Origin of the sequence: Gluconobacter sp. DsW_058, from assembly GCF_002153615.1 — a bacterium.
GTDB lineage: Bacteria > Pseudomonadota > Alphaproteobacteria > Acetobacterales > Acetobacteraceae > Gluconobacter > Gluconobacter cerinus.
Genome location: NZ_JOPH01000035.1, coordinates 1 through 57,081, shown reverse-complemented (window position 1 = coordinate 57,081; position 57,081 = coordinate 1). Strand labels below are relative to the sequence as shown.

Below are 57,081 nucleotides of genomic sequence, written 5' to 3'. Positions count from 1 at the left end.
TCTGCAAAATATGGACTTCAGAGCCAGAAAGATTCATCATCAACCCAACCCATCAAACCACGGGACTAAACAGCTAGGGTGTTTTCAGAAATCGGACACGAGTGAGAAATAAGTGCCTCGTCGTTGTCCGTATTGCGCCTGATAAATGCCGACGCCGCTACCGTCTCGAAGTTGGTAGCGTTTGTCGAACAGATTTACGATGTCAGCGCGAACTTTCAGATCGTGCCCCAGCGGGACGCGGGTAAAGGTGTACTGGTATCCGACGTTAAAAATGTCGTACTGGGGCTGTTTATCAAGATTGGCAAAGCCACTCCGCAGGCCGTATCCATACAGGAAATCTATATAAGCCAGGTGATGCTTGCTGGAATAGGATGCGCCAGCGCTGGCCGTATACTGTCCCTGATGGTCTAACTGGATGGCATGTGCGCGAATGTAGCTCAATTCTTCCGGATCGAACTGATACTCGGCGGAATTGATTTCTCGAGCTGCCGTTTTCACAAACGAGAAATTGCCAAACAGAGACCAGGGCCCGCGCCTCCAGGAGCTTCCAAACTCGGCACCATAGACGTGACCTCGGCGATAGCTGAATGGCGCGAGGATGACCGCACGACCAAACTGTCCAAGATCCGTAAGGTTGTGTGCCCACTTGCTGTAGGCGTCGATTGTAATCTGTAATTCGGGGGTAATATGCTGGAGAATGCCAGCGTCCACGTAGTTGGAGGTTTCAACTTTCGTGGGCGTATCTGTCAAATTGGCTGCGGCATTTGTGGTCCCTGCAAAACGCGCCAGTGTTGAAGGATAAACGTACTGTGGAGAAGGCGGTGCGAAGAACCTGGAGTAGCCGATGTGCAAGGTCGTGCTTCGGAACGGCTTCCACACCAGGTTGGCGCGCGGGCTGAGTTGTCCTTCGTCTCCAAAAGACGATGCAAACCGATCGTAGCGAATACCATAATTGAAAGTGAGCTTGCGGGTGATGCGATATTCATCCTGAAGGTAAGCCCCCGCTTCAACGGACCAGTTGCCCGTATTGTCTATTAGCCGAAGAGGGGTAGACGAAGTTTGTTTGTCATCGTCACCTACTGGGAATGCGAGAGAGTCGGTATCAAGGCGCTCGGAGGTATATTGACCAAGTAGACCAGCCCGAAGGGTATGGTGTGGAGCGATATCATAAGACAAATCGAATTGTGCGCCGCCAGTTGTAAAGTCATTGACCTCGTGTTCAGCCACACCCTGAAAAATAAGGTCCCGAGCCGGGTCTGGCGTATAATCGATGCGCCCGTAACGAAAATACGGTGAGAATTGAAGGTTCAGTTTGTCAGCGCTGTGCTGGTATGAAACGACGGCGTAATAGTTTTGCTCTGTCTGGCTGTCATCCAGAAAGCGTGATTGTACAGAGGGGTGTGACCAGTCTGTTCCAGAAAGTTGATAAACCGGTTGCAGGCCTGTCGTGTTGGGAAGTTCAAAATCTGCGTAAGATGCACTTGTCAGGAGGGAGATACGGTCGGTGTCGTTCAGCTTCCATGAAAAATAACCAAACGCCTTTTCCTGCTGGGTTGTGTCATGCGTTGCGCGGAAGGACGCGGTCGGGTTCTCGATACCAATATTATTTCGGTTCATGGACAGCGTCGTAAAATATTCAAAGCGCCCTTTTGAACCGCCCAATTGTAAGGACGGTGCAAAAGTGTTGTAGCTGCCGCCATAGAGTGAAAGCTGGTTATTTTTCAGGGTGGATCCGCTTTTTGTATGCACGTCCACAATGCCGGCCGTACGGAACCCGAATTGAGCGGGGAGGGTTCCCGTCAGAAGGTCAACCGATTGGATAATGCGTGTATCCAGTTCCTGACCAAAACCATTCAAGCCCTCCGGAAGTAGGACACCGTTGACCCGGTAAGTCAGGCCGCCATGTTCGCCTCGGACATGCACTTCTCCGTAGCTGTCCTGCACGACGCCAGGCATTCTGAGCATAATCTGGCTGAAAGAAGCATTCTGCCCCTGAGGCGTAGCCTGGATCTGTCGTTGATCAATGCCGTAGGAGACTGCGCCCAGGCCAGGGAAGATACGTCCGCGCGCCTGATCGAGGTGCCCCATGACAGTTACGTGCTCAGCGGGTTTGTCTTTGGATTGAATAGCTCTCTTTTCAGATTTTTTGGAAATCTTCTTTTGGGGCTCGCCGGATGGCGCATTATCGGCAGCAAATACATCAGTTGCCAGTAGCCCTGTAAGGAGCGTGGTTCCTGCAATTGCTATCCGAAAGGGGACAGTTGAAACTCTTGAATTTGCGGTGTGCTGTTTAATATAGCATTTGCTATATCTAAAGGCGAATTTTGAGCGCAAAAATGCTGTTGCCATAGTTGGTTCTCAATTTTTCTGGGGTGTCGTTCAGCCGACCAGAGTGTCGTACAGAAGTTTAAAGTTCAGGATGAGAATAAGACCCGCGACGATCCATGACAGTGCGGTCATGAAGCGGTTGATTGTGAATTCGCCCATCTTGCGACGGTCAGACACAAACATCACAAGGGGAATGACTGCGAAAGGAAGCTGAAGGGACAGGATGACCTGACTGGCCATCAGCAGAGCGCCTACGCCATGGCTTCCGTAGAGCACAGTTACCACCGCGACGGGAATGATCGCCAGGCCGCGGGTCAGCAGTCGTCTTGCCCAATGCGGGATATGGAGGCGCAGGAAGCCTTCCATAATGATCTGGCCGGCCAGTGTTCCGGTGACGGTTGAGTTTGTGCCCGCAGCCAGCAGTGCCAGGGCGAAAAGCGTAGAGGCTATTCCGAGCCCAAGAATGGGGGAGAGAAGATGATAGGCATCTTCGATCTCGGCCACATTCTGGTGGCCTGTCTCATGAAAAGCTGCGGCTGCCACAATGAGGATCGCCGCGTTGATGAATAGCGCGAGCATGAGGGCAATTGTGCTGTCCCATGTTGCCCACCGAATGGCATCACGACGTCCAACGGGCGTTCGCTCATAGGCCCGCGTCTGTACAATAGACGAATGCAGATACAGGTTATGCGGCATGACCGTGGCACCGATAATGCCAATCGCAATGTAGAGCATTCCTGGCGTGGTCACGATTTCCGGCGTCGGAATAAGGCCCTTCAGGATTGCTGCAACGGGTGGTGTGGCCGCAACGAGCTGTACCCCAAAGCAAAGCGCAATGATTGAGAGAAGGCCGATGACAAAAGCTTCCAGATACCGGAAGCCGCGGCCCATCAGCAGAAGAACTATGAAGGCGTCCAGAATGGAGAGGAGCGCGCCACCCAAAAGAGGGAGGCCGAAGAGCAGTTGCAATGCAACGGCCGTTCCAATCACTTCAGCCAGATCGCAGGCGATAATCGCTAACTCGCATGCCAGCCAAAGCACTACGTTCAGCGCAGGCGGAAAATGGTCACGGCAGGCTTGCGCCAGATCCCGACCGGTGGCGATGCCAAGGCGTGCAGAGAGAGCTTGGAGAAGGATCGCCATCAGGTTGGAAAGCATGATGACGCAGAGCAGCGTGTAGCCGTACTGAGCGCCTCCTTGCAGATCCGTCGCCCAGTTTCCTGGGTCCATATATCCAACTGAGACCATGTATCCGGGCCCAACGAACGCGAGGAATCGCTTCAGCCACGTTGTTGACCCTTCAGGAACCCGAACGCTTGAAAACACCTCAGGCAGGCTTGGTCGTTCCGCATCGTCATGACGCGAAAAGCGCCAGGCTTTGCTGGGGGCGGACTTCTGGGTGGGGGCATCGGAGCGTTGGTCGGACATCAGAATGTCATTCAAGCTTGGAACCGTAAAATATGCAATATGCTATATTCATAAACATTGTCTTATTTTTCTTCTGAAGAAGATCGCTCTGAGGCCTCTGGAATTAACAGGAAGAATGTTTTATTCGGTCTGGAATAATTGATTAAGCGGTTTTCTTGAGAATGGAACAGAAGAAGAAAAAGCAGAAATCCCTGGTGGACATGCAACTCCACTCAGAAGGGTTCAGGGCCAATCGAGCTGCCAGGCAGAAGGTGCTGGTAGAAGATTACGTCGAGCTGATTTCTGATCTTCTGGCTGAGGGGCAGGAGGCGCGCCAAGTCGATATTGCCGGTCGTCTTGGTGTGTCTCAGCCAACGGTGGCTAAGATGCTGGCTCGCCTGTCAACGGAAGGGCTGGTGACACAAAAGCCGTATCGGGGCGTTTTCCTGACGGATGCTGGTCAGCAGATGGCGCATAAGGCCCGTCATCGGCACGGAATTGTGGAGGCGTTTCTGTTGGCGTTGGGAATTAGTGAGGAAAATGCCCGGATCGATGCCGAAGGCATTGAACATTACGTTGGCCCGGAAACTCTCGCCGCTTTCGAAACTGCGCTTAAAAAGGGGCTAGCGCAGTTTTCGTCGACAAATACTGTCGATGCAAAGTTACGCTGAGGCCGACATTACGTGAGATGGCATTTTCCTTTGAAGCGACAAATGGAGCAAACCACAGTCGCAGAGGGATCATCGTTAAACAGACATCCTTTGGACCGTTCCATGGCATAGCCTTTGGGAGGGGGATTATTCTGGAAAGTGTCCACGATCTTACTCATCCAGAGCTTTAGTCTCTCAGGGACGTGGTCATGGTTATCAAGCCACCATTCGACATCGCTTTCAGGGCGATCAATCTGGATGGCCAGATCTGCAGGTGTCCATCTCGTGACACTCAGGAAATCGTTTAACGTAATGCCGCACATTTCAGCATCTCCTGTGTCTCAAAGAAGCTCTCACGCCGTGATACGCGAAGCCTGCTTTTTTCGTCAATATATCGTTAATCTCGTTTTTTCTGAATGTGTTATTTTTTGAAACATTGCGCTAGAAATGGTTCTGATTGGCGGTAAAGCGCCATTCCATCCCAGATACCCATGGGTGGTAAGCTGTGTTGAGGGTTTCTGTCAGATCGTGCCTGCATCCAAGGTGCATGACCGTCAGGTGCAGTGGAAACTTTATATTTCTGGCTTGAGTTTATGTTCGCGGATTTGTGAAGATTAAGTCGGCGCCAGAGAACTTCCATTTTCTGAATGGAGGTAGAGGCGATGCAATACTCACTCCGATTCTCGTTGATTTCTGAGCATATGCGGTGCTCAACCGGGACGACACTGTCACAAGCCGTCAGGGGTGCCGGTGTGGGCGATAGCGTCAGGGTGCAGTGTCTTACTTCGAAGACTAGCGGACCGCTAATGGGCCTGAGGCAACGCGGGAAGAGCATAATGCACTGCCGTCGTTTTAGTATCTAACTGCGCTACGGCATCTTTGCCGGAATTTTGTCTGCGCAGCTGCGTTGCTATTCTGGGCTGTGTACTGTCGCCGTTATATTCCTAGCCACATGTTTCGACGTGAATTCCGTCCTGAATAAGTGCTTTGCGAATAGTGGGCTTCAATTGTGAGTCTGTCAGAACAACGTCGAAATCGCTGAGTGAGGCGAGGCGGTGCAGGCCGCCTTTTCTAAATTTTGTGCTGTCGACCAATAGTACGGTCTGATCGGCAATTTGCATGAGTGCCTGTTTGACTTTCACAACGTCCTGATCGTTCTGAAACGCTGTTTCGTTGTGAATGATCGACGTGGAAAGAAACATCGTATTGGCGCGCAGCGACTTTGCAGCCTGCTCACAGACCAAACCAAAAAAGGCATTCCGAGGCTGGTTATAGTCGCCCCCCAGGCAAATCAGTTTCAGGTTGGGATAGGGAGCAAGCGCCTGAATGACGCCTACGGCATTCGTAATGATGGTCAGCGGGGCAAGAGCCGGAAGGAGCGGCAGCATCGCTGCGACCGTTGTAGAGTCGTCCAGAACAAGAATTTGCTCCGGTGTAATCATCGAAATGGCCCGTTGAATAATTGATTCCTTCAGGTCAGGCGCGCGTGATTTTCTGAAATTGACTGTTTTTTGAGTGACGACACGATTCTTGAGAACAATGCTGCCGTGCAGTTTGTCGATCAGGCCCTGCGCTGCCAGTGCGTGAGCATCACGGTGAATTGTCATCCTGCTGACGTCAAAACGCTCAGACAGATTCTCAATTGTGGCACTTCCTGTTTCCAGAAGGACGTCGAGGATCTGTTGCTGACGGGCACTGTTATCCCGGCGTTTGCTGAGAAGGACGGCGGGAGAGGTAGCTGGAACGCCCGAACCATCAGTCATCTGTCAAAAAGATCCTTGTCACCGGGTAAGGCCAATTATGGCATCGCGACATCTACATACCAGCACTGACCAAATTTGTAATGTTCTGATCGGCTCTGTGGTGTGCTTTTCACGGGATTAATCACACAAAGATTTTTGGCGCGACGAAAGTGATATTTATCACATTGACGAAGGCATAATAACACTTATATCACCAAATAATAACATTTATGGTGTTATCAGTTGGGCGATTTGCTAAAGCTGATGGCGAGAATGTCCGGAGGGCGAAATGCGCCAGGATTTCACGATCGGGATCGATTGCGGTTCTACTACGACGAAGGCTGTCATCTTCTCGAAGACAGGTGGAATTGTAGGGACTGGCCGTCGTCGTGTTCCCCAGCATACGAATGAACCCCGCCACGTTGAGCGTGATATGCACGAAGCTTGGCAGGCTGTTGTAGAGGCAGTCCGGGAAGCTTTGGACGTTTCTGGACTGAGTGGTGAGGATATTGCTGGCGTTGGGGTCACTGCGCACGGTGATGGGCTTTTCGTTCTTGATCGCTCAAGTCAACCGTTAGGCCGTGGGATTATGTCGCTCGACAGTCGGGCCACAGAAATTCATGATGAATGGAAACGGGAAGGGCGGCTGGAAAAGATCGTCCCTTTCGCGGGGCAGCGTCCATATCCTTACTCCGCCACAACCCTGTTGGCATGGATGAAGCGCCATCAACCTGATCGTTATCAGGCCATTGGTACCGTCTTTTTTGCCAAAGACTGGATCCGGCTTTGTCTGACCGGGGAAATTGCGACAGATCTGACAGAGGCCAGCACATCTTTCACAGATCTCTACACGCAGGACTACAGCGACAGCATCCTTGAGGTGTTGGATCTGCGCGAAATCCGCGGTGCGCTTCCTAAAATGCTACTGTCCTGTGACCAGGGTGGAACGATCACGGCAGAAGCTGCTCGTGCGACCGGCCTACGGGAAGGAACGCCCGTTGCTGTCGGGTTGCATGATGTAACAGCCGCGGCTGTGGGATCAGGCTACACGCGACCAGGTGATCTTTCGATCACGGCGGGCACTTTTTCTATCAATGAAATTTTCCGCAGTCGGCCTGTCATAGGTGATGGCTGGTCCTGCCGCGCAGGCTATCGTCGCGGGTTGTGGAACTGCATGGCTATTTCGCCCGCGTCGTCCAGCAATCTGGAATGGCTCGCGCGCATGCTGCTTCCAGAGGAAAAAGAGGCAGCTCAAGTTCTCACAAAGGAAGTTGAGGCAAAGCTTGGGCGTTCTCGCGGCGAGCGACCGATACCGCTGTATCATCCGTTTCTTTTTGGCTCGCCTTACGAAGCGCCAGCAAGTGCCTCTCTTTTCGGGGTGCAGTCCTGGCATGATCGAGCGGATCTGTTTCAGGCGATGATTGAGGGAACAATCTTCAACCATCGCGAGCATGTTGAGACCCTGCGTCAAACAGGGGATGTGCATCGCCTCGGTGTCTCGGGCGGCGGTAGCAGTCAGGCATCTATTGCGCAGATGTTTGCGGATATTCTCAACATGCCAGTCGAAATTTCCAGCGTTCGGGAGGCTGGAGCCCTAGGCGCGGCTCTGACGGCAAGTGTTGCTGTTGGGCTTTATGGAGATCTTGAGGAAGCTGTGGCTGCTCAGGAAATTCCTATGAATGTCTATCAGCCGGACCCCGCACGCGCACGGATCTATGAGGGCATTTATCGCCGATACGTCGCACTGACGCTGGCGATGAAACCTTTTTGGTCCGGTTTGTATGAGGCCGGTAGCGAAGTCAGTGGCGCTCCGGAAACTCCGGTGGGGCCCGTCATGAATTATGCGCTCTCAGCCGAAATCGCGAAGGAAATGCATTCGTGAAGACACTTTCAGCCGTGCCGGATAATGCCGAATTTGATGTCGTTATTATCGGGGCTGGCATTAATGGCGCGGGCCTGTTTCGTGAGCTTGCCCTTCAGGGCGTGAAGACGCTTATTCTGGATCGAAGCGACATTTGTACAGGGGCATCCTGCGCACCCTCCCGCTTGATTCATGGTGGTATCAAGTATCTGGAAACGGGCGAGTTCAAGCTTGTGGCACAATCGACGTTGGAGCGAAATCTGCTCCTGCGGAATGCCCCGCATTTCGTTCGGCCATTGCCGACTGTTCTGCCGATCCGCACATGGCTTGGAGGGATCGTCACATCATTTCGTCGCTTCCTGAACCTCGGCGGCAAAATGACGGATCGTGGCGCGCTGGTTCTGGAAGTCGGGCTTCAGATTTACGATTTCCTTGGGCGCCGCGCTCGCGTCATGCCACGACATTCCCTTTCCCTCAGCCAGAAAACGCGCCGTGAATGGCCTCATATGGCGAAGGATGTTGTGGCAACAGCACAGTATTACGATGCTGCGATCACGCAGCCTGAACGCCTCGGATATGAATGCGTGCAGGATGCACTGGAAACGGCTCCGAACTGTGAGGCAGTAACCTATGTTGTCCCAGAGACTTTCCAAAGCGGACAACTCGTCCTGCGAGACGTGCTCACCGATGAAGTAAAAACGGTAAAGGCGCGTGTTCTGGTTAATGCGGGCGGCGCGTGGATTGATCAGATCAATACGATCCTGGGTAACCCGACAAAATATATTGGCGGGACAAAAGGGTCTCATCTGCTGTTGAAGCATGATGACCTGCTCCGGGAACTGAAGGGCCGGATGGTCTATTTCGGGACGCCGGATGGACGGATCTGTCTTGCATATCCGTTTTTTGGTCATGTCCTGGTTGGCTCTACCGATATCCGGATCGACGATCCGGACAAGGCTGTCTGTACGGACGAGGAGCAGGATTACATGCTGCGGATGCTGGCTGATCTGTTCCCCGGTTTCCATATCGGAAGCGAGCAGGTCACCTACCGTTATAGCGGCGTTCGTCCGCTACCAGCCACCAATGCTGCCGATCCTTCTGCGATCAGTCGTGATCACATCGTTCATGAAGACAGGCTGGGTGCAACGCCTGTTCTGTCTCTCGTGGGTGGAAAATGGACGACTTTCCGTGGGTTGGGCGAAGAAGTCGCGGATCGTGTACTGGCGCTGCTGGGGCACCCACGAAGCACATCAACGCAGGAGTTGGCCATCGGCGGCGGTCGTGGCTTCCCGGATGCAGATCAGCACACAGCCTATCTGGACAGGTTTGCGAGTTCTTTTGGGCTGCCGCGCCCGCGTGCGTCCGTGCTGCTGGATCGGTACGGAACGCTGGCCAGAAAGATCGCGGGATTTTGTCAGGAGGCGGCAGATGCTCCTCTTCGGACGCTCCCCTCCTACACACGTCGTGAACTGATGTTCATTGCTGAAAATGAGCTGGTTCGCCGTCTGTCGGACGTTCTTTACCGTCGTACGACCATTGCACTCAGTGGCGCCATGACGCCGGCAGTCGTGCTGGAAGTTGCAAATATCATTGGAGGAACGCTGGGCTGGGATGAGCGGGAAGCCGCACGTCAGGCTCAGGACGCCTGGAGGGAAGGGCAGCAGCGCCACAACCTTCAGGGTGAGTTCCCTCTATCGGCTGAAACCCCGGAAATTCTGAAAGCTTGAGCCATGAACCGTTACGAAGAAAAAATTGCACGGATGCGCGCTGGCAAAGACACGCGCTATGATTTCATCCTTGCGGACGCCAAGGACTCAGATATGGCAGCCGGGATCAGTGCGATGGGTAATCGCCGCAATCCTCGGGCAGGACAGTCTCTGTTCCGCACACGGCCGCAATATCTGTCGGAGATCCAGTCCATTATCCGTCAGGATATTGTGGACATCATGCTGACCTCGGTCTCCATTTTGGAAGATCTGCTGGAGCGTGATGCGTTTGACGGGACCAAAGTTCAGACGGCAATTCGTGCAAACGACACGACAGACCTGTGGCGTGGACGGGGAGGGCATTATCGCTCCCAGAAGTCTGTTCCGTTTCGCTCCGCGTCACTGGAGCGGGCGCAGACAAACCTTGGCCTCTATTCGATGACGTTTAACGGCGATGTTGACCAGGATACGCTGGCTCTGGAAGAGTTCGCTCGGTTCCGCGAAGAGGCTAAGATCAACGGGTTTTCTTATTTCCTCGAAGTCTTCAACCCAAATGAAGGGCATATCGCTCCTGAAGATTTCGGAGTGTTCCTGAACGATATGGTTACCCGTGCGCTTGCGGGTCTTCGCAAGGAAGAGAAGCCTGTCTTCCTGAAGGTGCCGTTTAATGGCAGCGAGGCGTTTGCGGAACTGTGCGAGTACGACCCAAGCGTTATCGTGGGAATTATGGGCGGTGGAAGCGGGACGACGCGCGACTGTCTGGAGCTGATTCATCAGGCTCAGAACAGTGGTGCCAGAGCCGCACTATTCGGTCGCAAGATTGTGGATGCAGCGGACCCGCTCTTGCTGATTGAAGCGATGCGTCGCGTCACGGATGGAGACCTCTCTCCTAACGAAGCTACGCATTTCTATCATGATGGTCTTGCCCGGAAGGGCATTGCCACCCTGCGCCCAGCGGATGCCGATAGTCAGGTGACGGAAAGCGTTCTGCTGGAGCGGGCAGCTTAAAAAAACTCGCAGAGGCAATAAAGTTCCTGTTTTCAGCATCTTCGTACCTGCCTTCAGATCTTTGCTGGAGAGCAGGTACGGAGAGTTGAATTGAAAATATCATTCCCTTCGGAACTTCATGTCTTTGGAGTGTTATGATTTAACGCTAAACGTGGCTTGGGTTTAGCGATCAAGATTCGATGGTCGCTGCCTTCTTGTCGGGAGATGAATGGTGACTCGTAAAACGGTCTGGATCGGTACGAACTGGAAGATGAACAAGGGACCTGCCGAGGCCTTGGCTGCTGCAGAAGCGCTTAAGGCGTATCGAGCGCCGGATGGCGTGAAGCCGTTCATCATCACACCATTTACGTCCTTGCAGGCTGTTGCGAACGTTCTGAAAGGCGCGGACGTGCTTGTCGGCGCACAGAATATGCACTGGGAAGAGAGCGGCTCCTGGACGGGTGAAATTTCCCCCAGCATGGTGAAAGAGTGCGGTGCGGATATCGTACTGATCGGCCATTCGGAACGTCGGCAGCATTTTGCGGAAACAGACTGGACTGTCAGTCGCAAGATGTCCGCGGCCCTTCGTCATGGCTTGCGTCCTTTGCTTTGCATTGGCGAGAGCCTCGAAGAGTATGATTTTGGCGTTACGGCAGAGACACTCTCCCGTCAGCTCAAAATTGCGCTGCATGACGTGGCGCATGCAGACCTTCCAAATATTCTGATTGCTTACGAACCGGTCTGGGCCATCGGTGCGGGCGGGCACGCCGCCGACACTGACTGTGTTGCAAAAGTCCATGCCGGATTGCGTGCTGTTCTGTGTGAGATTGCCGGCAAGGATATCGGCGATCGCGTACCGCTGCTCTATGGCGGAAGTGTCACGCAGGATAATGCCCGCAGCTATGTGAGCCAGCCAAATGTGGATGGCGTATTTGTGGGGCGCGCTGGCTGGTCAGTTCCTGACTTCGAAAAGCTGATTGATCGTGTGATCGAGGAAAGAGCACCTGCATGATGCCCGATATCCTTCATGGAAGCCGTGCTTTGTCCGCACGGCGTCAAGCCGTTCTGGATTACGTTACGGCGCATGGCTGTGTTCTGATCCAGGATCTGCTGGTTCAGTTCACCATGACCCGTGCAGCCATGACCCGTGACCTGCACGCGCTTGCGACACAGGGACTGATCCGTAAAGTTGGTGAAAGCGTTACGACGCTTTCGAATGCTGTGGCAGCAAGCAGCATCATGCTTCGTGCTCGACAGGCTGTGCAGGAAAAGCTTGGTATTACAGCGATTGCTGCTGGCTTGATCGAAGAGGGCGATACGATTGCCTTGGATGACTCCACAACATCGCGCTTTCTATCCGAACGCCTGACAGCAATCGGTCAGCTTACAGTCGTGACGAACAGTCTTGGGATAAGTACGAAGATCGGACGGTCTCGTGACATCAGCCTGATTGCACTGGGTGGGCGTTACAATCCAACATTCGATGCATTTCTCGGGGTTTTATGTGAACGCAGCGTTACGTCGCTTCGGATCAACACATTATTCATGTCTACCTCGGCTATTCACGGTCTTTCTGCCTATCATCAGGACGAAGATCTGATCAAAGCCAAGAGTGCGCTCATGAACATGGCTGATCGCCGCGTTTTAATGGTGGATAGCCGTAAATTTGGAATTAGCGCGCTAAATCATCTGGCAAACCTGACGGATTTTGATGCCGTTATTACGGACTCAGGCCTCTCTGGAGAGATCGCTGACAGAATGATGGGGGCAGGTGTCAAATTGCATATCGCAGACATTCCGTCTGCTGAAATCCCCATGGCAATGATGGCATAAGACTTTTTTCTGCGTTCAGAAGAATTATCGGCTGTGAGTTATTTCTGACGCGTTTTTTACAAAACACTTGGTCTGGGCTTTTATTAGGGCTGGCATTTTTGTGACAGCATCCTGACCAGACCATTCAAAACTAAAGACCTCTTATATTGTTTTATATCGGGAGTAACCTGACACAAATAAGAGCAAGGACAGTCCTATGACCCTTAGTCATTGCAGCGGGCTAATTGTTGTGGACAAGAAGGGGGCACAGCTTCTTTTCCTGCATCCAACAACGCTTGAAGTGCTGGATCATATTGGGGGGATGCCAAGTCTCCCGCATGAGCTGGCTATAGATGAGACGCGCGGGATTGCATTTGTTCCAGCGTATGGGAATGGTTTTCACGGCAACAATCCCATACCAAACCATTTTGTTTCCGTTATAGATCTGTATGCCAGAACAAAAATTTCAGACATTGATCTGACACCCCTTGAGTCACCGCATACATTACGGTTTGGGCCGGACGGGTTGCTGTATGTTTGCTGTGAGAACAGTTCTGCTGTGGCAGTGATTGATCCGGAGACGAAAAGAGTTATCCATATCCTGCAGGCATTTTCTCGCAATGCACACAGGCTTACCATCCTTCCGCAGCGTAAGCTGATTGTTACCGAAAACGAAGAAGATGCGACGCTGACCGTTCTTCGTATTGGTGATGACAGCGTCAGGCGCACGATCGTTCTGCCCGCGCCCTCTGCTGGCATCGATCATCTGCCGGATGAAAAATTCCTGGTGGTCAGTAATGCGCTCAAACCAACTTTATTTCTTATGGATGTGGATGCGGGAGAGCTCCGTCAGGAAGTTGAACTGAAGCATCATCATAAAAGTGCGCAGGTTGTGCGCGTTAGTCCCGATGGAAAATGGCTTCTGGTTATCGGAGATTTTGAGCCGACTGTGACATTGATCAGTCTGCCACAGTGGGACCAGTACCCCGTTCCGGTTGGGCAGAAGCCAATGGACGCTGCTTTCCGTCCAGATGGAACAACTGTGCTTGTGGCAAATGAAGATGATGGAACGTTAACTGAGATCCAGCTTTCCAGTCGTAAGGTACTGCGAACAGTGAAAGCTGGGGTTGGGTGCGAGACCCTTGGTTTTTTTTGAAGCACCGTGACGTGTTCTGGCGTGGGTCACGGTGCTTCAGAGCTGGTTTCTGACGTTTAGAAATTGATAAGCGTCGTGACTTTAAAGCTACGGCCAGGCTGTGTGTAATAGGACTTGGGGACACTGATGCTGTCAGGCACATCCAGTGCATTATAATAACGCTTGTTGAACATATTATACATTCCCGCCTGAACGCGGAGGTTCGGGAAGAATTTCGGTGAGTACCACCCCGTCAAATCGAAGAGTGCATAGCCCGGTGTTTTGTTCACATTAGACGCCATGTTCTGCACCTTGTTGCGCGCCGCCGCGAATGTCGTGGAGAAATTTGCTCCCCAGTGCTCTCGGTTATAGGCAACGCCCACAATTCCGCGGAATGGTGCAACGGAGTTCAGGTGCACATGCTCATCGGTATCCTGACCATCAGAATACGCAAGGGACGTCCATACCTGCCAGTAATTGGCGAAAGTCCAGTTAGCGCGTGCTTCTACGCCGTAAATACGGACATGCTGGCGATTAACGTATTCGAAAACACCAAACGGGTAATATCCGCCGATGCCGGCTGCTGCCGCTGTTGTTGTGATCGTATCGATGAAATTGTGATAGTAATTATCGAAGAACGAAACTGTGGCGCCTCGTTTGGAATCTCCATATCGCGCGCCAACCTCCCAGCCACGACTGGTTTCCGGTTTGAGGTTCTGGTTTCCGATTGAGACGTAGCTGCCTGTACCACCATAGGTCAGATACATTTCTGTCGCAGACGGAGCACGGAAGGCCTCGGAGTATTGTCCGTAAAGTGTCAGGTTTCTCAGGACCCGAGCTTCGACCAGAACCTTCGGGGAATAATGCGAGCCACTGGCTCCGTTTGGTGTGCCTTCATAAGCTGCATTTTTGCTGTAGCTGGGCGTGTCCTGCGGGCTACGTCTGTAGTGATCGAAGCGGAAACCTGGTGTGACGTGCAGCCATTCCATTTTCCCGAAACCAATACGATCCTGAACAATTGCCCCGAGGTCAGTTCCGTGAACGTCGGGCATATCAGACTGGTTTACATGCAAGAAGCTGCACGCATAGACCTGTGCCGTGCAATTATCGAGACCAGCAGCATACTGGCTTGTATCCGTGATGTACGCTTCTCCGCCAAGGGTAATCACATGATGAAATGGGCCGGTGAAAACATTGGACGTGATTGAGCCCGTCGTTCCATAGGACTGAACAGCGAGGTTACTGTCCCGATCATATTCGCCAATGGGCGATGTCAGACGATTGGCGGCTGTATCTGTGATTGAATTGACCTTCTGCCAATAAGCAATGAGATGGGCTTCGCTGATAAAGGCTATCGGCTTTTCCGATTTATAATCGTAACTTCCTGAAACGCGCGTGCGCTTGCTTTCTTCCAATGTGTGATAGCGGCTGTATGTTGAGCTAATACTGCTCAGGGTGTTTTCGTTATAATTTCGATCAAATACTTCACCGGTCAAGCCAAAGCGATGACCGCCTTCCACGTATTGGTGAATTTTACCCAAGAAGTTTCCTTGCGTGTAGGAAGCGGGATCTTTGTCTGATCGTGTGGACCCAACGCCGCCTGTGCCGCCCATATTTCCGGTTTGGCTGCCAGTCTGGTAGCCGCCCTGAACTAAAATCATTGTATTATGGTAACGTCCAGCAAGGGCCTGATTGAGATATCCACTCTCGCTGGACCCATCATATGTCAGTTTGGTCAGGCCGCCGTAGGCTTTGTTGCCTGTCAGAAGGTCTTCCGGGTCAAGTGTCTTGAGTGAAACAACGCCGCCGAGCGCACCTGTTCCGAAAAAGCCAGAGTTCGCGTTTTTGACAATGTCGATCGAGCCAAGAGAATTAAAATCATAGGACGAAACACCCCCACTGACACCACGTGCGCCGTCATTCGCCCAGATTGTTCGAATGCCGTCTATGGTGGTGAGAATGCGGTTCTGATCCAGCCCACGCATATTAATGCTGAGATTGTTATTGTTGTAATTCACTCCCGCGTCCACGCGACGAGCATAGTCCGAAATGCTGTCAATCATGCGGGACTGAAGGGTTTTGAGCGTGGTCGTTGTAGTCATGACACGCGGCTTTCCGACGGCACTATAGTCCGCATCCGGATCAACCTTCATGGAATCAATGATGTCTGCAGCAGCCTGCCCTCGAACGTGGAGGGGCTTGAGCTGAACTGTAGGGGCTGCCCCAGTATGTGCTGGGATGCCGTCTGTTTTTGCATCAGTGACTTTCTCAGAGTCTTTGCTCGTCTGGGCTTGAGCAGATGATAAAGCTGCAAAAATGCAGACGAGCGCAGACGTTGCCAGCATGGACTGTCGCAGAAAACGTGTTGGACGAGCGCTTTGCCTGCTCATGGAAACTTACACCCTTAAATGAGAATTGTTCGCATCTAATGGCGATGGAATTTCGTGGCGTCAATCTAAATGATAGTGATTCTCATTTTCATTGAAGCGGGTGGATGAATATGCCACACAGAGCCCGCGTCGACTCTTTCCTGTGGGGAAGGGAGCCAACGGTTCAGGCATTCATTTAAGCTGAGATTAAAAGGAGAAATGGCGGATATGAGCGCGTTTTTCACCGACAATACGCTTTCCCTGGCGCTACGGGAAAAGACAAAATCCATTCATGACCGGACTGATCACAAGATCATGTCCATGGGAATTTTTTCCAGTCTGGACGGGTATCGGATCTTTCTTCTGTCTCAGTATGTCTTCCTGAGAGATATGACAAATATTTACGAAAACGAAATGTTACGAAACCTTCTTCCCGATCTTGAGACACGCAACCGGTTTCCCTGGGTGGAAGCTGACATGCGTGATCTGGGTCTGGCAGCCCCAATGGCGCATCGTGGGAACGTGATTCCGTTCAACCCTTCGGTTGCCGTAGGTTGGCTATACGTTGCTGAAGGATCGAAGCTGGGCGCGAATATCCTGTCCAAGATGGCAATGTCTCTTGGGCTGACAGAAAGTTTCGGGGCGCGGCACCTGGCTCCTGCACCGGAAGGTCGGGGCCTGTCGTGGAAAACGTTTAAGGCGGCGATTGATAGCGCTGATCTGGATCGGGCAATTTGTGTTTCGGCTGCTGAGGAGGCTTTCGCCCGCTTCTCTAGCTGTCTGGATCAGATGGCCGCTTTGAACTCGGAGGAGATTTTCTCCGCCAGTCAGAATGAAAGAGTTAGTCTTTAAATGAGAATGACTTTTGATTGCATGATATCGTATTTTTTCGGCGGCGAATGTCTGCCGATACGAGAAGGGCAGGGGCGATGAATAAATCAGGATTGGAACGCCGCAATTTTCTTGCATTGGTTTGTGCCAGTGCTTTGACGCCATCCTGCCTGCATGCAGCAACCCGGACGGTGACGGACAGTCGCGGTCGTCAGGTTGTTCTGGGAGCCGCTTCCAGAATTGCCTGCATTGGGGGAACAATCACCGAGACGCTTTATCGTCTTGGTGCAGCCGATCAAATTGTCGCCGTTGATACGACTTCGACCTGGCCGGAAGCCGCACTGAAAGATAAAAAATCTCTGGGCTATATGCGGGCCATCTCCTCGGAAGGGGTTTTATCCGTCAAGCCGGATCTCATTCTTGCGATGGACGCAGCAGGCCCAGCCGATGCCATGTCTCAGTTGGTGGCGTCAGATATTCCCATTGTGTTCGTAGATTCAACGCCTTCGCCCGACGCTATTATTGGCCGGACGCAGTTTCTGGCAAAAGTTGTGAACCGTGAGCAGGCAGGCACGCAGCTTGCTCAGGATATTCAGCAGAAGTTTTCTGCTCTTAAAAACTGGCGCGACACACATGCTGCGTCACCGCGCGTCCTGTTTGTTATGCGCATGACGAATAACCGTCCGCTAGCGGCGGGGCGGGGCACGGCTGCCGATGCCGTTATCCGGCTTGCAGGAGGCGTCAATGTTGGGGCGGATCTGCAGGGCTACAAGCTTCTGAACACGGAATCCCTTGTAACCCTGAAGCCCGATATCATTCTCACTATGAACCAAGGGGGCGAGGATATCCGCAAAGCTCTCTTGAGCGATCCCGGATTTAGTTTGACGCCAGCGGGGCAAAAAAAAGCCATTGTAGAAATGGAAGGGGAGCGCCTTCTGGGATTTGGTCCGAGAACGCCCGAAGCTGCGCTGGATCTGGCACGACTGATGGCGAAAGCGGAGCATCCTGCGTGAGGGCAATGCGCGTGCATGCGGGCTGGATCTTACTATCGCTTCTGCCGCTGCTAATTCTTGTCATGCTGGTCGCAGTCGAGGTTGGTGCAAGCGGGGCAGGCATTGGTACGCTCCTGCATGCACCTGACGTTGCGACCAGAAATCTGGCCTGGATGGTGATCGCGCATATTCGTGCGCCACGTGTCGTGCTCGCCGCGATGGCAGGTGCAGCTTTGGGGGCTGCGGGTGCAACGATGCAGGGGCTTTTTCGAAATCCATTGGCTGATCCGGGGTTGATTGGTGTATCTTCCGGGGCCGCTCTGGCTGCTTCGTGCGTCATCGTACTGGGCGTCGATATGGCTCAGTCAGGGTTTCTAAACGGTTGGGCCGTGCCTTTGGCTGGAATGCTGGGCAGCTTTCTCGTCACACTCCTTCTTTACGTCTTTGCGACCCGCGCTGGCATCACCTCTGTCACGACTGTTCTGTTGGCTGGTGTCGCATTCGGAGCCTTTTCTGGTGCATTGACTGGCATTCTCATTTTTCGGGCCAATGATACGGCTCTGCGGGATCTGACGTTCTGGACTCTCGGGAGTTTTTCTGGAGCAAATTGGGAACGTATTGGCCTGCTCTCGCCATTTCTTGTCCTTGCAGGCGTGATTGCGACACGTCTCGCTGTTCCTCTGAACGCCATGCTTCTGGGTGAGGCGGATGCTGCTTTGATGGGGTATCCTGTCGAGCGGACAAAACGGCTGGCAATGCTGGGGGTGGCTGCGTCCGTTGGGCCGGTAGTCGCGTTTGTGGGCGCCATTGGGTTTGTTGGCGTTGTGGTTCCTCACCTTGTGAGGTTGGTAACCGGTCCAGACCACCGTCTGGTTCTGCCTGGGAGCGCTCTTCTTGGGGCTATTCTTCTCACTGCGGCTGATACGATTGCCAGACTGGTTGCGGCTCCTGCGGAACTGCCTGTTGGCATAATTACCGCAGCACTCGGAACCCCGGTCTTTGTCTGGCTTTTGAGCCGCATTCATGGAGCGGATATTCCATCATGACACTGGAAATTCAGAACGCCTCAGCCAGAGCAGGTGGTCGTGAGATTGTTCACAATCTTGATCTGGCGCTCGCGGCGGGAGAAATTGTTGCTGTTGTGGGACCTAACGGCGCGGGTAAAAGTACGCTCCTGAAGCTCGCATGCGGTTTGATGCCGTTGCATGGGGGTGAGATCCGCTTTGATGGCTCAAAAATTGGATCGCTTTCTGCGGGCGAACTTTCTCGCCGCCGGGCGCTCTTGCCCCAGGAATGTCCGATGCGTGCGCGCTTCACGGCGCTGGAACTGGTTCTTATGGGGACAGCTATTTCGGGGCAGGGCCGCCCGATGGCTGAGCGTGTCGCGATTGCACAGGACACGCTGGATCGGGTCGGGCTGTCATCGTTCATGGAACGCGACATTATGACGCTATCCGGCGGAGAAAGGCAGCGCGTTCACCTTGCGCGAGTGCTGGCACAGCTTGAGGCCGCAGCCCGGAACGGTGCGCCCGGCTGTCTGTTGCTGGATGAACCTTTGTCCGCACAGGATATGGCACGGCAGCGTCTCATTCTTCAGATTGCAAAGATGCATGCGGCGCATGGTGGAAGCGTGTTGCTGGTTCTTCATGATCTGAACTGGGCTGCGGCCTGTGCCGATCGTATCATCGTCATGCATCAGGGGCGGATACAGTCACACGGTCTCCCCCGTGACATCCTGACTTCTGAACTCCTCCACGACGTTTTTGGGATTCCTGATGGCTGCATTCATCAACATTGCAGCACGGGGCGTCCGTTCGTTGTTCCGCATGATCTCGTCATGCCGGAAGATATCAACAAGAGAGAGACACCATGTATATTGCAATGAATCGCTTCAAGGTACGGCCTGATAGTGAAGATGCTTTTCGGCAGCGCTGGCTGGAGCGGGAGGTCCTGCTGAAGACCGTTCCAGGATTTGTCAGTTTTCAATTCCTGCAGGGTCCAGCCAACGAAGATCATGTTCTTTATGCGTCTCATACGGTCTGGGAATCTTATGAGGCCTTTGTTGGTTGGACACAGTCTGAGCAGTTCCGCGCTGCTCATGCCGGCGCCGGACAAGGCAAAGTGCTGACCGTGGGACCGCCAGTCTTTGAAGGCTTCAAGGTTCTTCAGAATATCGAAATCTGAAATGTCTTTGATGGTGGAGTGATTAAAAAGCGCCACGGGGTCTGTCGCTGACAAAGTTCGTGATTGCGCGTTTTTGTTCGTGTTGTCACACTGTCCTGGAAATCATTTCAGGTCAGTGTGCATGAGCAACCCCACCATCAGGATCAACCCTCGTCAGGAACAGATCATCCGACTGGTTCGCAGTCAGGGCTATGTGTCGAACGAAGACATGGCACAGCAGTTCGATGTGGCGGTTCAAACCATTCGGCGGGATATTGGGTTTCTGGCAGAGCAGGGGCTTCTGACCCGACATCATGGTGGAGCAACACCGAACTCCACCATTGAAAATATCGCCTACAATGAACGGCAGATTCTGAACCTGAAGGCCAAGGATGCGATCGGCCATTGCGCGGCGTCTCTTATTCCTGACCGTTCGTCCCTGTTTATCAATATTGGTACGACAACCGAGGCTTTCGCCCGGTCTCTGGGTGGACATCGTGACCTAAGGGTCGTGACTAACAACCTGCATGTTGCGTCTCTTATTTCCGGAAGACCTGATTTTAGAACCGTGATTGCAGCGGGAGAGCTCCGTCCCAAGGATGGGGCAATTCTGGGTGCTGCTGCGATTGAGACTCTGGATTCTTTTCGGACAGAGTTCGGCGTCATCGGTATCAGCGGTATCGCAGATGACGGGACACTGCTGGATTTTGACCTGAATGAAATTCAGTGTGCCCGTACGATTATCCGAAATTCTCGCCGTGTTCTGCTGCTGGCAGATCATACAAAATTCAGTCGGCAGCCCATGGGGCGCGTCGGCGGACTGGCAGATATTGATGATCTGATTACCGATCGACCCGTCTCGGACGCATTTCAGGCGCTTCTGGAAGCGGCAAATGTGACGCTACATATCGCTCAAACATCACAGTAGTGCGCGAAAAAAAGAACACTAATCTGTTATAAACCGAAGATCCCTCTTTACTTTATCGTTCAATATGCGCGAAAACGAACATCAGATGCTCGTTTTGGAGCGTGGTGGCAGGAGATTGTTATGTCATCGATTCGTGAAGTTTCGCCTTCAAGTCCGCAGAGCGCGCCTTATGACGTGCTTGTGGTCGGTGGGGGCATCAACGGCTGCGGCATTGCCCGTGATGCCGCAGGCCGTGGTGCGAAGGTTATCCTTGTCGAGCAGGATGACCTTGCAAGCCATACGTCTTCTGCCAGCACCAAGCTGATCCACGGTGGTCTGCGGTATCTGGAATATTACGAGTTCCGGCTGGTGCGTGAGGCTCTGATTGAGCGTGAGCGTCTGTTAAAGATTGCGCCGCACATCATCTGGCCGATGCGTTTTGTTCTGCCGCACTCCAAGATGCTGCGTCCTGCCTGGCTGCTACGGACAGGCCTGTTCCTGTACGATCACCTTTGCACGACCATGACGTTGCCGAAAACGCGCGCGGTGAACCTCCGTACGGACGTGACAGGGCGCCCGCTCAAGAGCGAATACGTGCGTGGGTTCGAATATTCCGATGGCTGGGTCCAGGACAGTCGTCTGGTTGTGCTCAATGCCATGGATGCCATCCGTCTAGGGGCCTCCATCAACACGCGCACCAAACTTGTAAAAGCTGAGCGTGGGCCACAGCTCTGGACCGCAACGCTTCTTGACCGCGACAGTGGTGAAGAGCGGACAGTTCAGGCCAAGACCATTGTGAATGCAGCTGGACCATGGGTCGCAGAGCTTCTTCAGGATCGTGTTGGCGTGCAGAGCCGGAACAAGGTGCGTCTCGTCAAGGGAAGCCATATTGTGGTGCCGCGCCTGTTCGAGAGCAAGCAGGCTTATATCCTGCAAAATCCGGACAAGCGGATTGTGTTCGCGATCCCCTACGAGCAGGATTTCACGCTCATCGGCACGACGGACGTTCCTTGGGAGCAGGACCCTGGGAAGGTTGAAATCTCGGCAGATGAAATCAAGTATCTTTGCGAGAGCGTCAGCCGCTATTTCCAGAAGTCAGTCAGCCCGGATGATGTGGTCTGGACGTATGCCGGTGTTCGTCCGCTTTATGACGACAACTCTGGCAATGCGTCCGCTGTAACGCGTGACTACGTGCTGGATGTTGATGCGTCTGGTGCGCCGATCCTGTCTGTTTTCGGCGGCAAGATTACGACGTTCCGCAAGCTGGCCGAGCATGCACTTGAGAAGCTGGTTCCACATCTTCCTGTGCTGGGCGGTCCATCCTGGACTGCTGAGACGCCACTGCCCGGTGGGGATTTTGCCCCGGCTGATTTTGACCGTCAGGTGGCGAAGCTGCAGGCGTATGCGCCTCATCTGGCTCCTTACACAGCATGGCGGCTTATGCGGAATTACGGTTTGCGGGCGTTTGATATCGCTACGCAGGCAGAAGCCGATATGGGGCAGTGGTTCGGCAAGACACTGAGTGCGCGCGAAGTCGATTATCTGATCGACAACGAATGGGCACGGTCTGCGCAGGACGTGCTGTGGCGCCGCTCGAAGCTGGGTCTGTTCATGACCGATGCCGAGAAAGCCGCACTCCAGACCTATATCGAGGAGCGTGCCGGAACAGAACGTTCGGCTGGCTCCGAGACCTCCGGAACATGGCGGCAGGACGTCGCCTGATCTTTCCTTCAATTCTCATGTCGGACATCCGGTCATGTCAGAGAATAAACGCTACCTTGGTGAACTCCTTGCCGAGTTCTTTGCTGTCGCCATCATCATTCTCTTCGGAGATGGCGTCGCTGCCATGTATTCGCTTTACGATCCCAGCCCGTACAAGACGGCGTACTGGGGCGTCTGTATCGTCTGGGGGCTGTCCGTTACGGTCGCGATTTACGCGACCGGGGCAGTCAGCGGCACGCACGCCAACCCGGCTGTGACGCTCTCACTTGCGCTCTTCCGTGGGTTCTCATGGAAGAAGGTCGTACCCTACATCGGTGCTCAGGTTCTGGGTGGTCTGGCGGGCGCGGCACTCGTGTACTCGCTCTATGTGCCGGTCATTGACCACTACAATGCCGCTCATGGCCTGACGCGTGCACTCGATGGTGGCTCGGCCGGTGTGTTCTTCACGCATCCAGGCGATTTTATCAGTGTCTCTCATGCGTTTTGGGATGAGGCTGTTCTGACCGGTATTCTGGTGTTCGGTATTTTCGCCGTGACCTGCCAGTACAATACGCAGGCTCCGCAGGCGAATTCCGGTGCGCTGATCATTGGTCTTCTGGTTGCAATCATCGGTGCGTCTGCGGGGTATCTGGAAGCCTGGGCCATCAATCCGGCTCGTGACTTTGGTCCACGCCTGTTCTGCTTCTTTGCAGGGTGGGGGCAGGCTGCCATTCCGGCTCCGTCCAACTACTGGTGGGTGCCAATTGCAGCGCCAATGGTCGGTGGTCCGATTGGTGCCGCGATTTACCAGTATGGTCTTCGCCCCTTCATGCCTCGGATTTCTGTGGTAGCATCTGCGCCATCATCTGAAGCGCTAAACCTAGCCGAGCCTGTGCTCGTCGTTTCGAACCCTTCCGTACCTGCTTCAACAGGTCCCGTCATCGACAAGGTCTCTTGATCTGTCCGTTTCCGGAGTAAGTAGCATGGCAAAGAAAGACTACATTCTAGCGATCGATCAGGGCACGACATCGACTCGCAGTATTGTTTTCGACAGCAATGCCCGCGCCGTGTCCATTTCACGTAGCGAATTCCCCCAGCACTATCCTGAGCTGGGTTGGGTCGAGCATGACGTGGAAGATATTTGGGAAGACGTTCTCGAGACGGCGCGGGAAGCGATTTCCACGGCTGGTGGTGTTGGGCGAATTGCTGCGATCGGCATTACCAATCAGCGCGAAACAGTCGTGGTCTGGGATCGCAAGACCGGCAAGCCCATTCATAATGCGCTTGTCTGGCAGGATCGCCGGACGGCTCAGGAATGCAATCGCCTGCGTGAGCAGGGCGCCGAAGAAATTGTTCGTGATAAGACGGGCCTTCTGCTGGACCCCTATTTCTCAGCAAGCAAGATTGCCTGGCTTCTTGATAACGTTTCAGGTGCCCGCAAGCGTGCTGAAGCAGGGGAACTGGCCGCGGGCACGATCGACAGCTTCCTTCTGTGGCGTCTGACGGGTGGCAAACGCCATGCAACCGACATCACGAATGCCTGCCGTACTTCACTGTTCAACATTCACACCCTTCAGTGGGATGATGAACTGCTGAACCTGTTCAATGTGCCTCGTGCGCTTCTGCCTGAAGTCCAGGACAATAGCGGCCTGTTTGGCAAAACAGAGCCTGACCTGTTTGGTGAGTCTATCGTGATCGGTGGTATGGCGGGTGACCAACATGCTGCTCTGATCGGGCAGGCATGTTTTGAAGAAGGCATGGCGAAAGCGACCTATGGTACCGGTTGCTTCATGCTCCTGAACACAGGCGAAAAGCCAATTCAATCCAATAACCGTCTGCTGACGACCATTGGTTACCGGATTGGCAACAAGACGACGTATGCTCTCGAAGGATCCATCTTCGTGGCAGGCGCCGGCATCAAGTGGCTGCGTGACGGTCTGCAACTGATCACGCATGCGTCTCAGACCGATGATATGGCAACCCGTATTCCGGACAGCCATGGCGTTTACATGGTGCCAGCTTTTGTTGGGCTTGGCGCGCCACATTGGGATCCTGAAGCACGCGGCATGATCTGTGGTCTCACGCTGGGCTCGACGCAGGCACACATTGCCCGTGCGATGCTGGAATCTGTTGCGTACCAGACCTATGACCTCGTTCACGCCATGCGTCAGGACGGTGCGATGCGGGCCAAGACGTTGCGTATTGACGGTGGCATGGCCGCTAACGACTGGTTCGCCCAGTTCCTCGCCAGCATGCTCAAGGCCGATGTGGAGCGCCCTGTAAACGTTGAGACCACGGCCGTTGGCGCTGCTTTCCTTGCCGGGTTGTATGTTGGTGTCTGGGGTAGCCTGGAAGAAGTTGCGGCAACCTGGGCGCAGGAGCGTCTGTTCTCGCCGCGTATGGATCCTGCACAGCGCCGCATCATGCTGGACGGCTGGCAGAATGCAGTTCAGCGCACCCTGACGCCACATGCTGCGAGTGCTGCCCCAGTGCGCGCCAGCAAGCCAAAGGTTGATACAGTTCAGGCAGCCTGACCGCTCTTCAGGTCTGCTTGATATGGCCGGTCTATTCGTCGGGGGACGAAGGCCGGCCTTTTTTATGTTTTGGGCTTGCCAGGAAAAATTGGAATTTCAGGCGGCATCCGGTGATGATGGCTGATCGCGTTCCAGCCAGGCGAGTGTGCCAATTTGCGCTGCCGACGCGAGGGTCACAAGATAATTCAGACAGAGGAAAGCTTGAGTAATGAGGCTGATTGTTTTCAGTTGGCTCAGCTGAAATTGGTCATGAATGAGCGTAAAAGCCAGTAACAGAGGCATGATAACAGCTCCAGCACTCATCACGATGAGGGCAGAGTTTCGGCATGTCAGGATGGTTTGCTGCTCTCGTTCATCCCTGTCCCAGGCACTCAGTCTGTATAAAGGATGCTACAGTTTTATCCGGGCGCAAATATTCAAAAGAAACGTTCCGCTGATGAAGAATACTGACATCATCCAGCCGGGGCTCAGCAGAAATATTGCGCTTGGAAAAAGTATGGTCGCGCAGACTGCAATCGTGACAGGTTTCCAGAGGGGAATTGTGCTGGTCGGTGACACCGGTGTTCCGTCTGGAAACAGTCCCCCAAGCCAGAAAACAGGACGGCCAATGATATTGGCTACATTGTCCATGACGCTGAAAAATTTGTCAGTGGGGCGAGGAGAGAATGTCACTGTTTTCCAGCCTCCATGCGCGCGCGCATCTGTTCGACAAGTGAATCAAATGGCGTCAGAGAGAAAACCATTTCGACCTCTGCTTCCAGAACCGCACAGATCTTCATCGCGAGTTCCAGACTCGGTTTGTAATCGCCGCGTTCCAGATAGCCGATCGTCTGGGGGTTAACCTTTACGGCTTCAGCGAGGTCTTTACGTGAAAGACCTCGTTCAGCCCGGAAAAGAGCAATACGGTTATGCATCAATGTTGTGTATACACAACGGATAAATGCTTTTCTACAATTTTAGACGCACTCAGGCATCAATATTCAAGGTAGCAGCGGTGCTCATACGTAATTCACGGCAAAGGGCAGCGTTCTGTTTCAGATCCACCCCATAGGCTGGGAAAATCTCATTAAGAGGTGGCAGCCATTCATTTGAAGAAATCTTCTGAGGAAAGCACTTTTCCACGACTTGCAGCGCTACTGAGGCTGCGATGGATGCGCCCGGCGATGCACCGAGAATTGCAACAAGCGACTGATCGGAACTGCGGACCAGCTCTGTGCCGAAGCGCAGGACACCATGAAGGCCTTTGTCCGGCTTGATGATCTGAACACGCTGCCCGGCCACAATTTTCGTCCACTGGCTTTCATCAGCCTGCGGATAGAAGTTCAGAAGGGACTGGAAGCGCTTGTGGTCGCTCTGTGTTACTTCGCGCACCAGATAGTTCAAAAGCGACAGATTATCTTTGCCTGCGGTCATGGCGGGAATGATGTTGCTGCTGTTCAAGGAGTGGAAATAGTCCCTCCAGGAGCCGCTCTTGAGAAACTTGGTGGAAAAACCCGCATACGGACCAAAAAGAAGGCAGGATTTCCCGTCGATCACCCGCGTATCTAGGTGTGGGACAGACATCGGCGGAGATCCGACGGGTGCTTTTCCATAAACTTTCGCATGATGGCGCTGCGTGATGGCAGGGTTGGTGCATTGCAGCCATAAGCCGCTCACTGGGAAGCCTGCGTATCGGCGTGCTTCAGGGATACCGGATTTCTGAAGGAGGGGCAGTGCTGCACCACCTGCGCCGATAAAGACAAATCGCGTCAGGACAGTCCTGTGTACCCCGGTTTGCATATTGACCGCAGTGACACGCCAACGACCATCGGTTGTTTTGGTCAGGTCCGTCACGCGATGACGATAAAAGCTGTGGAAGCCGGGGGCGGTCTGCAAACCAGAGAGAAGGCTTCTGGTCAGGGCCCCGAAATCGACATCCGTTCCGCTTTTAATGCGGGTGGCCGCCACAGGAATAGACAGATCCCGACCTTCCATCGCAAGAGGGGCCCAGTTCGCGATAACAGCAGGATCTTCGCTATATTCCATTCCGTCAAAGCAGTGGTGGTTCGCCATGGCGGTGTAGCGCGCTTTGAGAAAAGCAACGTCAGCTTCGCCCCAGACAAGGCTGACATGAGGGCAGGCGTGAATGAACGTGCCCGGATCTGCAATTCGGCCGGTTTGTACCCAGTGCGCCCAGAGTTGGCGGGAAATATCGAACTCGGTGTTGACCGCCAGAGCCTTGGAAATATCCACGCTGCCATCTGCACGCTGCGGCGTGTAATTCAGTTCACAGTTTCCTGCGTGCCCGGTTCCAGCATTGTTCCAGGCCTTTGAACTTTCCTGCCCACACTGTTCAAGCGTTTCAAACAGCGTAATGGAGAGTTCGGGGGACAGTTCTTTGAGGAGGGCGGCGAAAGTTGCGCTCATGATGCCGCCTCCAATCAGAACGACATCCGGGAACGCGGCAGAAGCTGAAGACATTGCAGGCAGGGTCCGTAAAAGCAGAATATCAGAAGGGTGGTGTTATCCCCGATAAACGGGCCCGTTGGGAAGCAGCTTTCCCGGATTGAGAATATGGTGAGGGTCCATCGTATTCTTCAGTGCACGCATGACGCCGAGTGAGCCCTCACCGTGCTCCTGAGCCAAAAACTCCAGTTTCCCCAGTCCAACACCGTGCTCGCCACTACAGGAACCCCCGAGAGCCAGCGCCCGACCGACAATTTTCCTGTCCAGATCCAAGGCTTGAGCATACCCTTCCGGGGAGTGTTCGGTGATGATGAGCGTATGGAAATTTCCGTCTCCGACGTGGCCCAGAAGAGGGGCCTTAAGACCGGATGCGGCAATGTCGCTTGAGACACCGGCAATCAGTTCCCCCAGTCGTGAGATTGGAACAATGCAGTCTGTTGAGATGACCCGGGCGGTTGGATCGATGGCCTTTGCGGCCCAGTAGGCATCATGGCGCGCTTTCCACAGACGTGCCCGGTCTTCCGCGCTCTCGGCCCAGGCAAAACCAAGCCCATTGTTTGCGAGAGCGATCTCCTGAGTTGCGGTAACCTGTTCCTGTACGGCTGCAGGGGCGCCCGCAAATTCAAAAAATAGCGTTGTCAGGGGGCGATAGCCGGTCAGTTTGGAGTATCGGATGGATGCATCCATCTGAACACTATCCATTAATTCCACACGGTTAATCGGGATGCCGCATTGGATGATTTCTATTGCAGTCTGAACGGCATCGTTCAAAGATTCAAATTGGCAAACTGCAGCGGAGAGGGTGTCAGGGCGGCCATGCAGCTTGAGCTGGATTTCCGTAATAATCCCGAGCGTGCCTTCAGAGCCGATGAAGAGGGACGTCAGATCATAACCAGTGGAAGATTTGCGGACGCGACCGCCGGTTCGGATCACTTCACCTGTCGCAAGCACGACAGTCAGACCCAGCACGTTTTCCTTCATCGTGCCGTAGCGGACAGCTGCCGTTCCGGAAGCGCGGGTCGCGCACATGCCGCCCAGAGTAGCTTCACCGCCCGGATCGACGGGGAAGAAAAGTCCGGTATCGCGGATCTGTGTGTTGAGAGCCTGTCGGGTGAGACCAGCCTGTACGCGGCAATCCAGGTCGTCCGGGTTCATCTCCACAATGCCGGTCATGCGGGAGAGATCGAGGCTGATGGCGTGTTCTGGCGGCGTGACATGCCCTTCAACGGATGTTCCTGCGCCAAAAGCGACTACGGGAACGCGGGAGGCGTGACATTCTTTCAGGACGATTGAAACATTTTCCGTACTTTCGGCAAAAATGACGGCTTTCGGCAGTCGGGCAGCCTCCATAGCTTCGCCGTGACTGTGTTCTTCCAGCACGGAGGGGGCTGTGCTGATCCGGCTTCCCAGTGTTGTAGCGAGCCGGGAAAGAACAGTCTGAAGGCGTTCTTCAGCGGAAGGAGAAAGAACCGTCATGGAATATCCGAAATGGAAAGTCGTCAATTTTGTAAAATTATTATAAATCTGATGACTGAAAAGACAATCTATATGCGGTGTTGTCCCATGCTCCAGATAAGAAAAACGCCCCATGTTGGGGCGTCTTCGCGGAAGTGTAGGCTGAATTAAGAGTTAGTGGGTGCTGCGTCGGTCAATGATGAGCAGCAGGAGATAGGGAAGAAAGAAATACAGGGCCATGACCACCATGAGTGGTTTGAGGAGCCAGCCCATATCTGCGTGCAGGACAGAGCGGCTGAACATGTTGGCCAGTCCTAAAAGACAGGCCACGCAGAAGAGGCCAAAAAAGTTGGCGAAGAATCCACGTTCACCGTTGATGAGTCGAAGCTGGGCAAGAAGCCCGCCGATTTGCTGTGATGCCATGACCGTGGTTCTCCGTTGAGTCAGACAGTGAAGTATTTGGCGCGCGGATTCAGCACCACGAGAGCAGACGTTGACTGCTCAGGATGAAGCTGGAACCCGTCAGACAGGGAAATCCCGACGCGCTCGGCATCCAGAAGGCGCAGGATTGGTTCCTGATCCTCAAGGCGGGGGCAGGCAGGATAGCCGAAGGAATAGCGTGACCCACGATAGGACTGGGAGAGCATTTTCTCCATGTCACGATCATCTTCCGCCGCAAAACCAAGCTCTGCACGGATCCGTTTGTGGGTGTATTCAGCCATGGCTTCCGCCATCTCGACCGAAAGGCCATGCAGATAGAGGTAATCCTGATAGCGATTGGCCTCGAACCATTCCCGGGCAAGGTCTGATGCTTTCTGCCCGACAGTGACAACCTGAAGCCCAACAACGTCGCGGTGCTCATCATTGATGTCACGCACGAAGTCCGCGATGCACTCGCCGTCGTCCTTTGGCTGGCGGGGCAGGGTGAAGCGCGCGGCTTCTGTCTTGCCGTCTTCTTCAAACAGGATCAGGTCGTTTCCGTCACCAGCGGCTTTCCAGTATCCATAGATGGCCTGCGGGCGCAGGATTTCCTGCTCCGCACTGAGCGCCAGCATGCGCTTCAGGACGGGGCGGAGTTCCATCTTCGCATACTCCATGAACTCCTCAAGGGAGCGCCCCTGTTTTCGGAAGCCCCACTGGAACTGATAGAGTGAGCGTTCATTCAAGAATGGCAGCACGGCATTAGGCGCAGCTTCCACAACCCGGGCGCCCCAGAAAGGTGGCGTGAGAGGAGGTAGTTCGCCTGAGATCCGATTGCGACGCTCCCGGGCAGCGGCAGGATCAACTGTGCCGAAGCCACGAGTTTCAGCACTTTCCGGAGCACGCGCATTCTTGCGGCTTGCCTTGCCCGCACGGCGGCTCTGGATCGCCCCCAGATAGCCGTCAAACTCTTTTTGCGCGATCTTGTCCATCAGGGACAATCCATCAAACGCATCTCTGGCATATGCGACGCGGCCTGGCTCGCCGTCTCCGTAAGACAGGGCGCATTCTTCTTCGACATAGTTTCGGGTCAGGGCCGCGCCACCAAGAATAACGGGAACATCGAAGCCCTGCCGTTTCATCTCCGCGAGGTTCTCACGCATGATGACGGTGGATTTTACGAGAAGCCCCGACATGCCGATAGCGTCAGCATTATGTTCCTTGGCCGCAGCCATCATGTCAGCCAAGGGCACTTTAATGCCGAGGTTGATCACCTGATAGCCGTTATTGGTCAGGATAATGTCCACAAGGTTCTTACCAATGTCGTGGACGTCACCCTTTACGGTGGCAAGAACCATCGTGCCGCGATGTTGGCCTTCCTTGCGCTCCATGTGCGGCTCAAGCCAGGCTACGGCTGTTTTCATCGTCTCGGCAGATTGCAGCACAAACGGAAGCTGCATTTTGCCAGACCCGAAGAGTTCGCCCACGACTTTCATGCCGTCCAACAGAACGGTGTTGATGATGTCGAGCGGGGCCATATCCTGCATGGCGGCATCCAGATCATCCTCGATGCCTTTACGGTCCCCGTCTACAATCCGGTCCTTGAGGCGTTCTGCGGGCGTTTCAGCACGACGCTTCTTGACGGCATCCGCAGCTTTCCGGCCAGCAAAAAGCTCCAGAAGCTTCTGGAGCGGATCATAATCGGCAGTCCGACGGTCAAAGATCAGGTCTTCCGCGACTTTCACTTCTTCCGGGGCAATCAGATGCAGCGGACGGATTTTTGAAACATGTACGATCGCGCCGGTCATGCCTGCTTTGACGGCATGGTCCAGAAATACGGAATTCAGAACTGCACGTGCCGCAGGGTTCAGACCAAAGGAAATGTTCGAAAGACCCAGCACGATCTGGATGTCAGGGAATTTATCCCGGATCATCCGAATACCTTCAAGCGTCCAGACGCCAAGCTTACGGTCGTCTTCCATGCCGGTTGCGATGGTGAAGGTCAGCGGGTCGATCATCAGGTCGGACTGGGGCAGCCCGTACTGATTGCAGGCGAAATCAACCAGACGTTCTGCAATGCGCAGTTTGTCCTCTGGCGTCTTGGCCATGCCCACTTCGTCAATGGTCAGGGCAATCATCGCAGCGCCGAACTTCTTTGCCAGCTTCATGCGCGCATGAGCCTGATCTTCACCATCCTCAAAGTTGATTGAGTTGATGATCGGCTTGCCGCCATGCAGCTTCAGAGCGGCCTCAATGACTGGCGTTTCGGTTGAATCGATGACCAGAGGCGCATTCACGGATGACGTGAAGCGGGTGACGACTTCGTTCATCTCCGCGACTTCGTCTCGGCCAACGAATGCCGTGCAGACGTCCAGAGCATTGGAGCCTTCGGCAGCCTGTTCCCGGCCAACGGCGACGCAGCCATCCCAGTCGCCCGCTTCCTGAAGTTCACGCCATTTCTTGGAGCCGTTGGCGTTGCAGCGCTCGCCGATGGAGAAGTAGCTGTTTTCCTGCCGCAGCGGCACCTGCGAGTAGAGGCTGGATACAGACGGCATCCAGATCGTGCTGCGCTTGACCGGAGCCGGACGGTATTTTTCGCCACCCACGCGACGCAGCATGCCGTCCAGAGCCTGAATATGAGGAGTGGACGTTCCACAGCACCCGCCAATCAGGTTGAGTCCGTCTTCACGGATGAAACGCTCCATCCACACAGCCATTTCGTCCGGGCTGAGAGGATAGACCGTTTTACCGTCTACCAGTTCCGGGAGACCGGCATTGGGCTGCATGGAAATCAGGCCTGGCCAGTTTTCAGACAACCAGCGGACGTGCTCTGCCATTTCCTGCGGGCCGGTGGCGCAGTTCAGACCCAAAGACGGGACGTCCAGCGCGTTGACGGTTGTGGCTGCCGCAGCGATGTCGGGTCCAACGAGGAGGGTGCCGGTGGTTTCAACCGTTACCTGTACGAAAATGGGAGCGTCCGACCCGAGTTCGATCCGTGCGGCTTTGGCCGCGTTGACGGCAGCTTTGATCTGGAGCGTGTCCTGACACGTCTCAATCAGGAACCCATCGACACCGCCGTCAATCAGGCCACGGCACTGTTCAATCAGCCCGGCTTCAAGCGTGTCATAATCGATGTTGCCAAGCGTTGGCAGTTTTGTGCCTGGGCCGATGGAGCCCATGACGTAACGATGGCGGCCGTCACAGAAGGTCTCTGCCGCCTCTCGGGCCAGCGTGGCAGCAACACGGTTGATTTCGCGGCTGCGGTCTTGGAGGTCGAACTCAGCAAGCGTGACGATCGAGCCACCAAACGTATTGGTCTCGACCATATCCGCGCCAGCTTCGAAATAGCCGCGATGAATTTCACGAACCAGCTCAGGGCGGGAAAGATTCAGGATTTCCGTGCAGTTTTCCTGCCCCCAGTAGTCTTTCTCAACTTCCAGATCGAGCATCTGCACGCGCGATCCCATACCACCGTCACACAGCAGAACCTGGTCTGACAGGGCATCAAGCAGATGGGGACGTGAGGACATTGAGGCGCTCTTCAGGAATAAAATCAGGACAGGATATTATGCCAGGCGATCGGGCCCGGCATGGAGGCCTGCCTGTATAACGGTTGAGGGAAGCTGCTGGCAAACCGGATCTGTCCTGTCCTTCTTTTAACAGGCCTGTCATATGTGGTGCATCTCCCTGAATTGGGAATCCCTTCTCGCGGAACAGCAATGACAAATTCAGTTGGTCGTTTCCTTCCACTCTTTATAGCAGTCGCCATTCTGTCCTGGGCCAGTGCGTATCCGGTTGTGCGTATTGCCCTGCATGACTTCGCACCTATCCCGCTCGCGGCCGTACGATATGCCATCGCCGCCATTGCTGCGGGGGGCTGGCTGCTCTGGAAACGCCCAGCTCGTCTGCAAAAAGCTGATATTCCGCAGGTTCTGGGATGCGGTGCGGTTGGCATCACGCTGTACAATATCTTTTTTAACTGTGGCGAAGTGACAGTCTCCGCGGGGGCCGCGAGCCTCCTTATCAGCGCAGCGCCTCTTATGGCCGGGCTCATCGCCATGGCGTTTCTTGGTGAGCGCATGTCTCTTTTGGGATGGGCTGGGTCCATCCTGAGTTTTGCTGGTGTTGTCCTGATCGCCCAAGGGCAGGCCGGGGGATTGTCCTTCGGTTCAGGTGCGACATTCGTGTTTGGAGCCGCTGTTTGCGGAGCGCTCTACACGAATCTTCAGAAAGGGCTGATCCGCCGGTACGGTGCTCTTACAACGATCGCTTATATTCTGATCAGTGGTGCTCTGTTCCTGCTGCCATGGCTGCCAGAAGGATTGGCCAGCTTTTCTCATGCATCATGGGCAGGACGGGCATCCGTGCTGGAACTGGGCATTTTCCCCGCCGCAATCGGATATGCTGCCTGGGCCTTTGTGATCGGGCATCTGGGAGCTACGCGGGGCGCTGCGCTGCTGTATCTGCTCCCGCCTGTCACGATGGTTCTGGCCTATATTCTGACCCACGAGATTCCGACGTTCCGGACACTCATTGGCGGTGCCATTGTTATGGCTGGCGTTATTGTCACCAACACATGGGGGCGCCACCCTGTTGCGGCACCAAGCGGCCGGTTGAACAACTGATGTCTCAGCTCTTTCTCTCGGTTGTCACGGATCTTTCTAACTGGCCGTCATCGCGCAGGGCAGACGTCGTTCTTGTAGCAGACGTACCGGAAGAGGGCTGGTCAGACGTAGTGTCCTTGCCGGCACCCTCTCCATTTCGCAAGAGACACGGCATTGGGTGTTCCTGCTGCTCGCGTGAGGGATTGTCGATGGTCTTGGCCCAAGTCTTTCAGGATCATGTGACGGGGGCGAGATCGACAATTCGCGGAGTGGTCGTTCTTGTGAGTGTTCAGGAGCAGCGGGACGTGCTGCAAATGCTTGAACAGGATGTTCTGGTGAGAGCCAGATATCGTCTTCAGGACTGATGACCTACTCGTTCCCATGGAGGAACGGGCGCATAACGTGTCGCGAGAAAATCGATCATCACTCGGACTTTGAGCGGTACGTGCGTTGTGGGCACATACACTGCATGCAGATCTGGCCCTTCAAGCAAGGGAGTATCGAGCGTGATAGGTTTGAGAAGGCCTGACTGAAGTTCATCGGCGACAATAAATGTTGGCTGATAAAGAATGCCCTGGCCCGCCAATGCTGCCGTGCGTAGGACGTCTCCATTATTGGAGCGCAGGCTGCTTTTGACCGGAATGGTCCGTTCTCCCCCGCGTCCGAAACTCCAGCGTGTGGTGCCCACGGGGTCGCTGAGGGTGTAGCCGAGGCAGGTGTGATGTTCGAGGTCACTGACCGTGGCTGGAGTGCCATGTTTGGCCAGATAGGAGGGGGCGGCACAAAGCGTGAAGTTGATATGCGCCAGACGCCGGGCTTTGAGGCTGCTGGGCAACATATGACCGATCCTGAGAGTCAAATCCCACCCTTCAGCAATAGGATCGACGCGGCGATCATCCACGCCCAGTTCGACTGTCACCAAAGGGTATTTCTGGCTGAACTCTGGCAGGAGAGGGGCGACATGTCGAATGGCGAAAGATACGGGCGTATTCATGCGCAGCAGCCCGCGGGGCTCGGCTGCGCCTGCGGTGACTTCCTGCTCCATGTCTTCAAGGCTGCTCAGGAGTTTCTGGCACCGATCGAGATAGAGTTGCCCAGATTCAGTCAGTGAGAGACGGCGCGTGCTGCGATGGAAAAGTGCCACGCCCAGATGGGCTTCGAGCGCTGACACGTGTTTTGTCACCATCGTCTGTGATAGGCCCAGAGACCGTGCTGCAGCAGCAAAGCTTCCTTGTCCCACTACCCTAACAAAGGCTTGCATACTGGTAATGCGGTCGAGCACTTCACACCCCTGGTGCCAGATGACTTTCCTGTAGTCAGGATTATCGTTGTCGCAGTTTGATGACAACCTTCGCGACAGATCAACTGACGACGGAGTTTCTCATGACGGATAATTCGAGGCAGACAGGGCCGATAGAACGCCAGCCTGCTATTTTTATTCCTCATGGGGGTGGCCCCTGCTTTTTCATGGACTGGCCGGATGTCTGGGATCGAATGGCGGAGCATTTGCGTGGGGTCGCTGCTACGTTGCCTCAGCGTCCTGCTGCTTTGGTTGTTATGTCGGGGCATTGGGAAACTGACCGGGTTACTGTGACAACAGGCGCCCATCCCCAATTGATCTATGACTATTACGGTTTTCCCGCCCACACTTATGAGCTCCAGTATCCGGCCCCAGGCTCTCCGAAGCTTGCTGAACATATTCAGAAGCTTCTTGCAAAGGCGGGAATTGCGAGTGGTGGAGATGCCTATCGTGGGTTTGACCACGGAGTGTTCATTCCGCTCATGCTGGCGTTCGAAAAGGCCGATATTCCCGTCGTTGAGATCTCCTTACCGTTGAATGCGACGGCTGAGGACGTGATGGAAATCGGCAGAGCTTTGGCCCCGCTACGAGATGAAAACGTGCTGCTGGTGGGGGCGGGGATGACGTATCACAATCTGCGACGTTTCCTGCGTCCAGACGCAGAGGCGGACGAGCAGTCCCGGCATTTCGATGACTGGCTTTATCGGGCTGTAAGTGAAGAGCCTGACGAGCGTGCGTCCCGGCTGGCGCGATGGGCAGAAGCTCCGTTTGCTCAAGACTGCCATCCGAAGGCCGAGCATCTGTTACCATTGATGTTTGTGGCGGGCGCGGCAGGAACGGACCCGGGTGTCCGAGATTATAGTGATACCGTCATGGGGAAGGCGTTGTCCGGCTTCCGCTTCGGTTGAACTTGCTTGTGTTTCAATTCAAAAAAGAAAGATCTTCCCATGAAGAAAATACTCTCTGGTGCTTTTGCAACTCTTGCTTGCGCTGCGGTATCCACTACCGCCTTTGCCGCTGCGCCCGCTGATGTGAAGAGTGGCTCTTACAAGGTTGAAGCTGGCCATACCCAGGTCAATTTTTCAGTCCTGCACTTTGGTTTTTCCTACTATTCGGGACAGTTCTCCAACGTGAGTGGCAGCCTGAAGCTGGATGCTAGCCATCCGGAGAAATCGAAGCTTTCAGTGACAATTCCGGTTTCCAGCGTGGCGACATCCAGCTCGGTGTTGGCGGATGAGCTGAAAAACAATGAGTGGTTTGATGCTGCGAAATATCCAGATGCGACTTTCGTCTCGACGGAAGTTTCCCCGGTAGGTGCTGAAGATGCAGTTGTCAGTGGTAATCTGACACTTCATGGCACGACGAAGCCCGTTGTTCTGCATGTGCACTTCGTTGGCGCTGGTGTGAACCCGATGGACAAGGCCTACACGGTTGGCTTCCAGGCTACGGGAACAATCCATCGCAGTGACTTCGGCGTCAAAAAGTATGTTCCCTATGTTGGCGATGACGTTAGCCTGACCATTGCTGGAGCTTTTGAAAAGCAGCCCTGAGTTTTTTTTCGCATAAAGAAGGCGGGATATTTCCTGCCTTTTCTCGGATGAGGAATAAGATCATTCTATTCCCTGCGTCTTCGCGCAATGGAGAAGTGATTATGAAGCTTTACTATAAGCCTGGTGCGTGTTCGCTTGCCGCGCATATTATTCTGAATGAAGTCGGTCAGCCGTATACGCTTGAAAAAGTAGATACGACCACGAAGACAACAGAGACCGGCGCAGATTATCTTGCCATCAATCCACGAGGAGCCGTACCGGCAATCGAGATTGAGCCGGGTGTTGTTTTAACCCAGAATTCGGCAGTTCTTCAGTATATCGGAGATCATTCGGACGTTCTGGCTTTTCGGCCAACCTACGGCACACTGGAACGAGCGAGGCTGCAGGAAGCTCTCGGGTTCTGTGGTGATCTGCACAGCGCATTCGGTGGCCTGTTTGCCCCGAACCTGACGGAGGAGGCTGAGAAGTCTGTTCATGCACAGATCCATCGGCGGATGACGCAGTTCGAGGATATGCTGTCTGACGACAAAGCTTATTGTCTTGGAGACGACTTCACGCAAGCCGATGCTTACGCAGCTGTTATCATGACATGGGCTGTTTTCAAGAAACTGGATATTTCTCATCACCGCAAAGCATGGGTATTGCGGGAGAGGGTGATGTCTCGTCCGTCTGCAAAGCGGGCGCTGCAGGAAGAAGGCTTGGCCTGATCCTGCGCTACGCGGAGGGGGCGATGAATAGCCCTCTCTGTGGATTGTAAATTTCGATATTAGCGAATGCTGTCGATATGGTAGCCGTTCGACATTCTGTATGTGACAAGAAAATGCTTTCTTGTTTTGTGTGTCTGGTACCAATCATCTGTAAAATAATTACTGATCATTGTTCCGTGCAGATCATAGGTTATTTTGTATGACGTTGGTGCACCCAAACCCGCATTGATTTTGTCTACAGAGACGATTTTTGCGATGGTGACATGTGTGATAGAATCATCCCCAGATACTTTCTGCCATCCGATCCATCCAAATATTGCTAAGGTCGTGACAAGAAAGATTGCAAAGAACAAACCCATCCATTCTTTCTTTTGAGCGGATAGCGTCATACAGAACCTTCTTCAAATCAGTAGAGATACGCGACAATAAAAGTATATTTGCACATATCTGTTTCTACCATTGATGACACATAAAATATTTTTTCTGTATTTGTTTCGGGGCGCTAAAAATCTAAATCTGGCGAGTTGTAGGTGAGTGCAGCGCTAACGCGGCTAGGGGGCATATACGCCTAAATTAAGATTGGGCGTTTAGGCATAAAAAAAGCCGCTCCGAAGAGCGGCTTCTCGCACAGACGAGCTGCTGATTAAAGCTTCAAAGAGCCTTAATGCTTACTGCAGACGTCTTGCCGTTACGGCCAGCTTCGAGCTCGTAAGAGACCTGCTGACCTTCGTTGAGGGTGTGGATGCCGGCACGCTCAAGTTCAGAGATGTGAACGAACGCGTCCTGACCACCATTGTCCGGCTGAATGAAGCCGAAGCCTTTGGTGGAGTTAAACCATTTTACGGTGCCTGTTGCCATAACGAGGCTCCTTTTTTAACAATAGCGGTCGTGCACAAAACACACACGAAATCATAACTTTTACGGAGAAAGAATGGCGCAACATGCGCCGGTTACCCCAGTAAAAGCACCCGCTAAAAAGACAATGGGGGTATTGCGTTTGAGATGCAAGGGAAAACATCTGAGTGGAGTAAAATAAAATGTTACTCAGACTGTAAAATACTATTCAAAGCGTATATTTATTTGTTGCGATTATAAAAGATAATGCCCGCTACTTGTATGAATTTTATGCATAAAAATCTTATTAAAGCTGCTTTATTTCTCGCATCCTGAAAAATTTCGTGTCCATACTTCTTCCCCTGAGTAGGGAATTTTTAGTCGATATTCACTCTTCGAATACCGCCTGGAACCTTCGTTTTTGCCTTTCGGTGAACAAATGAGGCAGAGGCCGTGTTGTAATCCGGGTTTTCCGCCATCGCCTGAAGTGTTGCATCGTCTCTAAGATCGAGAGGCCTTGGATGGCCGTCGTTGCTCTTCTGCGCTGCGACCCCACACACCTGCATGGCATGGCTAAAGGGAAGAGGATTGCCCTGTGTCCCGGTAAGCATCTGCTCACGCACACAATGACTGTCTGTCTGGCCAGTCAACCACGGGGCTGATGAGCATGCGGAAAGAGAAATGAGGGCAAAAAGAGGAAGGTAGCGCATAAGGGCAAGTGTACTACGGGACAATTCGGGCCGCAAAGAAAACTGACGTGTGCGGATGCCATTTCCAATACCGCCGTGTCCGTCACTGGGGAGGCATGCAATATACTAGAAGAAAGTGGCCTTTGTCGCTTTGCTTCTCCGTTCTCCCGGCGCGCTCATATATCAGGCGCCTATCAGGTTTCTTTTGAGATAATTTGAACCTTTGCTGTGGTGAAGAATTTAGTGTTCACCCTGTAGGAGGCGAACATGTCGATCCTGATCAGTACATCATTTTCCAGATCTGTCTTTCGAATGGATTATCCGGGTACGGAGGATCCATTATTTCCAGATGGTGACCCGATGGTTGATGACCCCTCTGAGGAAGAGGAAACGCCAGAGCCAGACGAATGGCCCGATGTGGAGTTGCCCGAAGAGCCGGGGCCTTCGCCATATCCGCCGTTTGGTCTGAAGACGGTCAGTGCCGGGGTGGTTGATTTACCAACCCCGCGACCGCCTCAGCCTCCCATGCCGCCGTCACCTTTGCCAACAGAGCCTCCTCCATTGGAAGAGCCTCCGCAGCCGTTGAATTAACTCAAGAAATTGGCTTTTGGTTCTCACCGCTGGGTAAGGGCAGTCCGTTTAGGACGGTGTATGGCTACCGATATCTGATGGCTGTCTATGATGTTTATTATGGAAAATGCTCGTAAAGGCGCGTCGTCTTCAACGCGCCTTTTGTCAAACTTGGAAATTAGTATCCAGGTGCGGGGTATGGAGCGGGAGTAGGCCCGTAGCTCGGATACGGCGTTGGAGGGACCACCGCCGGGCCATTCACATTGCCCATAATGACGTTACTAATGATGCCCGTTGTGATTGCGGCGAGGAGAAAGCTTCCACCGTAATCAATCCAGCGATATCCCGGAGGTGGGGCATAAAGGCCCGGGTATCTGTGCCAGCTATCAACAAACACGCCCCCACCATTGTAACGATCACCAGAGCGCCACATGCCGCGATGAGGGCCTGCGCCACGGAAGCCACCGCCGCCTCCGCCCGGGCCTCCACGATAACCATTTCCACCTTGGCCGCGTCCGCCACCGCCCGGGCCGCCGCCGTCACGATGTCCACCACCACCTGGGCCACCGCCATCACGGCCGCCTTCAGGACCTCCCTGAGCGCTAGCTACTGTGGGGGCGATAGTGAGTGCCAAGCCCATCAGCAGAGCTACAGATCGTTTAGTCTTGGTGGACATAAAAAACTCCGTTCGTAATGCGGCATCAAAGGTCTCCCGATGTGGCGAAAATTGGTCACCATTGTAACAGAGAGACAAAACCTCGGACTTTGTTGCGAGATTTCCGGAAAATTTCTCGCGGTTTTTCTTCGCTATGAGGAGGTTGCTCACGAGCATATCGCGAATGTCCGGCGATCGAACCGGGTATCGCAGGAAATGTGTGATCTCAGCGCGTTCATAATGGCACGGTTCTAAGAATCGCCAGCTGTGAAAAGCGTGTTTCCAAACATACGCAAACGGGTCGCTATCAGCAGTTTCAAACAAGATCAGGGAAGCCCGATTGAAACAATATTCCCTTGGAATGAAAGGGGCTGTGCAGGGGGCAAAGACTACACTATCTGGCGAAATTCTCATGGATCTGACGCGGCTATTTTTAAAGCTTTAGCTGCCGAGCGACTGGATTTCCGGATATGACTTCACCTTATGGCCCAGGGCTGCGTCACTCCCACGCAGAAGATGTTTACGCGTTTCTGATTGGTTGTTCTCTGATTGTGATGGGGCTGATGTGTCTGCATAAGGCCGGGCTTGTGACAGGTGGTGTAGCAGGTATTGCCTTGCTGTTGTCCTACATCGTGCCGATGACGCCTGGAAATCTGTTCACGGTCATCAACATACCGTTTCTTCTTTTTGCTGTTCGTGCCATGGGCGTCCGTTTCGCGCTTAAAACCACGATCGCCAGTTTTGGTATTACTGCCCTCGCGAGTGTTATTCCGAGCGTTATGGAACTTGCGTATGTCCAGCCTCTGTTCGCAGCGATATTCGGCGGAACAGTGATTGGGATGGGTATTCTCTCGTTGGCTCGTCATCAGGCGGGTGTAGGCGGGACAGGCGTTATCACGCTCTGGCTTCAGAAAAGCCGTGGCCTGAACGCCGGCCGCGTTCAGATCATGATTGATGCAGCCATTCTGACGCTGTCTGCTTTCTTCTTGCCGTGGGAAAAGGCCGTTCTGTCAGCCATAAGCGCTTTTGCCATGAGTAGTGTGCTCATGGTGTTCCATCGTCCTGGACGATACATCGGGCATTAAAGAAAGCCGCTTTCTGGCGGTTTCCCGCAGCACATCCCAGTTAAGAGAACGGCGCTCTGGAATGCAGACCATGACGAACTGTGTTTCTGAAGAGACAGTGCGCCTCAAAAGATCGCCACATCAGGCAGTTTGAGTAAACTCAAATTGTGGCACTGAGTGCCAAAATGTAGAAGGTGCGGAGAATTTAGAACAACGAACAGGATTCAGGCATGAAACTCTCGCGGCTGGCTTTGTACCTTCTGGCTGGATCTGTCATCGGCAATGTTCCCTCTTATGCGGCAGAAACCAAAGAAAAAGCTACTCCGGAAGCAGCCGCGAAGAAGTCTGTAAGCGCGTCTGAGCCTGAGAATATCACTGTTCATCGTCGTAACGGAAGTGGCACGGCAGCAGAATATCGCACGAAGGAAGCCTCTCTTGGCCCCCTTGGCACGCGATCCATTCTGGATACGCCGATGTCTGTCATGGTGGTGCCCCATGATGTTCTGGTCAACCAGCAGACCAGAAACATCAATGATCTGATTGCATTCGTGCCATCTGCCCAGCTTGAAATGCGTGGTGATCCGAATACCAGTCGGCCTCAGTCCCGTGGGTTTGAGGGCGACGTTATTGCTAACACGCGTATGGATGGCCTCAACATGGTCATCACCACACCTTATGCTGCGGAGCAGTTTGATAGTGTTCAGGTTCTGAATGGGTTGGCTGGTGCGGTGTATGGTCCGCAAAATCCGGCGGGCACATTTGATTTCACATTGAAGCGCCCGACGGACCGACAGACAGAGCGTTTTGTTGTGGGTGTTGATTCCATTGGCGCGCCCATGGAAAGCCTCGATGTCTCAGGTCGGGTCGGCCACAACAAGTGGTTCGGCTACCGCCTGAACCTGTTGAACCAGAACGGAGAGGGTTACGTCGCAGACTCCCACCTGCGGCGTAACCTGGTGAGTGGTGATTTCGACATTCACCTTTCACCGAAGACAGTCATTCAGATTGATGCCAGTCAGTACACATATGCCCAGCGCGGCTATCCGGGTGGCTTTTCGTACGCAACGACTATTCAGCTACCGGATGCTCCTGATCTTAGCCAGAAGGGATATGGTCAGAAGCAAGCCGGTTACAACATGGAAACCGATACTGCCCTGATGAAGATCATTCATCACTTCAATGATGACTGGAGCCTGAAGCTTGGTGGGATGTGGCAGAATGCTGCCAGAAATGTTTTCAGTACGGGTAATCAGCTGCTGAACTCTGCGGGACTTTACCGTCAGACAATTTCAGCTGCGACTACGGCGAATGATTTCGTGGCAGGCAGCAATACGGCTTATTTGAATGGGTCGTTCCATACGGGCCCACTGAAGCACCAGATCGAGATTGGAACCAACGGCTACGTCATGGGGAACTACAACCCGACGTCATCGACCGGCACTTTGACTCTGGGACAGGCGACAATTGGTAACCCACAGAGATTTCCGAGTGCACAGCCTTATTATTCCGGACGTTATAAATCTGCCGATACCATGACGCAGTCCTTGCTGGCCGGGGATACGATTTCTCTGGGCAAGCACTGGTCCATTATGGGGACGCTCGCCTGGAGTTGGCTGAGCACCAATAACTATGCGACGAGTGGCACGAAAACTTCGTCCTACAGCCGTGCCGCTGCCTTTAGTCCGATGACAAGTCTGCTTTATAAGCCGGCAGCCAATCAGACGGCTTATTTCACCTGGGGGCGGTCCTTGCAGGCTGGTACTTCGGCACCGGCAGGCGCTGTGAATGAAAACGAAGTGACAGCTCCTCTGCGTTCAGAAGAGTATGAGGTTGGTTACAAGATTTTGGTGGCCAAGAGACTGCAGCTGAATATTGCTGGCTTTGGAATGTCTCGCCCGTTCGCTTATACAGACCCTGTTACGTATGTTTATTCCAATTACGGTGTGCAGCGGAATTACGGCGTTGAATTCCAGGCCTCAGGAAATCTGACGCAGGATCTGAGTATCCTGGGCGGTATGACCTGGCTGGATGCTCAACTCTTGAACACGGGTGTGGCCAAGACGTCCTACAAGCAGGTTGTTGGCGTGCCGCCTCTGATGGCGAACATGTTGATTGATTATCGACTGCCGTTTCTTAAAGGCGGCGCTGTCAATGCGAACGTGCATTACATGGGGCGCCGGGCGGCCAATGTATATAACACCACGTTTGCTCCGTCTTATGTGACGCTGGATCTGGGCGCGCGCTATGCAACGCACGTTTATCACCAGCCTCTTGTGTTCCGCTTTGGCGTCGATAACGTCACGAACCAGAGCTACTGGGCTTCTGTTTACCCGTCGAGCATCAACGGTGGTGGAAGCGCTACAAACTCTGCGGTTGCTGGCCTGCCACGGACGTATCACTTCACGATTGAACTGGATCTCTGAGGCAATAAAGCCCTTTCAGCCGAGGCTGAGAGGGCTGTCTTCCATCCAGAGAAGAGGATGGAACGTGAAGGCACGGCGCAGGATATGTTCCAGATCTGTACGGCCTTCCGTCTTCATCCATTCGTCTACAGCTGTGCGATAAGTTGCAATCGCGGTCCGCGCGATCAGGCGGGCTGCTAGTGATGGCATATCTGTGGGGGGGAGGCGGTCCATGAGGGCTTTGGCAAGCGCCTCTTCCCATTCCTCATATTTCTGCAGACTGACACTCCGAAGTGCGGGTTCGTGTTCAAGGAGTTGTACGAGCGCGTAGGCGTATTCCCGGTTGGCGGTGATCCGTCGAACAACCGGAAGAAGGGCCAGAAGGACCATATCCTGCAACGAAGCATCCGGACTGGCAGACGCAATCGCATCATTAAATGCCTGTGTCATGTCGCTGGTCCAGGCCAGGATGATGTCCCCTTTGCCAGAAAAGTATCGGAACAGTGTCCTACGGGAGACATTGGCAGCTTCGGCGATTTGCTCGACAGACGTTTCTTCATATCCCTGAGTAGAAAACAGCCGTAGTGCCTCCCACGCTAGGGCCGTCGCGGTGCGATCCTTTTTGCTTTGCCGCCTGCCGAGATCTTTTTTCTTGTCCTGTTCGCCATCCATCATGGTCCGACGGTCTTCCAGTAAGCGGGGAATATCATCTTGGGGTCGTCCAGAAGGTCATCATGATGGCGTGTGTGTGGGAGCGGAGCTGCCCGGTGTATGGTTTGTCGCGTCTGTATAACGCCTGGCGGCGGCAAGGGCAGTGTGAAGTTCTTCAAAAATATTTTCTGGACCGATTGCGGCTATCAAATGATGCCGGTTCATATCTGCCCTGAGATCCTGGCTTACGCGTCCAAAAATCATTGTCACCTGCCTGTGTTTGAGTGTTGCGAGTAACAGGCGCAGGTCGTTGGCTGCTGAATAATCAATATCCGTGATCGGGCTGCATTCAATGAGAATGCAGCGAACGGGGTGCGGGGCATCGCTAAGCAACGTCAGGATGTCTCGGTTGAAGCGAGTAGAGTTGGCGTAGAACAGGTCAGCACAAAAGCGGAAGATAATGAGTCCGGGCTCGCTCTCCAGGCCCCCACGGGCTGGAACGGCTTCTAGCGGGCCTTGAGGAGTAAAGGGCTGAAGAACGGCCGTGTGAGGATCGTAACTGTGGCGCACATGACGAAAGAGCGACAGAGCGATGGCGGTGAGTACGCCCTGTTCTACTCCGGCGCCAACAACGACTGCCGCCGTCACAAGTGCAAGCCAGAACTCTCCCGGGCTTTCCTGACGAATTGAGAGCAGTGCGCGGATTTCGATCATTCCCAGCGCGACAGTGAAGACAATCGCGGCGAGTACGCATTGTGGAAGGTATTGCAAAGGCGTGGTGAGGAAGAGGAGCACGATCAGGGTGGAAAGAGAAAAGACAACTTGTGCGACCTGACTCCGGGCACCTGCTCGTACCGCCATAGCTGTCTGGGTTGGGCTGCCGTTAACCGTGAAGGTACCACTGACTGCCGCAAGTATGTTGGCAGCTGCCAACCCCATCAGATCCCTGTTCTCATTCAGTTCTTCGTCGAACTGTGTTGCGTACACGCGGGATGTCGCAGCGCTTTGGGTGATGATGACGAAGACGCATGAGGCTGCCACTGGAAAAAGCGCAAGCAGTTCATTCCAGCTGATAATGGGTATTTGGAAGCTCGGCAGTCCGCTTTGGATAGGGCCAAGCGTCGGGAGATTCCGCGTCAGGAATGGGACTGTTCTGTCTGCCAGAATAGCGCCAACGACAGCAAGTAATGCGGCAGGGCATCGTGGGCAAAACCGGTTTAGAAGGAGCAGGCCGCCTACGATGGCACCGGCGGTAAGGGTGGATGTCAGGTTGAGATGAGCGGCCTGAGTGAGAGTTTCAACCACCTGCATCGCGGGGTTATGCGATGTCGTATGGATGCCGAGCATGTCGTGAAACATGGAAATGGCGATCTGGACGCCGACCCCTGTCATGAAGCCAACAAGGACTGTTCGAGAAAGAAAGTCTGCCAAGAAACCGAGGCGAAATAATCTGGCGGCCAGAAGCAGCATCCCGGCAAGGAGCGCGGTAGCGCTGACCAAAGCCATGTAGTGCGCGCTTCCTGGTGCAGCCATGGCTGTAATGGCGCCAGAGAGAATGGCTGCAGTGGCGGAATCTGCCGCGACAAGAAGATGCCTGGAACAGCCGAAGGCGGCAAAGCCCACCAGAGGCAGAAGAACTGTATAAAGCCCGGTGACGGATGGCATGGCCGCAATGCGGGCATAACCAAGGACCTGCGGGATGTTTGTAAAAGCGAGCGAAAGCCCTGCCAGAACATCCGTTCGCCATGATGGGGGAAGCTTTCGGCGCCAGGGAAGCTCCATCACATTAACCTCGCAGGACAACGACCAGCTTTTGTTGGAAAAGCTGGTCGTGCCGGTTGGTTAGCCCTGAACAATAGCGATCAGAACTTCCACAATTTCTGGATCAGCCAAAGTGGAGAGGTCTCCAAGGCCATCAGTCTCGCCGCAGGCAATTTTTCGCATCAGGCGTCTGACATTTTTGCCAGAGCGCGTCTTCGGAAGATCAGGGACGATATATACTTTTTCCGGCACCGCATAACGCCCGACTTTCGCAGCTATGGCGCGAACGGCAAGCATTTCCAAATCGGGATGGGACGGATCACGGGCTACAGCATACACGACGATGCCCTGACCTTTCAGGTCATGCGGAATACCAATCGCGGCACTTTCAACAATCGCATGTTCTGCAGCCAGTGCATCTTCAATCTCGGCAGAGCCGATGCGATGCCCAGAAACATTGATGACGTCATCAACCCGGCCGGTGATCCAGTAATAGCCGTCTTCGTCGCGTCGTGCGCCATCGCCCGTAAAGTAATGGCCGGGGTAAGGGCGGAGATACGTTGTTTCAAAGAGCGCGTCGTCATTCCAGATCGTCAGTGCGCGACCTGGCCATGATCCATCAATGCAGAGCACACCTTCTGTTGCGCCCTCCAGCGGATGTCCCTTGTCGTCAACTAGGATGGGATTTACGCCCGGAAGTGGGAGTGTTGCAGACGCTGGCTTTTCTTTGACAGCGCCTGGAACGGGCGAAATCAGGATGCCACCGCTTTCAGTCTGCCACCAAGTATCTACGAAGGCACAACGCCCACCACCGATGACATCATCGAACCAGGACCATGCTTCCTGACTGATCGGCTCACCGACAGTTCCCAGAACGCGCAAAGAGGTCAGGTCGTATTCGCGGGGAACATCGTTTCCTTCGCGCATCAGGGCCCGAATGGCAGTGGGAGATGTATAGAATGTGGTGACCTTATGGGCCTGAACAACTTCCCACCAGCGACCGGGCTTCGGATGAGACGGCATTCCTTCGAACAGGAGAACGGTGCCGCCGTTCGAGAGCGGGCCATAAACTACGTAGGTATGACCGGTAATCCAGCCGATATCGGCCGTGCACCAGAACACATCACCTGCCTGATGATCAAAGACGAGTTCGTGTGTGTAGGAGGCCCAGGTCAGGTACCCGCCTGTTCCATGGACAATGCCTTTTGGTTTGCCTGTGCTTCCGGACGTGTAGAGTAGAAACAGCGGGTCCGTAGAGGCCATCGTTTCAATTGGGCATGACGCCGAAGCCGATGCCAGCAGTGGATTGAGCATGTCATCACGGCCTACCTGCATTGGAACGGGCTCGTCTGTGACACTAACAACCAGAACATGCTTCACCGACAAGCTGTCAGGACGCAGGCTCAGAGCAGAGTCCATTGTCGTCTTGAAAGGGATGCGTTTCGCGCCACGCCGCCCGACATTGGCCGTTATCACCAAACTGGCGCCACTGTCGGCCAACCGGTCTGCAATAGCCTCAGGCGAGAAGCCGCCGAACAGCACGACATGGATTGCGCCCAGCCGTGCACAGGCTAGCATGCTCACCACGCCTTCGATCACTGTTGGCAGGTGAACTGCAACGCGATCACCGCGACGAATACCGTGATCGCGCAGAACATTCGCCAGACGGCATACGCGTTCATGCAAGTCACGATATGTAAGGCGGATGACGTGTTCCGCTTCTTCTGCCTGCCAGATCAGAGCCGTCTGATCTGCACGGGTCTTGAGGTGCCGATCCAGGCAATTGAAACTGGCGTTCAGCGTTCCATCTGAAAACCATCCCGTCCCAGTGTCCTGCGCGCTTGATGGTGCTTGAATCCAGTCCAGCCTTTTTCCCTGATCTTGCCAGTATGCTTCTGGATTTGCTTGGGCGGCATCCGTTAGCGCGCGATAATCTTCAGGGGAGAGGCGAAACGCGCCAGCGCGATAAGGGGTGGACATAAACGGAATGTGCTCACTGACCAGAAGCTGAAAAAATTAGGGTGAAAACCTGTATCTTAAACAGAACCACAAATCCAAAAGCAAAAAAGCCTATTAGCTTACAATGCTGTAATTTCTGGGGTTGAGGCTGCAAAGACGCGTTTTATAGAGCTTCTGTTTTTGGATGCTGCTGCATCAGATATGTAACGGCATCCTTCCAGTTGGCGGCCCGCGGAGACCATTCCACATTCAGGTTGTGCGGAGCAGAGAACAGAATGCCCTGTCCCTGAAAATACTGAAAATGTCGTACGTTGTCATCAATAAGGAAATCGGCAGCAAGAATACTTTTATAACCGCAGAATACGATGTTCAGAGCGGGAATGAAGGGAAAGTGTTTCTGAAGCCATTGAAATTTTGGGGCGCAAGACGCCGGGTATTCCATCGCGGCTGTCGTAATAAAAATGTCGAAATGCTGGCTTAGAAATTTTAGCGCATCCCTAGCGCCGGGCATGACCTCAAGGTCAGCAAAGAAGTGTCCCTCGTGCAGAAGTGCCTGCATTCCCGCAGCATGTTCCGGAGTTGCCAAATCCCCTAAATGGTGCCCTTTCAACTCGTCTTCTGTCCAGTGATATCCGTGCGTGTCTTTGTACCACAGGCGCTGGGCGGTGAAGGCGTCGGCAATCACTTCATCCATATCGATAGCGAGACGGGGGCGAGATTTTTTCACGAGACAGGGACTCCTGACAGAGTTCGAAGACACAACTCTCTTCTGTTCAGGAGGGAAGGGCAAGCCGCAGGGCGCATGGGTTCATGAAATGACGGATGTCTGCGCCCCGCTGTGTAATAAGCTTAAAGAGGGATTAGCTGATGCTGCGACCTTCGTTCAGACCGTAGAAGATGAAGTGCATCAGAAGATCATCTTCATATTCCGTTAAATCCGGGTTGGCTGCACGATACTTTTCCGGGTCAAAAAAGCGATTGGGTTTTCTGCCTTCCCGATATCCGGCTTCGCGATAATGCGTTGCCGGATCCAGGCCAGATGCTGCCACATCCGGGTATTCGCGCATGTACCATGCCTTGTCGAAAGCACAGACAAGGTCAGGAAGAAATGGGCCGCTTGCAGGCTCTTCCGTGATTTCAACTGGCTCTACCACGACAGGAGACTCTTCGATAATAGCCTTCAGAACGACAGGGGTGGCTTTTTTGCTACGAGAGGCGGACGCTACCTTTTTCGTGGCAGTTCGAGAAGATGTCTGTCGATTGGCAGAGGACATAATTAGACTTACCCTGTCAGTTAAAATGTTTTTGGTTCTGCTGTGGAAACGCCGGTAAAAGGCCCCCTTGTTTCCCCAAGGCCTGCGAAACCCTATCCTAGTAATGAAACCATTAATATCGAAAATTCACGACTTTTTAGTAAAAAACAACGTCGAAGCTGTCGGGGCAAAAATGCGAAAAAAAAGCCCGTGGAAACAAGATGTTCCTTTGCTGCTGACGCCTCTTGGCCCCCAATGCTAAAGAAATATTCCTCGAATTCTCTGAGATCAAACTGATGTCGAACTCAAAGCCTCTGATTCTGTCCTTCGGAAGCATCAATATTGATGTAACTGCTCGGGCTGTGCGCCTGCCTCTCCCCGGGGAGACCGTGCATGGTGAAAGCTATGCCGTCATGCTCGGTGGTAAAGGCAGCAATCAGGCTGCCGCGGCTGGGCGTCTGGCGTCCGGTTCCGAGGTTCAGGTCGCGTTGGCAGGGCGTATAGGGCAGGACGGTTTTGGTGCGCAGGCGCGCCAGGAGCTGGAGCGTTTTGGGGTGGATCTCTCTCCGCTGCGAGAAGACGCCTCTCGTGCCACGGGAATTGCGCTGATCGGGATAGATGGGAGCGGAGAAAACTGCATCACCGTTGTTGGTGGTGCGAACATGGCCGTAGATGAAACCGATGTTGACGCAGCCTCGGACTGGATTGAGCGCGCGGCAGTACTTTTATTGCAACTTGAAGTGCCTCAGCAGGCAGTTCTGGCAGCCGCCCATAAAGCGCGGATCAAGGGCGCTATAGTTGTGCTCGATCCGGCACCTGCGCCGGAAAACGGCCTTCTGGACGCGCTCTGGCAGGGAATCGACATTATAACCCCGAACGAAAGTGAAACGTTTCAGCTCACAGGTATTCGACCAGAAACTGTAGAAGAGGCGGCAAGGGCTGCGGACTTGCTTCTGGCAAAGGGCGTGAAATCGGTCCTTGTAAAAATGGGAAGCCGGGGTGTTTTCTGGCATGATGGAACACGCAGCGGTCACAGTGCACCGTTTCACATAGAGCCCATTGATACTGTGGCGGCCGGGGATTGTTTCAATGCCGGGCTGGCATTCGCTTTGGCGCAGGGAAAGCCACTCTCCGAGGCTGTCCGGGTTGCGTCAGCGTGCGGGGCGCTCGCAACGACACGTCATGGCGCTGCTGATGCTGCTCCCGCATGGGATGCTGTGGCTGCGTTGATGAATGCGCAGCCAGAAGCCTAGATACATCAAAGAGGAGGCCTTTTTTAAGGCCTCTATAAATTTGAAAATCCCTCACATTGCGGGGGACGAATTTCCAATTTTAGCGGCAAGCTGATCGACGAGCGCGCGTGTCACGGCGGTGATCCCGTCATCCGTGGCTGTTGATCCCTGAGCACTGAAGCTGGCGCGCTGGTGTACAACCGGGTGATGCTCGTCAGCAGGGACAAAGGACCAGTCTGCTTCTAGCGTACCTTGACCAGACTTCGTGATATCCAGCCGGTTGATAGTGATCACCAGCCGGGTTTGTGGAGAGCCTACTGTCGGATGTGTCGTGACGAACACAGAAGGCCAGCTGCGAGAGAGCTGTGCTGTCACGAGATCTGTAATGCCTCTGGACAGACGACTTGCCCATCGGCCATTTGCGCTGCGATCTAGAAGATCGCCATTTCTGACAAGGATATCCTGACTATCGAGGTAGTCAGGAACAATGACAGGATCGACAGCTAATACGGTTGTTGATGCGGTGCTGGCCGTCAGATCATTTCCGATGGCAGGCGCGCCGAGCGTATAAAACCGCACGGGTGGAGAGGAGCAGCCGCTGAGAAGTAGGCCGGCAAGAGTGAGCGAGGCGAGGTGCAGTCTCATCAGTGGCGTCCCGTCAGAAGAAGTTGCGGATTACGTTCAACATCGTTTGCAAAGCCGCGTAGGGCAGAGGCTGCTGCTGCGATATCGCGCAGGCTGGCTTCGAGGTTAGCCCTGTCCGCTGAGCGCGGAGATGTAATGCTCTGAATGTTGTTCAGACTTTCACCAGCCTTCTGGATCGTCTGATTGCTGCTTAACAGCAGGGCTTGGAGCTCTTTGCCACGTGCAGTCAACTGATCGGATCCGGCATCAGCCAGTCGGTTCAGGCTGTTGAGGGTATGTTCAAGCTCCGGTTGAAGGTGCGTAACAAGGTCTCTGCTCGCATCGATCATGTCGCGACTATGATCGGATGTCGCACGAATGCTTTCGATCAGGGTCGGCATATCCCTGTCCAGCTTGTCAGAAAGCTCCCTTACAGCGGCAAGGGTCGCGTTGGCGTTGTCGCCAAGTTCCTTGAACGGCAGGTTCTGCAGAGTTTGGGTCATCGCCTGGATGGAAGACTGCTTTGTTGGAATTTCCGTGAGGGTAGCGATGTCAGGATGCATGACCGCTGGTGTATCAGGCGCAAAATCGAGGTCGATCTCTGAAGAGCCCGTGACAAAACTTTTGAGATTCATTTCTCCACGGAGGCCTTGAGAGACGAGGTCCCGGATTGTCGGAAAATGGTGGGCACTACTGTTTGTCAGGGTAATATTGTCTGGCCGCATCGTGACATAAACTGGAATATAGGCATCTCGTGTCTGCGGGTTATATTCGATGACCACCTTATCGACGGCGCCAACCTGAACCCCGCGGAAGGTAACGGGTGCACCCACCGACAGGCCGGACGATGCGCCATGGAAAATAAGGACAGCTTTTTCCATGCGGGTGAAGGGATGGAAATTGCCGAACAGCACAAAAGCTGCCACGCCAAGACCGATCCCACCTACAACAAAGGCGCCTACGAGAGCCTGCTTGTTCATCAATTGCGTCCTTCTTCGTTGCGTTCCCGATGCATGAAAGCATGGACCTGAGGTTCGTCGCAGTGGTCGCGCAGGTCTCGCGGAGAGCCGTGTGCGATGGGGATTTTGCTTTTCGCGTCCAGAAATATTCCATCGTCGGCGATGTGAAAGAGACTGGAGAGTTCATGGCTGACGATAACGACCGTCGCGCCGAGACCATCTCGGAGATTGAGGATCAGGTCATCCAGGCGTGCCGACGTAATGGGGTCCAGACCCGCAGAGGGTTCGTCAAAAAACAGGATATCCGGATCCAGTGCGATGGCCCGCGCAAGACCAGCACGCTTGCGCATACCACCACTGATTTCTGACGGAGACATGTCGATGGCTGGCAGAAGACCTACAAACCCCAGTTTGAGTTCTACAAGCCGACGAATGACATCTGGTTTGAGGTCCGTGAACATCTGAAGGGGAAGAGCGACATTCTCCCCGAGAGTCATGGAACTCCATAAAGCGCCGCTCTGGAATAGAACGCCGAACCTGTGGTTGAGCTCTGTTCGTTCTGCTTCGCTGCCAGACCAGTAATCTTCGCCATCGACCTGATATTCGCCAGCCGTGGGGCGAAGCAGGCCGATCATACTCTTCAGAAGTGTACTCTTGCCGCAGCCAGAGCCGCCCATAACGGCAAAAATGCTGCCCTTCTTAACTTTTAAAGAGATGTTCTTCTGAATGACCTTCGGTCCAAATGCGAGAGTGACATCCTGCATTGAAAGAACGGTTTTTCTGGTATCGGTCATGCGTCAGATTCCCAGCACGTCGGCGATAACGGCGAAAATGGCGTCAATCGCAATGACCCCGACAATTCCCACAACAACAGCCCGGGTAGCTGCGATGCCAACATCAGCGGCTGATCGTCCGGCCTTCAGGCCAATTCGGCAACTGGTCAGCCCGATGAAGGCACCGAAGACAATGCTTTTAACAAATGCGAAAATAAACTGGCCGATACCGAAGGACGTGATTGTCTGATGGAAATAGCCAGCAGCCGTAATATCCAGCATGGAAATCGCGACCACGAACCCTCCCAGCATGCCGATCAGGCAGCCGTAGAGGTAGAGAAATGGCATCGTGATAACGAGCGATAGAACTGCCGGAAGTATCAGATACGTGGATGTTGGAATTCCGAAGACGTTGAGGGCATCAATTTCTTCATTGCCCTGCATGGTGGAAATGCGCGCTGCATATGCGCCACCGGTTCGTCCTGCCATGATGATGGCGGTCATGACGGCGGCCATTTCGCGAACCATGGCGATGCCAACAAGGCTTGCAACATAAATACCGGCAGCAAATTTCTGAAGCTCAACCGCACCAACGAACGCTAAAATGGCACCAATTAGAAAATTGACGATGCCTACAATCAGCAATGCCTGAGGGCCGGCATTTGCAGTGTCACTCAGAAGATCTGAAAGACGCATCCGGCTTCGCCCTGTAAGGGCCTGGAGCCCTCCGCGAAGGGTCATCCCACCTAAACTCGTAACGGTGCCGATTTCGGTGAGGCTACTGATCGTGTGGCCCCCAATCCGTTCGAGAACGGGCAGACGCTTGGCAGGCGCGGGGGGAGGGCCATCAGAGGCGTCGGGTAGGAGCTCGAGAAGCTGTCTTACAGGGGCCGGTAAGCTTTGAGCATCCAGAGTAATATGTCTGTCGTGCCCGCTGCGTTTAATGTCCCAAAGGAACGCGATCAGACCTGTGTCCCAGTCGGTGATGGGGGACATATCAAAGGTGAGGGTGCTTCCAGCAGGCGCCGCACGCAGGCCGTCTTTCGGAAACTGAGGAATGTTTCCTGTTCTTGCCAGCCACACACCCCGAAGTGTCAGAATAGGGCTGTTCCCTTCTGACGTAAGGCTCCACTGCGGAGATTGAGATGGGTCTAGCGGGGCAGGTGGCTTTTGCAATTGCGTCACGCCATTTCAGTCATTTTAGTCCTTATCCTCTCTACGAGGTCAGAAGCCATGAGGGAAGGGGTAGGCCGAACCGTTCGGTCATTTTAATCGGTTCAGTGTACCAAGAGAGTCACTTGTGAGTGTTTCGGAAGGGTGAGAAAAGCAATGAGACTTCATAACGTCCGAAATGGTTCTTTTATGCGCTCCTGGCTTCTTTCTGTCCCTCTGCTCTGTGCTGCTACGATAGGAACGACTTCTCAGGCGTTCGCCTGGGGACCATATGGCCATGCTATTGTCGCGGATATTGCTCAGGATCGCCTGACGCCAGCGGCTGCGAAAGCAACAACTGCACTTTTGGCAATGGAAGGTCATCAAACGCTGGATCAGGTCGCATCATGGCCAGATACGATCGGACATGTTCCTAAAAAGAAGGGCGGAGAGCCAGAGACTCTACTTTGGCATTACGTTGATACAGATGTTTCTCAGCCAGCATATGACCAGGCCCGCGACTGTACGGATGGAAACTGCGTTGTTGAGAAACTGCCCGAGCTGGAAAAAACCCTTGCTGATCACACCGCCTCTCCGGAGCGGCGGCTTTATGCTTTGAAGTGGGTTGTACACTTAGTTGGTGACTTGCATCAGCCGTTGCATGCTGCGGAGCGGAATAACGATAAAGGCGGGAATGCTATCCGCCTTTCATATTTTGGCGATACCGCAAACGGGCATATGAATCTCCATGCCCTATGGGATGAAGGCGTGCTGGACCGGCAGGCCAATTTGGTTGTTGGGCCTCATTATTCCATCGACTTCACTCGTGCTCGTGATGAAGCCACTCGACTGGGGGCCACTATCACACCTGATGAGACAGCATACTGGGTGGCTGATCTTTCTGGTGGTGATGTTCGCCATGCTGTTATTGATTGGGCTGACGAAAGCCATTCCCTGGCACGGTCTGTCGCTTATGGCGCACTTCCCCAGGTTAAAGGGGCAGATATTAAGGACGCCTATACAGCTCTTGCTTGGCCAATCATCGAGCTTCGGTTGCAGCAGGCAGGTGTCCGTCTTGCTGCGATCCTGAATACAGCAATGAATGAGCAGTAAGCTCTGAGACGCGTTTCTCTTATCTGAGTTCGTGTAAGCACGAATTCAGATAAGAGTGTTTTTCCTAGAGTATAAATTTACTGAAGCTGCGGAAGGCTCGCTAAAGCATCGGTCGCAATGACGCTTCGATTTCTTCCTTCAGCTTTAGCATAATAGAGGGCGCGATCGGCATCTTCGATGAGATGGGTATAGTCCGGATGTCCATCAAATGTGGCTACTCCGATCGAAACCGTCACAGAAAATGAAGAACCTGTTGGCTGAGTAAGAATATGCGTGACGTTTTCACGAATATGCTCCGCAACCTGGAACGCTCTCTTTATATCCGTCTCAACCAACGCGATCAGAAACTCTTCACCGCCGTACCGGAAGATAAAGTCGCTTGTCCGGCAGGATGAGATTAGCTTTTCAGCGACGCCTCTCAAGACGGCGTCCCCACCGGTGTGCCCGTAGCGATCATTGATCGATTTGAAATGATCAATGTCGATCATGAGAATGCTGAACGGAACTTCCCGACGAAGAGATTGAGCGACTTCCCTCGCCATGATCGTCGGTAGAAAACGACGATTGAGCGTTGAGGTTAAAGGATCGCGCCCGCTTTCAAGTGCCTCACTCTCTTTAAAGAGATCATCCATAAGGAAGCGGATTTCTTCTATCTGGGCCTGTAGCTCGTGAATGCGCGCTGTGTCAGGGGGAACCTGAGCCGATAGAGCTGGAATGAGAACACGATCGATACGGCGCATTGAGGTTCGAATATGCTCGATACCCATCGTATTCGGGAACAGCAGGCTCCCCTTGTGATTGAGCCAAAGCCCAAACCCTGAACTTTCCAGTGAGGGGAGGGGAGGGGGAGCGTTGCAGCAAATGGCGAGTAAAATCTTGTGCCCCCAGTCAAGGAGTGCTGCACGTTGAACTTCTCGTTCAAGAGTGACGTCCTGCCCGAGCGTAACAAGTCGATACGCTTCGTCTGTCTCAATTTCTTTCTGGAGATCCCTTACGAACTCTCGGCTCATCATTTCGATAGCCAGATCCATCATGTTTTCGATGTAGTCGATGGCGGTCGATAGATCGGCAGGCGTGAGGAAAATCTCGAAAAGTAGTTTTCTCAGTGTGTTTTTAAGAAGGCGTGCCCCATGCATGACGACGTGCATCGGGACGCGCATGCGGGCGTGGACCAATCCGATCCGGCGCTGCGTCGCTACAAGCTGTGCGAGGTCAGGCGCTGTAGATGAGAAGAGAGATTGCAGCCATCTCAGCAAAGCGGAATGAAGGTGGTCGTTAACAATTTGGTTGGAGAGAAACGGCGTGGCTTCCGGATGTGTCAGAAGTGTCGAATAGAAGACTTCCACACTCGCAGCAGCATGGTTCTCTACCATATCGGCAACCGCGGAGCGGATTGCGGGATCAATGGCATCGATAATGAGCTGCCACTCGACCTCATCTGGTGAGAGTTGTTTGCTGTTTGAGAGAAGTGCATCAACCGTCATTCGGGGACTCCAGAAACGAAAACGGCTCACAAAATGTGTGTGGCGTGCCGCACGCCATATGATGATTCACTATAAGCGTTAAATTCAGGTGAGTAATCTCACGGTTAGGCGTGATGGCCTATAACGTTGCCTGATAACTCTGAAATCGTAAGGCTATGCGGGCAGTTTTGAAAGCTGTGAGACGGGGATGGCAGCATGGCCCGAACCGTCAGAAAGGGTTTCAGCAAGTTTTTTGATTTTTATATGATTTTTTGATTGACGGTATGTGTAGGTGGCCGTATAAGCCCGTTCACCGACGCG

Annotated in this window: 52 protein-coding genes; 26 read left to right on the top strand and 26 right to left on the bottom strand. The window is 53.8% G+C overall.

Annotated elements, in window-relative coordinates:
* Positions 1-84 precede the first annotated feature (84 nt).
* Positions 85-2,088, bottom strand: a complete 2,004-nt coding sequence (locus HK24_RS07440; RefSeq protein WP_233126166.1) for a TonB-dependent receptor — start codon at positions 2,086-2,088, stop codon at positions 85-87.
* A 291-nt stretch (positions 2,089-2,379) separates the two neighbouring features.
* Entirely contained in the window at positions 2,380-3,756 is a 1,377-nt protein-coding gene (locus HK24_RS07435) for an Nramp family divalent metal transporter (RefSeq protein ID WP_086633943.1), read from the bottom strand.
* A 161-nt stretch (positions 3,757-3,917) separates the two neighbouring features.
* Here HK24_RS07435 and mntR point away from each other — a divergent pair, with 161 nt between their 5' ends.
* Complete coding sequence (mntR, locus tag HK24_RS07430; protein ID WP_086633942.1) at positions 3,918-4,406, top strand: manganese-binding transcriptional regulator MntR; 489 nt, start codon at positions 3,918-3,920, stop codon at positions 4,404-4,406.
* An 8-nt stretch (positions 4,407-4,414) separates the two neighbouring features.
* Here the strand turns inward: mntR and HK24_RS07425 are convergent, their stop codons facing one another.
* Positions 4,415-4,708: a hypothetical protein gene (locus HK24_RS07425; protein ID WP_046899513.1), complete on the bottom strand. Its 294-nt coding sequence runs from the start codon at positions 4,706-4,708 to the stop codon at positions 4,415-4,417.
* 621 nt (positions 4,709-5,329) lie between these two features.
* Positions 5,330-6,148, bottom strand: a complete 819-nt coding sequence (locus HK24_RS07420) for a DeoR/GlpR family DNA-binding transcription regulator (protein ID WP_086633941.1) — start codon at positions 6,146-6,148, stop codon at positions 5,330-5,332.
* A 268-nt stretch (positions 6,149-6,416) separates the two neighbouring features.
* Between HK24_RS07420 and HK24_RS07415 the strand changes: the two genes are divergently transcribed.
* From HK24_RS07415 to HK24_RS07390, 6 genes are all read left to right on the top strand, one after another.
* Positions 6,417-8,009, top strand: coding sequence for an FGGY-family carbohydrate kinase (locus HK24_RS07415; protein ID WP_086633940.1), 1,593 nt, complete (start codon positions 6,417-6,419; stop codon positions 8,007-8,009).
* The gene (locus tag HK24_RS07410; protein ID WP_086633939.1) at positions 8,006-9,715 is read left to right on the top strand and encodes a glycerol-3-phosphate dehydrogenase/oxidase; all 1,710 of its coding nucleotides are present in this window, start codon (positions 8,006-8,008) and stop codon (positions 9,713-9,715) included. Before HK24_RS07415 ends, HK24_RS07410 begins: the two co-directional genes overlap by 4 nt.
* Before the next feature lie 3 nt (positions 9,716-9,718).
* The gene (locus HK24_RS07405; protein ID WP_086633938.1) at positions 9,719-10,702 is read left to right on the top strand and encodes a hypothetical protein; all 984 of its coding nucleotides are present in this window, start codon (positions 9,719-9,721) and stop codon (positions 10,700-10,702) included.
* 208 nt (positions 10,703-10,910) lie between these two features.
* Positions 10,911-11,693, top strand: a complete 783-nt coding sequence (locus HK24_RS07400; protein WP_086633937.1) for a triose-phosphate isomerase — start codon at positions 10,911-10,913, stop codon at positions 11,691-11,693.
* Positions 11,690-12,514 carry a DeoR/GlpR family DNA-binding transcription regulator gene (locus HK24_RS07395; protein ID WP_086633936.1) on the top strand — a complete coding sequence of 275 codons (825 nt, stop codon included), beginning with the start codon at positions 11,690-11,692 and terminating at the stop codon, positions 12,512-12,514. Before HK24_RS07400 ends, HK24_RS07395 begins: the two co-directional genes overlap by 4 nt.
* Positions 12,515-12,710: 196 nt before the next feature.
* Positions 12,711-13,649 (top strand): beta-propeller fold lactonase family protein, encoded by a 939-nt coding sequence (locus tag HK24_RS07390; protein ID WP_086633935.1) that lies wholly within the window; start codon positions 12,711-12,713, stop codon positions 13,647-13,649.
* 56 nt (positions 13,650-13,705) lie between these two features.
* Here HK24_RS07390 and HK24_RS07385 read toward each other — a convergent pair whose 3' ends face one another.
* On the bottom strand, positions 13,706-15,973 hold the full coding sequence (locus HK24_RS07385) for a TonB-dependent hemoglobin/transferrin/lactoferrin family receptor (protein ID WP_086633954.1): 2,268 nt from the start codon (positions 15,971-15,973) through the stop codon (positions 13,706-13,708).
* Positions 15,974-16,225: 252 nt separating this feature from the next.
* Here HK24_RS07385 and HK24_RS07380 point away from each other — a divergent pair, with 252 nt between their 5' ends.
* From HK24_RS07380 to glpK, 9 genes are all read left to right on the top strand, one after another.
* Positions 16,226-16,849: a biliverdin-producing heme oxygenase gene (locus tag HK24_RS07380; protein WP_086633953.1), complete on the top strand. Its 624-nt coding sequence runs from the start codon at positions 16,226-16,228 to the stop codon at positions 16,847-16,849.
* Between the two features lie 77 nt (positions 16,850-16,926).
* Positions 16,927-17,841: a hemin ABC transporter substrate-binding protein gene (locus HK24_RS07375; protein WP_086633934.1), complete on the top strand. Its 915-nt coding sequence runs from the start codon at positions 16,927-16,929 to the stop codon at positions 17,839-17,841.
* Between the two features lie 5 nt (positions 17,842-17,846).
* The gene (locus tag HK24_RS07370; protein WP_086633933.1) at positions 17,847-18,866 is read left to right on the top strand and encodes an iron ABC transporter permease; all 1,020 of its coding nucleotides are present in this window, start codon (positions 17,847-17,849) and stop codon (positions 18,864-18,866) included.
* Complete coding sequence (locus HK24_RS07365; RefSeq protein ID WP_086633932.1) at positions 18,863-19,705, top strand: heme ABC transporter ATP-binding protein; 843 nt, start codon at positions 18,863-18,865, stop codon at positions 19,703-19,705. Before HK24_RS07370 ends, HK24_RS07365 begins: the two co-directional genes overlap by 4 nt.
* Entirely contained in the window at positions 19,690-20,004 is a 315-nt protein-coding gene (locus tag HK24_RS07360) for an antibiotic biosynthesis monooxygenase (protein ID WP_086633931.1), read from the top strand. Before HK24_RS07365 ends, HK24_RS07360 begins: the two co-directional genes overlap by 16 nt.
* Before the next feature lie 121 nt (positions 20,005-20,125).
* Positions 20,126-20,911 carry a DeoR/GlpR family DNA-binding transcription regulator gene (locus HK24_RS07355; protein ID WP_086633930.1) on the top strand — a complete coding sequence of 262 codons (786 nt, stop codon included), beginning with the start codon at positions 20,126-20,128 and terminating at the stop codon, positions 20,909-20,911.
* A 120-nt stretch (positions 20,912-21,031) separates the two neighbouring features.
* The gene (glpD, locus tag HK24_RS07350) at positions 21,032-22,612 is read left to right on the top strand and encodes a glycerol-3-phosphate dehydrogenase (protein ID WP_086633929.1); all 1,581 of its coding nucleotides are present in this window, start codon (positions 21,032-21,034) and stop codon (positions 22,610-22,612) included.
* A 34-nt stretch (positions 22,613-22,646) separates the two neighbouring features.
* A complete protein-coding gene (locus HK24_RS07345; RefSeq protein ID WP_086633952.1) occupies positions 22,647-23,549 on the top strand; it encodes an MIP/aquaporin family protein in 903 nt (300 codons plus the stop codon).
* A gap of 25 nt (positions 23,550-23,574) precedes the next feature.
* The gene (gene glpK, locus HK24_RS07340; RefSeq protein ID WP_086633928.1) at positions 23,575-25,125 is read left to right on the top strand and encodes a glycerol kinase GlpK; all 1,551 of its coding nucleotides are present in this window, start codon (positions 23,575-23,577) and stop codon (positions 25,123-25,125) included.
* A 96-nt stretch (positions 25,126-25,221) separates the two neighbouring features.
* On the opposite strand, the gene HK24_RS07335 is transcribed toward glpK, so the two are convergent.
* The 6 genes from HK24_RS07335 to metH all read right to left on the bottom strand — a co-directional run bounded on the left by HK24_RS07335 (position 25,222) and on the right by metH (position 32,975).
* Positions 25,222-25,407, bottom strand: a complete 186-nt coding sequence (locus tag HK24_RS07335) for a hypothetical protein (protein WP_143412304.1) — start codon at positions 25,405-25,407, stop codon at positions 25,222-25,224.
* A 386-nt stretch (positions 25,408-25,793) separates the two neighbouring features.
* Positions 25,794-26,039 (bottom strand): helix-turn-helix transcriptional regulator, encoded by a 246-nt coding sequence (locus HK24_RS07325; protein ID WP_086633925.1) that lies wholly within the window; start codon positions 26,037-26,039, stop codon positions 25,794-25,796.
* Positions 26,040-26,091: 52 nt separating this feature from the next.
* On the bottom strand, positions 26,092-27,585 hold the full coding sequence (gene mqo / locus HK24_RS07320) for a malate dehydrogenase (quinone) (protein ID WP_086633924.1): 1,494 nt from the start codon (positions 27,583-27,585) through the stop codon (positions 26,092-26,094).
* A gap of 42 nt (positions 27,586-27,627) precedes the next feature.
* A complete protein-coding gene (locus HK24_RS07315; protein WP_086633951.1) occupies positions 27,628-29,046 on the bottom strand; it encodes an FAD-binding oxidoreductase in 1,419 nt (472 codons plus the stop codon).
* Positions 29,047-29,199: 153 nt separating this feature from the next.
* Positions 29,200-29,448, bottom strand: a complete 249-nt coding sequence (locus HK24_RS07310; protein WP_086633923.1) for a hypothetical protein — start codon at positions 29,446-29,448, stop codon at positions 29,200-29,202.
* A gap of 20 nt (positions 29,449-29,468) precedes the next feature.
* Entirely contained in the window at positions 29,469-32,975 is a 3,507-nt protein-coding gene (gene metH / locus HK24_RS07305; RefSeq protein ID WP_086633922.1) for a methionine synthase, read from the bottom strand.
* A gap of 189 nt (positions 32,976-33,164) precedes the next feature.
* On the opposite strand from metH, the gene HK24_RS07300 reads away from it, so the two are divergent.
* Together HK24_RS07300 and HK24_RS07295 are read left to right on the top strand one after the other, a co-directional pair.
* A complete protein-coding gene (locus HK24_RS07300; RefSeq protein WP_086633950.1) occupies positions 33,165-34,070 on the top strand; it encodes a DMT family transporter in 906 nt (301 codons plus the stop codon).
* A complete protein-coding gene (locus HK24_RS07295) occupies positions 34,070-34,414 on the top strand; it encodes a hypothetical protein (protein ID WP_086633921.1) in 345 nt (114 codons plus the stop codon). The genes HK24_RS07300 and HK24_RS07295 overlap by 1 nt, the downstream gene beginning before the upstream one ends.
* Here the strand turns inward: HK24_RS07295 and HK24_RS07290 are convergent.
* Positions 34,405-35,331, bottom strand: a complete 927-nt coding sequence (locus tag HK24_RS07290; RefSeq protein ID WP_086633920.1) for a LysR family transcriptional regulator — start codon at positions 35,329-35,331, stop codon at positions 34,405-34,407. The genes HK24_RS07295 and HK24_RS07290 overlap by 10 nt on opposite strands.
* Before the next feature lie 101 nt (positions 35,332-35,432).
* Here HK24_RS07290 and HK24_RS07285 point away from each other — a divergent pair, with 101 nt between their 5' ends.
* The 3 genes from HK24_RS07285 to HK24_RS07275 all read left to right on the top strand — a co-directional run bounded on the left by HK24_RS07285 (position 35,433) and on the right by HK24_RS07275 (position 37,606).
* Complete coding sequence (locus tag HK24_RS07285) at positions 35,433-36,257, top strand: class III extradiol ring-cleavage dioxygenase (RefSeq protein ID WP_086633949.1); 825 nt, start codon at positions 35,433-35,435, stop codon at positions 36,255-36,257.
* 39 nt (positions 36,258-36,296) lie between these two features.
* Positions 36,297-36,899 (top strand): YceI family protein, encoded by a 603-nt coding sequence (locus HK24_RS07280; protein ID WP_086633919.1) that lies wholly within the window; start codon positions 36,297-36,299, stop codon positions 36,897-36,899.
* A gap of 101 nt (positions 36,900-37,000) precedes the next feature.
* Entirely contained in the window at positions 37,001-37,606 is a 606-nt protein-coding gene (locus HK24_RS07275; protein ID WP_086633948.1) for a glutathione S-transferase N-terminal domain-containing protein, read from the top strand.
* A 59-nt stretch (positions 37,607-37,665) separates the two neighbouring features.
* Here HK24_RS07275 and HK24_RS07270 read toward each other — a convergent pair whose 3' ends face one another.
* The 3 genes from HK24_RS07270 to HK24_RS07260 form a co-directional block, all read right to left on the bottom strand.
* The gene (locus HK24_RS07270; protein ID WP_086633918.1) at positions 37,666-37,995 is read right to left on the bottom strand and encodes a hypothetical protein; all 330 of its coding nucleotides are present in this window, start codon (positions 37,993-37,995) and stop codon (positions 37,666-37,668) included.
* Between the two features lie 262 nt (positions 37,996-38,257).
* Positions 38,258-38,464: a cold-shock protein gene (locus tag HK24_RS07265; RefSeq protein ID WP_046899487.1), complete on the bottom strand. Its 207-nt coding sequence runs from the start codon at positions 38,462-38,464 to the stop codon at positions 38,258-38,260.
* A 353-nt stretch (positions 38,465-38,817) separates the two neighbouring features.
* Complete coding sequence (locus tag HK24_RS07260) at positions 38,818-39,174, bottom strand: hypothetical protein (RefSeq protein ID WP_143412303.1); 357 nt, start codon at positions 39,172-39,174, stop codon at positions 38,818-38,820.
* Positions 39,175-39,396: 222 nt separating this feature from the next.
* Between HK24_RS07260 and HK24_RS07255 the strand changes: the two genes are divergently transcribed.
* Complete coding sequence (locus tag HK24_RS07255) at positions 39,397-39,720, top strand: hypothetical protein (protein WP_086633916.1); 324 nt, start codon at positions 39,397-39,399, stop codon at positions 39,718-39,720.
* 157 nt (positions 39,721-39,877) lie between these two features.
* Here HK24_RS07255 and HK24_RS13975 read toward each other — a convergent pair whose 3' ends face one another.
* A complete protein-coding gene (locus HK24_RS13975; protein WP_086633947.1) occupies positions 39,878-40,375 on the bottom strand; it encodes an RcnB family protein in 498 nt (165 codons plus the stop codon).
* Between the two features lie 449 nt (positions 40,376-40,824).
* On the opposite strand from HK24_RS13975, the gene HK24_RS07245 reads away from it, so the two are divergent.
* Complete coding sequence (locus tag HK24_RS07245; protein ID WP_086633915.1) at positions 40,825-41,439, top strand: YitT family protein; 615 nt, start codon at positions 40,825-40,827, stop codon at positions 41,437-41,439.
* A gap of 209 nt (positions 41,440-41,648) precedes the next feature.
* Positions 41,649-43,841: a TonB-dependent siderophore receptor gene (locus HK24_RS07240; protein WP_198942083.1), complete on the top strand. Its 2,193-nt coding sequence runs from the start codon at positions 41,649-41,651 to the stop codon at positions 43,839-43,841.
* Between the two features lie 15 nt (positions 43,842-43,856).
* Here the strand turns inward: HK24_RS07240 and HK24_RS07235 are convergent, their stop codons facing one another.
* The 5 genes from HK24_RS07235 to HK24_RS07215 all read right to left on the bottom strand — a co-directional run bounded on the left by HK24_RS07235 (position 43,857) and on the right by HK24_RS07215 (position 49,465).
* Entirely contained in the window at positions 43,857-44,495 is a 639-nt protein-coding gene (locus HK24_RS07235) for a TetR family transcriptional regulator (protein WP_086633914.1), read from the bottom strand.
* Between the two features lie 57 nt (positions 44,496-44,552).
* Complete coding sequence (locus HK24_RS07230; protein ID WP_086633913.1) at positions 44,553-46,253, bottom strand: SulP family inorganic anion transporter; 1,701 nt, start codon at positions 46,251-46,253, stop codon at positions 44,553-44,555.
* A 60-nt stretch (positions 46,254-46,313) separates the two neighbouring features.
* Positions 46,314-48,212, bottom strand: a complete 1,899-nt coding sequence (gene acs, locus HK24_RS07225) for an acetate--CoA ligase (protein WP_086633912.1) — start codon at positions 48,210-48,212, stop codon at positions 46,314-46,316.
* Positions 48,213-48,354: 142 nt separating this feature from the next.
* Positions 48,355-48,918: a 5' nucleotidase, NT5C type gene (locus HK24_RS07220; protein WP_086633911.1), complete on the bottom strand. Its 564-nt coding sequence runs from the start codon at positions 48,916-48,918 to the stop codon at positions 48,355-48,357.
* Between the two features lie 133 nt (positions 48,919-49,051).
* Positions 49,052-49,465, bottom strand: coding sequence for a hypothetical protein (locus HK24_RS07215; RefSeq protein WP_086633910.1), 414 nt, complete (start codon positions 49,463-49,465; stop codon positions 49,052-49,054).
* 275 nt (positions 49,466-49,740) lie between these two features.
* Here HK24_RS07215 and HK24_RS07210 point away from each other — a divergent pair, with 275 nt between their 5' ends.
* Positions 49,741-50,697, top strand: a complete 957-nt coding sequence (locus tag HK24_RS07210) for a ribokinase (RefSeq protein ID WP_086633945.1) — start codon at positions 49,741-49,743, stop codon at positions 50,695-50,697.
* 51 nt (positions 50,698-50,748) lie between these two features.
* Here HK24_RS07210 and HK24_RS07205 read toward each other — a convergent pair whose 3' ends face one another.
* The 4 genes from HK24_RS07205 to HK24_RS07190 are packed head-to-tail and all read right to left on the bottom strand — an operon-like array spanning position 50,749 to position 54,133.
* Positions 50,749-51,321 (bottom strand): membrane integrity-associated transporter subunit PqiC, encoded by a 573-nt coding sequence (locus HK24_RS07205; RefSeq protein ID WP_086633909.1) that lies wholly within the window; start codon positions 51,319-51,321, stop codon positions 50,749-50,751.
* Complete coding sequence (locus tag HK24_RS07200; protein WP_086633908.1) at positions 51,321-52,280, bottom strand: MlaD family protein; 960 nt, start codon at positions 52,278-52,280, stop codon at positions 51,321-51,323. Before HK24_RS07200 ends, HK24_RS07205 begins: the two co-directional genes overlap by 1 nt.
* Positions 52,280-53,053: an ABC transporter ATP-binding protein gene (locus HK24_RS07195; RefSeq protein ID WP_086633907.1), complete on the bottom strand. Its 774-nt coding sequence runs from the start codon at positions 53,051-53,053 to the stop codon at positions 52,280-52,282. Before HK24_RS07195 ends, HK24_RS07200 begins: the two co-directional genes overlap by 1 nt.
* 3 nt (positions 53,054-53,056) lie before the next feature.
* On the bottom strand, positions 53,057-54,133 hold the full coding sequence (locus HK24_RS07190; RefSeq protein WP_369826519.1) for an ABC transporter permease: 1,077 nt from the start codon (positions 54,131-54,133) through the stop codon (positions 53,057-53,059).
* 261 nt (positions 54,134-54,394) lie between these two features.
* Here HK24_RS07190 and HK24_RS07185 point away from each other — a divergent pair, with 261 nt between their 5' ends.
* On the top strand, positions 54,395-55,297 hold the full coding sequence (locus HK24_RS07185) for a S1/P1 nuclease (protein ID WP_086633905.1): 903 nt from the start codon (positions 54,395-54,397) through the stop codon (positions 55,295-55,297).
* A 77-nt stretch (positions 55,298-55,374) separates the two neighbouring features.
* Here HK24_RS07185 and HK24_RS07180 read toward each other — a convergent pair whose 3' ends face one another.
* On the bottom strand, positions 55,375-56,781 hold the full coding sequence (locus HK24_RS07180) for a diguanylate cyclase (protein WP_086633904.1): 1,407 nt from the start codon (positions 56,779-56,781) through the stop codon (positions 55,375-55,377).
* Positions 56,782-57,081: the final 300 nt, after the last annotated feature.

What these genes read in the sequence shown, in the direction of transcription:
- HK24_RS07335 (WP_143412304.1), bottom strand. Translation starts at nt 25,407, where the DNA reads ATGCCTCTGTTACTGGCTTTTACGCTCATTCATGACCAATTTCAGCTG.
- HK24_RS07270 (WP_086633918.1), bottom strand. Translation starts at nt 37,995, where the DNA reads ATGACGCTATCCGCTCAAAAGAAAGAATGGATGGGTTTGTTCTTTGCA.
- HK24_RS07375 (WP_086633934.1), top strand. Translation starts at nt 16,927, where the DNA reads ATGAATAAATCAGGATTGGAACGCCGCAATTTTCTTGCATTGGTTTGT.
- HK24_RS07315 (WP_086633951.1), bottom strand. Translation starts at nt 29,046, where the DNA reads ATGACGGTTCTTTCTCCTTCCGCTGAAGAACGCCTTCAGACTGTTCTT.
- glpK (WP_086633928.1), top strand. Translation starts at nt 23,575, where the DNA reads ATGGCAAAGAAAGACTACATTCTAGCGATCGATCAGGGCACGACATCG.
- HK24_RS07380 (WP_086633953.1), top strand. Translation starts at nt 16,226, where the DNA reads ATGAGCGCGTTTTTCACCGACAATACGCTTTCCCTGGCGCTACGGGAA.
- HK24_RS07405 (WP_086633938.1), top strand. Translation starts at nt 9,719, where the DNA reads ATGAACCGTTACGAAGAAAAAATTGCACGGATGCGCGCTGGCAAAGAC.
- acs (WP_086633912.1), bottom strand. Translation starts at nt 48,212, where the DNA reads ATGTCCACCCCTTATCGCGCTGGCGCGTTTCGCCTCTCCCCTGAAGAT.
- HK24_RS07205 (WP_086633909.1), bottom strand. Translation starts at nt 51,321, where the DNA reads ATGAGACTGCACCTCGCCTCGCTCACTCTTGCCGGCCTACTTCTCAGC.
- HK24_RS07200 (WP_086633908.1), bottom strand. Translation starts at nt 52,280, where the DNA reads ATGAACAAGCAGGCTCTCGTAGGCGCCTTTGTTGTAGGTGGGATCGGT.
- HK24_RS07345 (WP_086633952.1), top strand. Translation starts at nt 22,647, where the DNA reads ATGTCAGAGAATAAACGCTACCTTGGTGAACTCCTTGCCGAGTTCTTT.
- HK24_RS07385 (WP_086633954.1), bottom strand. Translation starts at nt 15,973, where the DNA reads ATGCTGGCAACGTCTGCGCTCGTCTGCATTTTTGCAGCTTTATCATCT.
- HK24_RS07370 (WP_086633933.1), top strand. Translation starts at nt 17,847, where the DNA reads ATGCGCGTGCATGCGGGCTGGATCTTACTATCGCTTCTGCCGCTGCTA.
- HK24_RS13975 (WP_086633947.1), bottom strand. Translation starts at nt 40,375, where the DNA reads ATGTCCACCAAGACTAAACGATCTGTAGCTCTGCTGATGGGCTTGGCA.
- HK24_RS07240 (WP_198942083.1), top strand. Translation starts at nt 41,649, where the DNA reads ATGAAACTCTCGCGGCTGGCTTTGTACCTTCTGGCTGGATCTGTCATC.
- HK24_RS07245 (WP_086633915.1), top strand. Translation starts at nt 40,825, where the DNA reads ATGACTTCACCTTATGGCCCAGGGCTGCGTCACTCCCACGCAGAAGAT.
- HK24_RS07390 (WP_086633935.1), top strand. Translation starts at nt 12,711, where the DNA reads ATGACCCTTAGTCATTGCAGCGGGCTAATTGTTGTGGACAAGAAGGGG.
- HK24_RS07325 (WP_086633925.1), bottom strand. Translation starts at nt 26,039, where the DNA reads ATGCATAACCGTATTGCTCTTTTCCGGGCTGAACGAGGTCTTTCACGT.
- HK24_RS07195 (WP_086633907.1), bottom strand. Translation starts at nt 53,053, where the DNA reads ATGACCGATACCAGAAAAACCGTTCTTTCAATGCAGGATGTCACTCTC.
- HK24_RS07440 (WP_233126166.1), bottom strand. Translation starts at nt 2,088, where the DNA reads ATGGGGCACCTCGATCAGGCGCGCGGACGTATCTTCCCTGGCCTGGGC.
- mntR (WP_086633942.1), top strand. Translation starts at nt 3,918, where the DNA reads ATGGAACAGAAGAAGAAAAAGCAGAAATCCCTGGTGGACATGCAACTC.
- HK24_RS07415 (WP_086633940.1), top strand. Translation starts at nt 6,417, where the DNA reads ATGCGCCAGGATTTCACGATCGGGATCGATTGCGGTTCTACTACGACG.
- HK24_RS07300 (WP_086633950.1), top strand. Translation starts at nt 33,165, where the DNA reads ATGACAAATTCAGTTGGTCGTTTCCTTCCACTCTTTATAGCAGTCGCC.
- HK24_RS07355 (WP_086633930.1), top strand. Translation starts at nt 20,126, where the DNA reads ATGAGCAACCCCACCATCAGGATCAACCCTCGTCAGGAACAGATCATC.
- glpD (WP_086633929.1), top strand. Translation starts at nt 21,032, where the DNA reads ATGTCATCGATTCGTGAAGTTTCGCCTTCAAGTCCGCAGAGCGCGCCT.
- HK24_RS07400 (WP_086633937.1), top strand. Translation starts at nt 10,911, where the DNA reads ATGGTGACTCGTAAAACGGTCTGGATCGGTACGAACTGGAAGATGAAC.
- metH (WP_086633922.1), bottom strand. Translation starts at nt 32,975, where the DNA reads ATGTCCTCACGTCCCCATCTGCTTGATGCCCTGTCAGACCAGGTTCTG.
- HK24_RS07395 (WP_086633936.1), top strand. Translation starts at nt 11,690, where the DNA reads ATGATGCCCGATATCCTTCATGGAAGCCGTGCTTTGTCCGCACGGCGT.
- HK24_RS07285 (WP_086633949.1), top strand. Translation starts at nt 35,433, where the DNA reads ATGACGGATAATTCGAGGCAGACAGGGCCGATAGAACGCCAGCCTGCT.
- HK24_RS07235 (WP_086633914.1), bottom strand. Translation starts at nt 44,495, where the DNA reads ATGATGGATGGCGAACAGGACAAGAAAAAAGATCTCGGCAGGCGGCAA.
- HK24_RS07180 (WP_086633904.1), bottom strand. Translation starts at nt 56,781, where the DNA reads ATGACGGTTGATGCACTTCTCTCAAACAGCAAACAACTCTCACCAGAT.
- HK24_RS07435 (WP_086633943.1), bottom strand. Translation starts at nt 3,756, where the DNA reads ATGTCCGACCAACGCTCCGATGCCCCCACCCAGAAGTCCGCCCCCAGC.
- HK24_RS07275 (WP_086633948.1), top strand. Translation starts at nt 37,001, where the DNA reads ATGAAGCTTTACTATAAGCCTGGTGCGTGTTCGCTTGCCGCGCATATT.
- HK24_RS07185 (WP_086633905.1), top strand. Translation starts at nt 54,395, where the DNA reads ATGCGCTCCTGGCTTCTTTCTGTCCCTCTGCTCTGTGCTGCTACGATA.
- HK24_RS07215 (WP_086633910.1), bottom strand. Translation starts at nt 49,465, where the DNA reads ATGTCCTCTGCCAATCGACAGACATCTTCTCGAACTGCCACGAAAAAG.
- HK24_RS07295 (WP_086633921.1), top strand. Translation starts at nt 34,070, where the DNA reads ATGTCTCAGCTCTTTCTCTCGGTTGTCACGGATCTTTCTAACTGGCCG.
- HK24_RS07210 (WP_086633945.1), top strand. Translation starts at nt 49,741, where the DNA reads ATGTCGAACTCAAAGCCTCTGATTCTGTCCTTCGGAAGCATCAATATT.
- HK24_RS07360 (WP_086633931.1), top strand. Translation starts at nt 19,690, where the DNA reads ATGTATATTGCAATGAATCGCTTCAAGGTACGGCCTGATAGTGAAGAT.
- mqo (WP_086633924.1), bottom strand. Translation starts at nt 27,585, where the DNA reads ATGTCTTCAGCTTCTGCCGCGTTCCCGGATGTCGTTCTGATTGGAGGC.
- HK24_RS07365 (WP_086633932.1), top strand. Translation starts at nt 18,863, where the DNA reads ATGACACTGGAAATTCAGAACGCCTCAGCCAGAGCAGGTGGTCGTGAG.
- HK24_RS07310 (WP_086633923.1), bottom strand. Translation starts at nt 29,448, where the DNA reads ATGGCATCACAGCAAATCGGCGGGCTTCTTGCCCAGCTTCGACTCATC.
- HK24_RS07265 (WP_046899487.1), bottom strand. Translation starts at nt 38,464, where the DNA reads ATGGCAACAGGCACCGTAAAATGGTTTAACTCCACCAAAGGCTTCGGC.
- HK24_RS07280 (WP_086633919.1), top strand. Translation starts at nt 36,297, where the DNA reads ATGAAGAAAATACTCTCTGGTGCTTTTGCAACTCTTGCTTGCGCTGCG.
- HK24_RS07425 (WP_046899513.1), bottom strand. Translation starts at nt 4,708, where the DNA reads ATGTGCGGCATTACGTTAAACGATTTCCTGAGTGTCACGAGATGGACA.
- HK24_RS07420 (WP_086633941.1), bottom strand. Translation starts at nt 6,148, where the DNA reads ATGACTGATGGTTCGGGCGTTCCAGCTACCTCTCCCGCCGTCCTTCTC.
- HK24_RS07230 (WP_086633913.1), bottom strand. Translation starts at nt 46,253, where the DNA reads ATGGAGCTTCCCTGGCGCCGAAAGCTTCCCCCATCATGGCGAACGGAT.
- HK24_RS07255 (WP_086633916.1), top strand. Translation starts at nt 39,397, where the DNA reads ATGTCGATCCTGATCAGTACATCATTTTCCAGATCTGTCTTTCGAATG.